Here is a 41,397-nt window from a genome sequence, read left to right as displayed (position 1 = left end):
CCTTCGGTCTTTCGTGTCTCCAGCCTAGCAGATCCGATTTCCTTCTCTGCCACCCGCTGGAGCGGGCTGCCGGGCCGTTCTCCGCTTTCGCGTTTCCCTTTCCGGCGATTCCGACTCTATCAGATCCTTTCGGGCCTGATTCCCAGTCAGAGGGGGTTGTCTTTCCGGCCCTTCGGCCGTTCCGACGTCGTGAACCCTAGCGAATCCTCGACTCCGACGCTAATCGGGGCCCGCTCTTTCGAACGCGGATTCTGCATTTCGCAAAAGCGCACGCAGAGCGGGGCGACGGAATGTCGCTCGCTGGAGGTGGTTCTTGCGGAATGGCTGTCCGGGGACCGACCGGGGTCGGCGCTCACGTCGGACAACTCGGAGAACACTACGCACCACACAAACCACTGTCAACCCTGGCCCCCGCCCCGTACCCTCGGGGCATGACATCGCGTGCGCACACCCTCCAGTGGTGGGCCGCCTGAAGGCGGCCGCGCTGACACGCATGCAGACAGACGGCCGCCGCCCCCGGCGGCCGTTCGCGTATCCCCCTCCCCCGTGAGGGCCGGCCGCCGGGGCGGCGGTCGGCCAGGAGAGAGGGAGAGGACGAACGTGACACGGGTCTTCAGCGGTGTGAAGCCGACCGGCCACCTGACGCTGGGCAACTACCTCGGGGCGGTGCGGCGCTGGGTGCGGGAGGACCAGTACCGGGCGGACGCGCTGTTCTCGGTGGTGGACCTGCACGCGTTGACAGTCGAGCACGACCCCGCGCGTGTGCGGCGGCTCAGTCGGCAGGCGGCGACCCTGCTGCTCGCGGCGGGGCTCGACCCCGAGCGGTGCACGCTCTTCGTGCAGAGCCACGTCGACGAGCACGCCCGGCTGTCGTACCTGCTGGAGTGCACGGCCACCGACGGCGAGATGCGGCGCATGATCCAGTACCGGGAGAAGGCGGCGCTGGAGCGGGACAGGGGTGGGAGCGTACGGCTGTCGCTGCTGACGTACCCGGTGCTGATGGCGGCGGACATCCTGGCGTACGCGACGGACGAGGTGCCCGTGGGCGACGACCAGGCGCAGCACGTCGAGCTGACGCGGGACCTCGCCGTGCGGTTCAACCAGCGGTACGGGGCCACCTTCACCGTGCCGCGGGCGACCCGGCCGGCGGTGGCGGCGCGGGTGATGGACCTTCAGGACCCGACGGTGAAGATGGGCAAGTCCGGCGGCGGCGGGCCCGGCGTCGTCCACCTCCTCGACGAACCGGACGTGGTGCGGCGGAAGGTCGGGCGGGCGGTCACCGACAGCGGCCGGGACGTCGTCCACGACCCCGAGGGGCGGCCGGGGCTCGCCAACCTGCTGGAGGTGCTCGCCGCGTGCACCGGCGGGGGCGATCCGGCGGAGCTGGCGGCGGGGTACTCCTCGTACGGGGCGGTGAAGCGGGACGTCGCCGAGGCCGTGGTGGAGCTGCTGCGGCCGGTGCGGGAGCGGCACGCGGAGCTGGTCGCCGACCCGGCGTACGTGGACGGCGTGCTGCGGGAGGGCGCGGCGCGGGCCCGGGCGGTCGCGCGGCCGGTCGTCGACCGGGCCTACCGGGCCGTGGGGCTGCTGCCGCCCGGCTGAGATGACGGGACGGGACGGGCGGGGCGGGGGGGGGGGGCTGTGCGGAGCCGGGTACCCCCGTCCCCGTACCGGCGGGTGGGAGTCAGCCGTTGCCGGAGGCCAGCTCGCGGCTGCGGTCGCGGGCCGCCTCCAGGGCGGCGATCAGGGCGGCGCGCACGCCGTGGTTCTCCAGCTCGCGGATGGCGCTGATGGTGGTGCCGGCCGGGGAGGTGACGGCCTCGCGCAGCTTGACCGGGTGCTCGCCGCTGTCGCGGAGCATCACGGCGGCCCCGATGGCGGCCTGGACGATGAGGTCATGGGCCTGGGCGCGGGGCAGGCCCAGGAGGATGCCGGCGTCGGTCATCGCCTCGACGAGGAAGTAGAAGTACGCGGGGCCGGAGCCGGACAGGGCGGTCGCGGCGTCCTGCTGGGACTCCGGGACGCGCAGGGTCTTGCCGACGCCGCCGAAGATCTCCTCGGTGTGCCCGAGGTGGTCGGGGGTGGCGTGGCTGCCGGCCGAGATGACGGACATGCCCTCGTCGACGAGGACGGGGGTGTTCGGCATGACCCGGACCACGGGGGTGCCGGCGGCGAGGCGCTCCTCGATGAACGCGGTCGTGATGCCGGCGGCGGCGCTGACGACGAGGTGGTCGGGGGTGACGTGGTGGGCGAGCTCGTCCAGGAGGCGGCCCATGTCCTGCGGCTTGACGGCGAGGATCAGGGTGTCGGCGCGCTTGGCGGCGTCGGCGTTCGAGACGGCCTCGACGCCGTAACGGGCGCGGAGCTCGTCGGCGCGCTCGGGGCGGCGGGCGGTGACGAGGAGGTGGGCGGCGGGCCAGCCCGCCCGGATCATGCCGCTGAGGAGCGCCTCGCCGATCTTTCCGGTGCCGAGGACCGCGACTGTCTGGGTCATTGCTCTGCTCACCTCGCCGTGGGGTACGTGCCTGGCGCCATCCTCGCACCGGCGCGGGGGGCGGCGGCGACGCCGTCCGAAGGGCGGTACGGGCGGGGTCCCACGGGTGGGGTGGTGCGGGGCGGGGCCGGGGGCCGGGCGGTGCGGGGCCGGGGCGGGCGGGGCCGGGCGGGGCCTTACGGGCGGCGGCGGCGCTTGGTGCGGGACGCGGGGTTGCCCGCGCGGGTGGCACGGCGCTTCCGGTACTGGGCGCGGGCCGTCTCGTACTCGCCGCGCAGGAGCTTCTCGCCCGGGGCCTCGACGAGGCAGCGCAGGCCGTACGCGACGAGGGAGCCGACGAAGCCGATCGCCTTCAGGCTGCGCAGTGCCTCCTCGCGGGCCGGGTCGGCGGGGCGGCGGACGAAGCCCATCCAGGTGCGCTGGAACGCGATGGCCGTGCAGACGGCGAACATGGCGACGACCAGGCCGTTCGCGAAGCCGCCCACGCGGGCGATGGCCAGCCCCTCGTAGGCGAGGCGCAGGACGAAGGCGCCCGCGACGGCCGCGGCGAGGGCGCCGACGGTGAGGCCGGCGCGCCGCAGCCCGTACCCGCCGTCGTGGTCGACCCAGGTCGTGCCGAAGAAGCGGAGGGGCTCGGGCCGCGGGCCGCCGGACGTGCTCGGGGTGTCGGTGGGGTCGTCGCTCACGGGGCGATTATCCCCCGCCCGTGGCCGGCGCCTCCGGCCCGGTCGCCGCCGGTGCCGCCGGGGCGTGCCCGGGGTGCCGTCGGGGTGCACCCGGGTGCGGTGGGGTGGTGGGGTCAGCCGCAGCGGACGGTCACGTAGCCGTCGCTGCCGGTCCGCACGTAGGCGTCGGCGACGTACTGGCCGTTGCCGATGTTGTCCCAGATGGCGGAGGTGCCGTACGGGCCGGTGACGCGGGTGCCCGGGGTCTGGCAGTTGATCGGGACGCTGACGCCTTCCGGCAGCATCCTCACGATGCCGTACTGCGTGCCCGGTCCGCTGCGGACGTTGAGCCGGACCCCCGGTGCCACCGGGTAGCGCTTGACGGAGTAGCTCTCCATGCCGAAATCCCCCCTGAGGCCCCCTTGGGAACGGGGGCGCGAACCGTGGACGGGAGGCTAACAAGCCCCACCGCCGTCGCACGCATCATCGACTAGGCTCCGTGCGTCGCGCCGTGCGCCGGTCGTGCGCCGGTCGCGCGCCGCGCGTCCGAGCGAGCACACACGGGGGTGGATGATGCCGCCGCTGCGCAGCTCCGGTCCCGTACCGGAAGCGGAGCATCCGGAGTACGCCGGGAGGTACCGGCTCGGGGAGTGGCTGGGGTCCGGCGGCATGGGGGACGTCCGGCTGGCGGCCTCGGACTCCGGGCTGCGCCTCGCGGTCAAGGTCGTGCACCGGGAGCACGCGGCGGACCCCGAGTTCCGGGCGCGTTTCCGGCAGGAGGTCAGTGCCGCGCGGCGGGTCAGCGGGGCCTTCACGGCGCCCGTCGTGGACGCCGACCCACAGGCCGCGCGGCCGTGGATGGCGACCCTGTACATCGACGGCCCGACGCTCTCGGAGCGGGTGAAGCGGAACGGGCCGCTGGGCGCCGAGGAGCTGCGCAGGCTCGGGGCGGGCCTCGCGGAGGCGCTGCGCGACATCCACCGGGCGGGGGTCGTGCACCGCGACCTCAAGCCGAGCAACGTGCTCCTCGCGGCGGACGGGCCGAAGGTCATCGACTTCGGCATCTCGCGGCCCACCGACAGCGACGTGCGCACCGAGACGGGCAAGCTCATCGGGACGCCGCCGTTCATGGCGCCGGAGCAGTTCCAGCGGCCCCGGGACGTCGGGCCCGCGGCGGACGTCTTCGCGATGGGCGCGGTACTGGTGCACGCGGCGACCGGGCGGGGGCCGTTCGACTCCGACAGCCCGTACGTGGTGGCGTACCAGGTCGTGCACAACGAGCCGGATCTCGCGGGCGTGCCGGAGGAGTTGGCACCGCTGCTGGTGCGCTGCCTGGCGAAGGACCCCGCCGAGCGGCCCGCGCCGGAGGAGGTGATGGGCGCGCTGCGGGTCCCGGGGGGCGGGTCGCGGCGGCCGGTGGCCGGCGGCGCCTCCGGGGCGGGCGGCGACGGGCGCGCGGCGGACGGCTGCGCGTCCCGCGTGGGCGGCGGTACATCCGGGGTGGGCGGCGGTACGTCCGGGGAGGCTCGGGTGCCGGCGCCGCGCGGGCCGGTGGGCGGCGCGGCCGTACCGGACGGTGGCGGTCGGGAGGGCCGCGCGGGAGCGGGCCCCGACCCCGGCCGGGAGGGCGTGCGCGGGAGTGCCCTGCCGCGGCGCCGTCTGGTGTGGGGGGCCGCCGCGGTGGCGCTCGCGGCCGCCGTCGCCGGCGCGGTCCTCGCCGTGCGGGGCTTCGGCGACCGGGGCGGCGCGCGCGACGGCGGGCCCGTCGCCGTCGCGGCGGGGTTCCGGCCCTGGGCCGTCGCGCTGGGTGAGGCGGGCGGGGGCGCGCGGCCGCCGGTGTGCGCCGGTGCGCGGGGGGCGCTGTACTGCGCCGCGCCCGGGGTGAAGGCCGCCCGCCTGGCCGTGGCCGACGGGGCGCGCGCCTGGTCGGTGCCGGCGGTCGGTGGTGCCGCCGCGTCGGGGCGGGGCGAGGGGGCCGCCGTGCTGCCCGTCGGCGGGGTGGTGCTCGTGGTGGGGGCGGACGCGGAGGGCGGCGCGGAGGGCGGCGCCCGCCTGGAGGCGCTGGACCCCGCGACCGGCGCCGTGCGGTGGCAGGCCGCGCTCGGCGCGTACGCCCAGGTCGTACCGGGTGCCGACATGGTGCTGGCCGTCCTCCCGGACGGGCGGGTGCGGGCGCTGGACGCCGCGACGGGCGCCGAGCGGTGGGCGGGGCGGCCGGCGGCGCGCGGGGCGCAGTGGGTGGGCGGTCCGCGCGGGCCGCTGTTCGCCGCCGCGGTCGCGGCCGACGGGGCGACCACGCTGGTCACGGCCGTCGACCCGGTCGACGGACGCGTGCTGTGGCGGGAGCGGGTGCGGGGTTCGCTGACGCCTGTCCAGGCGACGGAGCGGGGGTTGGTGCTCCTGTCCGCCGACGCCGACCTGTACACCGACGCGGTGGTGCGGCTGACCGCCGACGCCGGTACGGACCCCGCTGCCGGGGCCGGGGGCCGGGCGGGGCGGCGGGTGGTGACGCGGGTGGCCCTCGGCGGCCCCGTCGACCAGGCGCAGGCCGTGGCGGACGGCGACGCCGTGTACGTCGTCGGCTCGGGCGGGTCGCTCACGGCGGTCGACCTGGCCGTCGGGCGGGAGCAGTGGCGGTTGGAGACCGGCGCGGCCCGGGTGTCGCGGCCGGTCGTCGCGGACGGGCGGGTCCTGCTGATGGCCGGGGACGGGCGGCTGCTGGCGGTGGACGCCGGGCGGCGGGCGGTGGTGGGGCAGACCGCGCCGCGGATGGCGGGCGGCGGGCGGGCGTTCGTGCCCTTACTGCCCGCGCCGGTCGTGGTGGACGGAAAGGTGGTCGCGGGGGCCCCGGACGGGGCGGTGTTCGCGGTCGACCCGGCCGGGTGGTGAACGCGCCGCCCCGCGCCGGGGCCGGCCGCCGGGCGCCGCCCCGCCCACCGCCGGGGGGCGAGCGGCCGGGAAACGCCGCGGCCGCCGTCCCGCCGGGTGGGCGGGGCGGCGGCCGGAGCCGGGCGGGCGCGGCCTCGCGTCAGCCGAGCTTGCTCACGTCCCGGACGGCGCCGCGGTCGGCGCTGGTCGCCATCGCCGCGTACGCGCGCAGCGCCGCCGACACCTTGCGTGTGCGGTTCTTCGGCGCGTACGCCCCGCCCAGCGCCTCCCGGCGGACGGCCAGGGTCGCGTCGTCGACGAGCAGCTCGATCGCCCGGCCGGGGATGTCGATGCGGATGCGGTCGCCGTCCTCGACGAGGGCGATCGTGCCGCCGGACGCCGCCTCGGGCGAGGCGTGGCCGATGGACAGGCCGGAGGTGCCGCCGGAGAACCGGCCGTCGGTGATCAGCGCGCACGTCTTGCCGAGGCCGCGGCCCTTGAGGAACGACGTCGGGTACAGCATCTCCTGCATGCCCGGGCCGCCCTTGGGGCCCTCGTAGCGGATGACGACGACGTCGCCGTCGCGGACCTGCTTGTTGAGGATCTTCTCGACGGCCTCCTCCTGCGACTCGCAGACGACCGCCGGGCCCTCGAAGGTCCAGATCGACTCGTCGACGCCGGCCGTCTTCACGACGCAGCCGTCCACCGCGAGGTTGCCCCGCAGGACCGCGAGGCCGCCGTCCTTGGAGTAGGCGTGCTCGGCGGAGCGGATGCAGCCGTTCTCCGCGTCGTCGTCCAGTGCCTCCCACCGCTCCGACTGGGAGAACGCCTCCGCCGAGCGGCGGCAGCCGGGCGCCGCGTGCCACAGCTCGACCGCGTCGGCGGACGGGGAGCCGCCGCGCACGTCCCACGTCTTCAGCCAGTCCGCGAGGGAGGGGCTGTGCACGGCGTGGACGTCCTCGTTCAGCAGGCCGGCCCGGTGCAGCTCGCCCAGCAGGGCGGGGATGCCGCCGGCGCGGTGCACGTCCTCCATGTAGTACGTGCGGTCCTTCGCGACGTTCGGGGCGACCTTCGCCAGGCACGGCACGCGGCGCGAGACGGCGTCGATCTCCTCCAGTCCGAAGGGGACGCCCCCCTCCTCGGCCGCGGCCAGCAGGTGCAGGATCGTGTTCGTGGAGCCGCCCATGGCGATGTCCAGCGCCATGGCGTTCTCGAAGGCGGCGAACGTGGCGACGTTGCGGGGCAGGACGGAGGCGTCGTCCTGCTCGTAGTAGCGCTTCGTCAGCTCGACGACCGTGCGGCCGGCGTCCTCGTACAGGGCGCGGCGGGCCGTGTGCGTGGCGAGGACCGAGCCGTTGCCCGGGAGGGACAGGCCGATCGCCTCGGTCAGGCAGTTCATCGAGTTGGCCGTGAACATGCCGGAGCAGGAGCCGCAGGTCGGGCAGGCGTTCTCCTCGATGCGGAGGATGTCCTCGTCCGAGATCTTGTCGTTCACCGCGTCGGAGATCGCGTCGACCAGGTCGAGCGTGCGGACGGTGCCGTCCACCAGGGTGGCCCGGCCGGACTCCATGGGGCCGCCGGAGACGAAGACCGCCGGGATGTTCAGGCGCAGGGCGGCCATGAGCATGCCCGGGGTGATCTTGTCGCAGTTGGAGATGCAGATCAGCGCGTCGGCGCAGTGCGCCTCGACCATGTATTCGACGGAGTCGGCGATCAGGTCGCGGGAGGGCAGCGAGTACAGCATGCCGCCGTGGCCCATCGCGATGCCGTCGTCGACGGCGATGGTGTTGAACTCGCGCGGGATCGCCCCGGCCGCCCTGATCGCCTCGCTGACGATCCGGCCGACCGGCTGGAGGTGGGTGTGGCCGGGGACGAATTCCGTGAAGGAGTTGGCGACCGCGACGATGGGCTTGCGCCCGATGTCCTCGCCCGGTACACCGGAGGCCCGCATCAGGGCGCGGGCGCCCGCCATGTTGCGGCCGTGGGTGACAGTGCGGGACCTCAGTTCGGGCATCGTCGCTCGCTCCTCAGCAGAGAGATCTGGCTCCTTCGAGCGTACGCCGCTGCTCCAAGATCTGGACAGGCCGTCCGCATACCGGGACGGAAGGGTCGCCTGTCGGTCACACCCGGGCCTGGGGGGCGCCGACCGCTCACGCCCGGGTCGGGGGCCACCGACCGGTCAGACCCGGGCCGGGGGCCGACCGGTCACGAACGGGAGTGCCGACCCCTCACGCCGGCCGGGCGCCGACCGCTCACGCCCGTGCCGGGCGCCGCCGACCGGTCACGGGATGCGGGCCGCCGACGCCAGGTGCAGCCGGGTGAAGGCCAGCGCCTCGGCGAGGTCGGCCTCGCGTTCGGCGGCGGACATCGCGCGCCGGGTGTTGACCTCGATGACGACGTGCCCGTCGAAGCGGGTGCGGGCCAGGTGCTCCAGCAGCTCGGCGCACGGCTGCGTGCCGCGCCCCGGCACGAGGTGCTCGTCCTTCGCCGAGCCGCGCCCGTCGGCGAGGTGGACATGGCCGAGCCGGTCGCCCATCCGGGACACCATCGCCATCGCGTCGGTGCGGGCGGTCGCCGTGTGGGAGAGGTCGACGGTGTAGTGGCGGTAGTCGTCCTTCGTGACGTCCCACTCCGGCGCGTAGGCGAGCATCTCGCGGTCGCGGTAGCGCCAGGGGTACATGTTCTCGACGGCGAAGCGGACGTCCGTCTCGTTCGCCATCCGCCAGATCCCCTCGACGAAGTCGCGGGCGTACTGGCGCTGCCAGCGGAACGGCGGGTGGACGACGACCGTCGACGCGCCGAGCTCCTCGGCCGCCGCGCGGGCCCGCTGGAGCTTGGTCCACGGGTCGGTCGACCAGACGCGCTGGGTGATCAGCAGGCAGGGGGCGTGCACGGCGAGGACGGGCACCTGGTGGTAGTCGGAGAGCCGGCGCAGCGCCTGGAGGTCCTGGCTGACGGGGTCCGTCCACACCATGACCTCGACGCCGTCGTACCCGAGGCGGGCGGCGACCTCGAAGGCCGTGGCCGTCGACTCCGGGTAGACCGACGCCGTCGACAGGGCCACCTTCGCCAGGGGCGGGCGCGCCACCGCCCGCTCCGCCTGCTGCACCACGTATGCCGGATCTCCCACGAAGGACAGCGTACGGTCCCCTCCCGTCACCCGGGGAGGTGGTCGAGGCGGCGCAGGATGACGCCCTCGCGCAGCGCCCAGGGGCAGATCTCCAGCTCGTCGACGGCGAACAGGTCCATCGCGGCCTCCGCGACCAGCGCCCCCGCCAGCAGCTGCGCGGCCCGCCCCTCGGAGACGCCGGGCAGGCCGCGGCGCTGCTCGGTGGTCATCGCGGCGAGCTTCGGCACCCACGTCTCCAGTGACGTACGGCTCAGCACGCGCTGCACCTGCAGCCCCTCCCCGGAGCCCGCGGCGCCGGCGATCCGGGCGAGCTGCTTGAAGGTCTTGGACGTGGCGACGACGTGGTCCGGCCGACCCAGCCGGGCGAACTCGCCGACCGTCCGGGCTATCCGCGCCCGTACGTGCCGGCGCAGCGCCTTCACGTCGGCCGGGTCCGGCGGGTCGCCGGGCAGCCAGCCGGCGGTGAGCCGCCCGGCGCCCAGCGGGAGCGAGACGGCCGCGTCGGGCTCCTCGTCCATCCCGTACGCGATCTCCAGCGAGCCGCCGCCGATGTCGAGGAGGAGCAGCGTGCCGGCGGACCAGCCGAACCAGCGGCGGGCGGCGAGGAAGGTGAGCCGCGCCTCCTCCTCGCCGGTGAGGACCTGGAGGGTGACGCCGGTCTCGGCGCGCACCCGCGCGAGGACGGCGTCGGCGTCGGGCGCGTCGCGGATCGCGGAGGTGGCGAAGGGGAGGACCTCCTCGCACCCCTTCTCCTCCGCGGTGTGCACGGCGTCGCCGACGACCTCGACGAGCCGGTCGACGCCGCGGTCGCCGACCGCGCCGTCCGGGTCGAGCAGTTCGGCGAGGCGCAGTTCGACCTTGTGCGAGTGCGCGGGCCGCGGCCGGGCGCCCGGGTGGGCGTCCATGACCAGCAGGTGCACCGTGTTCGAACCGACGTCGAGGACTCCGAGTCTCATGCCCGAACGCTACTGCTCCCCCGTCCCGCGCTGCGCCTACGCTGGAGGGGTGCCAAAGACGAAGAAGGCCAAGCCGGGCGAAACCGGACCCGGCAAGAAGCGAGACGCCCGCGGGGCCGCCGCGGCGGGCGTCCCGTACGAGGACGAGAAGGGCCTGGACTTCCCGCGCGCGTGGGTGGAGTTCCCCGACCCGGCGGACGAGGACCAGGTCTTCCGCTGCGACCTGACGTGGCTGACGTCGCGCTGGACGTGCGTGTTCGGCAGCGGCTGCCAGGGCATCCGGGAGGGCCGGGCCGACGACGGGTGCTGCACGCTGGGCGCGCACTTCTCGGACGAGGACGACGAGCGGCGGGTCGCGGAGCACGTGGGGCGGCTGACGCCCGAGCTGTGGCAGTTCCACGACGTGGGCACGGGGTCGGGCTGGGTGCAGCTCGACGAGGACGGCGAGCGCCAGACGCGGCGCTGGGAGGGCTCCTGCGTCTTCCAGAACCGGCCCGGTTTCGCCGGCGGCGCCGGGTGCGCGCTGCACATCCTGGCCCTGCGGGAGGGGCGCGAGCCGCTGGAGACGAAGCCGGACGTGTGCTGGCAGCTGCCGGTGCGGCGCACGTACGACTGGATCGAGCGCCCGGACGACACGAAGGTCCTCCAGGTGTCGATCGGCGAGTACGACCGCCGGGGCTGGGGCCCGGGCGGTCACGACCTGCACTGGTGGTGCACGTCGGCGACGTCGGCGCACGGCGCGGGCGACCCGGTGTACGTGACGTACCGCCCGGAGCTGACGGAGCTGATGGGCAAGGCGGCGTACGACGTGCTGGTGGAGCTGTGCGAGGCGCGGCTGGCGTCCGCGGCGCCGCTGGTGGCGCCCCACCCGGCGGACCCGGTCCCCGCGGGGGCGGGGGCGGGGGACCCGGCGTCGGCGTCTCGTCCGACGCCCCGTCCGGTGGACCTGCCGCATCCGGTGCGGCGGCCGTGACAGGGCGCCGGGCGGCCGTGTGCCCGTCGGAGGCCGCCGTCCGCCTCTGAACCCCCGGTCCTCGCCGTGCCTCCCGGTCAGTCCTGCCCGGACTCCCCGCCCGGGGAGGCGGAGCCCGGGTCGTCGGAGGCGGGGGGCTCCGAGGCGGGCGGCGGGTCCGTGGACGGGGGCGGTTCCGTCGCCGGGGGCGGCTCGGTCGCAGGCGGTTCGGTCGTCGACGGGGGCGGGCCGCTGGGCGACGGCGTGGACGGCTGCGAGGGCCGGGGCGTCGACGGCGCCGAGGGGCGCGGTCTCGCGGTCGGGGACGGCGGGCGTTTCGGCCCGTGCCCGTCGATGCCGACGACGGCGCCCGAGGGGTTCACACCCACGCGCGCGCTCCACGGCCCCTGCGGTTCGCGGGCCCGGTCGACGGAGACGAACACCCGCTCCGAGCGGCCCGGCTCCAGCGTGCCCGAGGTACGGCTCGCGTACAGCCAGGGCGCGTCGCTCCACAGGGACCACGCGACGGGACCGCCGCCCGACGCGGTGAGGGTGAGCATCGTCGTGTCGCCGTACGGCTGCGCGGCGACCGTGACGCGGCCGGGACCGTGCCCGCCCGGGGCGGACGGGGACGCGGCCGTACCGGGGCTGATGACCTCCACGGAGACGTCCGGCCCCTGGCTCGGGCCGCGGAAGCGGGGGTCCGCGCCGCCGGTGCGCGCGTTGCCGGTGTTCTCGTAGTGGCCGCTCCCCGCGGGCTGGGCGCCGGTCCCGTCGGCGGCGCTGACCGCCGGGTCGTCGCGCCCGTCGCCGAGGGCCGTGTCGCCCCGGTAGGCGGCCCACAGGGCGAGGACGGGCGCCGCGATGACCGTGGCGACGACCGTGGTGGTCACCGCTCGGGCCCGCATGCGGTCCCGGCGCGCCGCGTGGTCCTTGGGGTCGAGGGGGAAGCCGTCGCGCCCGAAGCGGGGGCCGGCGGAGCGGGTGCGCCGGGCGCTCAGCATCGCCGCGCACACCGCCGCGCGCGGCGCCGGCACGAGGGGGAGCGTCGCGGGCGTGACCGTGGAGCCCGGCCACGGGCCCGCCGCCTCCGCCCGCTCGGCGGCGCGGCGGCACACCGGGCAGTCGTCGACGTGCCGCACGAGCTCCCGGCGCAGGGCCGCCGACAGCAGGACCTGGTGGTCGCCGGTGAGCCGGGCCACCGCCGAGCACGTGCCGGTCTCCACCACGGCGAGCGCCGCGCGGGTCCGCTCCACCTCGCACGCCGCGGCCGACAGCAGCTCCCGGGCGGCCTGCGGGGCCATGCCGAGCACGGCGGCCACCTCCGGGGCGTCGAGGCGGTGGCGCACGGCCAGCTCCAGGGCCTCCCGCTGCTCCGGCGAGGTCCCGGCGGCCTCCGGCCAGGCGAGCGTGGCCAGCTCGCGGCGGCGCCGCTCGGCGGTCTCCTCGGACACGCGCGGGGCCTCCGCGCCCGGCCGCCGAGCCGAGTGGGCGCCCTGGCGCCTGCGCCGCTGCTCGGTCAGCTCGCGCAGGCAGGCCCAGCGGGCGAGCGCGTACAGCCAGGCGGGGCGGCGCGACTCGTCGGCGGGACCGCGCCCGTGCTGGCGCTCGGCGACGGCCAGCACCTCGCCGAGCACGGACGTCGCCGCGTCGTGGTCGCACAGGACGGAGAGGCAGTAGGTGAACAGTCCGTCGACATGCGGCTCGTACCGCGCGGGCGGGCGCTGCGTGAGGGTGCCCGCGCCGCTCCGGGGCGCACGGCGCTCCACCCGGTGTGCGCCGGTGGTGTACGTGGGGGGCTCCAACCTGCTGCTCATCACCCGGCGACCGTAGGCGGCCTCAGGCACACTCTCGGTGCCCCTCCGACGGTTTTAAGCCTTACGGGTGAACGTATCCCTCGAAAGAGGACAGTGGGATTTGCCAATGGCGCGTGACGCCCCTAGCGCGGGCGCCCTCCGGGGCGCGCCGGTGCGGGCGGACCTGTCAGTGGCGGCCGCTACGGTGTGGCGCATGGCTGCCCGTACGAAATCCACCAAGGACCGGCCGTCCTACCGCTGCACCGAATGCGGATGGACGACGGCCAAATGGCTCGGCCGCTGCCCCGAGTGCCAGGCGTGGGGGACGGTGGAGGAGTACGGCGCGCCCGCCGTGCGCACGACGGCCGCCGGGCGGGTGTCGGCGGCCGCGCTGCCCATCGGCCAGGTCGACGGCCGGCAGGCGGAGGCGCGCGCGACCGGCGTCGACGAGCTGGACCGGGTGCTCGGCGGGGGGCTGGTGCCGGGCGCGGTGGTGCTGCTCGCGGGCGAGCCCGGCGTCGGCAAGTCGACCCTGCTGCTGGACGTGGCGGCGAAGGCCGCGAGCGCCGCGCACCCCACCCTCTACGTGACGGGCGAGGAGTCGGCGAGCCAGGTGCGGCTGCGGGCCGACCGGATCGGCGCGCTCCACGACCACCTGTACCTGGCCGCCGAGACGGACCTGTCGGCGGTGCTGGGGCACCTGGACGCGGTGAAGCCGTCCCTGCTGGTGCTGGACTCGGTGCAGACGGTGGCGTCGCCGGAGATCGACGGGGCGCCGGGCGGCATGGCCCAGGTCCGCGAGGTCGCCGGGGCGCTGATCCGGGCGTCCAAGGAGCGGGGCATGGCGACCCTGCTGGTCGGGCACGTCACGAAGGACGGCGCCATCGCGGGGCCGCGGCTGCTGGAGCACCTGGTGGACGTGGTGCTCCAGTTCGAGGGCGACCGGCACGCGCGGCTGCGGCTGGTGCGGGGCGTGAAGAACCGGTACGGGGCGACGGACGAGGTCGGCTGCTTCGAACTGCACGACGAGGGCATCACGGGCCTGGCCGACCCCAGCGGGCTGTTCCTCACCCGCCGCGCCGAGCCCGTGCCCGGCACCTGCCTGACGGTGACGCTGGAGGGGCGGCGTCCGCTCGTCGCCGAGGTGCAGGCGCTGACCGTCGACTCGCAGATCCCCTCGCCCCGGCGGACGACGTCGGGACTGGAGACCTCCCGCGTGTCGATGATGCTGGCGGTGCTGGAGCAGCGCGGGCGGATCAGCGCGCTGGGCAAGCGGGACATCTACAGCGCGACGGTCGGCGGGGTGCGGCTCTCCGAGCCCGCCGCGGACCTCGCCATCGCGCTGGCGCTGGCGTCCGCGGCGAGCGACACGCCGCTGCCGAAGAACCTCGTGGCGATCGGCGAGGTCGGCCTCGCCGGCGAGGTGCGGCGGGTGACGGGCGTGCAGCGGCGGCTCGCCGAGGCCCACCGGCTGGGCTTCACCCACGCCCTCGTGCCGTCCGACCCGGGGAAGGTGCCCGCGGGGATGCGGGTGCTGGAGGTGGCCGACATGGGTGAGGCGCTGAGCGTCCTGCCCCGCCGCCGCCGCGCCGCCGCGCCCGCCGGTGGCACGCCCGGCGCCGACTGACCCGGGGACGCGGAGGCGGCCGGCGGGTGCGCCGCAGGCCGGTCGCGAGGCGCCGGCGGAGGCCGCCGCGGGTGCGTCGCCGGCCGGGCGCCGGGCGCCGGCGGAGGCCGCCGGGGGTGGGTCCGCGGGCCCGTCGCCCCGGGCTGATTCGCGGGCGAAGCCCCCGGTGCGGTGGGGGTCGCTAGACTTTGGCCTGGTCTCGCCCACCCGTACGAGCCGGAGGAGTGCAGTGGCAGCCAACGACCGGGCAGCACCCGGAAAGTCGGGCGGAGGCTCCGGCAACGAAGCGCTCATGCGCGCGTCGCTCAGCGCGGTCGCCCCCGGCACGGCGTTGAGGGACGGACTGGAGCGCATCCTCCGCGGCAACACGGGCGGTCTGATCGTCCTCGGCATGGACAAGACCGTCGAGTCGATGTGCACCGGCGGCTTCGTGCTGGACGTGGAGTTCACCGCCACCCGCCTGCGCGAGCTGTGCAAGCTCGACGGCGCGCTCATCCTCGACAAGGACAGCACCAAGATCCTGCGCGCGGGCGTCCAGCTGGTGCCGGACGCCTCGATCCCCACCGAGGAGACCGGCACCCGGCACCGCACCGCGGACCGGGTGTCGAAGCAGTGCGGGTTCCCCGTGATCTCCGTGTCGCAGTCGATGCGGCTGATCGCCCTGTACGTGGACGGCGAGCGGCGCGTCCTGGAGGAGTCCGCGGCGATCCTCTCCCGCGCCAACCAGGCCCTCGCCACGCTGGAGCGGTACAAGCTCCGCCTGGACGAGGTCGCCGGCACGCTCTCCGCGCTGGAGATCGAGGACCTGGTGACCGTCCGGGACGTCACCGCCGTGGCGCAGCGGCTGGAGATGGTCCGCCGGATCGCCACCGAGATCGCCGAGTACGTGGTCGAGCTCGGCACCGACGGCCGCCTCCTCGCCCTCCAGCTGGACGAGCTGATCGCGGGCGTCGAGCCGGAGCGGGAGCTCGTGGTGCGGGACTACGTCCCCGAGCCGACCGCGAAGCGGTCCCGCACGGTCGCCGAGGCGCTCACCGAGCTGGACGCGCTGTCCCACGCCGAGCTGCTGGAGCTGCCCACCGTGGCCCGCGCCCTCGGCTACAGCGGCTCGCCGGAGACCCTCGACTCGGCCGTGTCGCCGCGCGGCTACCGGCTCCTCGCGAAGGTGCCGCGCCTGCCCGGGGCGATCATCGAGCGGCTGGTGGAGCACTTCGGCGGACTGCAGAAGCTGCTCGCCGCGAGCGTCGACGACCTCCAGACGGTCGACGGCGTCGGCGAGGCGCGCGCCCGCAGCGTGCGGGAGGGCCTGTCGCGGCTGGCCGAGTCGTCGATCCTGGAGCGGTATGTCTGACGCGGCGTCACCCGCCCGCGGTCGTCGCGCCCGCGACCGTCAGTCCTTCGCCAGCGTGATGGACGAGCGCAGCACGCCCTTCACGCCCGGCACGGTCGCCTCCGCGAGGTAGGTGCCGGGTCCCGCGACCCGGGTGGAGGGGGTGCCGCAGCCGGGCGCGCTGTGGCGGCGGTCCCACTCGACGGTGTAGGTGGCGGTGCCGCCCGCGGGGACGGAGACGTATGTGCGGCCGTCGCCCCGGAGGCAGTCGTCGGACGACCAGATCTCCTGGTCCTTGCCGTCGCTGATGGTCAGGACGGCCGTCGCGGGGCCCAGGTCGGTCTTGCAGCCGGTCGCGGAGGTGTTGCGCGCGGTCAGCCGGAACCGGGGCTTCTCGTCGGGGGCGTAGGAGACCTTCGTGCTGCTGAGGGTGAGCTGGAGGGAGCCCGGGGCGCAGTGCGGCAGCGGGGAGTTCGCCGGTACCTGCTGGGCGGAGCCCGTGGCGCCGCCCTGCCCGCCCGCCGCGCCCGCCGCGCCACCGGAACCCGCGCCACCGGAACCCGCGCCACCGGCGCCCGTGCCGCCCGAGCCGGAGCCCGTACCGCCGGAACCGCCCGCGCCCGCAGCGCCGCCGGAGCCGGCCGTACCGCCGCTCCCGCCCGTACCGCCGGAGCCGCCGGTACCGCCCGTCTCGTCGCGGCCGCCCGGCGCCGCGCTGATCGCGGGGCCCGACGGCGAGGGCCCCGGGGTGATCGACGGGGCGGGCGAGGCGCCGTTGGCACCGTCGCCGCCCTTCCCGCCGTCGCCGTCCCCGGAGCTGACGAACCAGGCGACGAGCACGGCGAGCAGGGCGACCACGCCCGCGAGGACCGCCCTCCGCCGCCAGTAGATGGAGGAGGGAAGCGGCCCGACCGGATTGCGCAGAGATCCCACGCGAAAACTGTACGAGAGATCGACGCCAACTCCCGCCCCACCCGCCGCTCCTGCGCCAAATTCTGCCGATGATCACATCTCCGTGGGGGCGTTGACCGCGATCGGCGGCCGCCCGCCGGGTGGAAGGCGCCGAACGAGCGGTTCCGGCGGCCGGGTACCGTCGCTCCTCATGAGTCAGGACCTCTATCGCTCCGTCACCGACTTCGCCCAGGACACCCCGCACTGGGTGCAGGTCTTCTTCGAGATCGGCACCGACGCCGGACTGCTGGTCTTCGGTGTGCTGTTCGTCGTCGCCTGGTGGCGGGTGCGCCCCGGCGACCCGCGGGCCGTGGCGGTCGCCGCGCTCGCCCCGGTCGCCACCGCCTTCGGCTACGTCGTCAGCGAGACCCTCAAGTCGCTGGTTGACGAGGAGAGGCCCTGCCGGGCCGTGGCGGGCGCCGTCGCGTCGATCGCCGAATGTCCTCCGTACGGGGACTGGTCGTTCCCGAGCAACCACTCCGCCATCGCGGGCGCCTCCGCGATGGCGCTCGTGCTGGCGTGGCGCCGGATCGCGTGGCTGACGGTGCCCTTGGCCGTGCTGATGGCGTTCTCGCGGGTCTTCGTCGGCGTGCACTACCCGCACGACGTGGCGGCGGGCCTCGTCGTGGGCGCGCTGGCCGTGCTGGTGTTCGTGCGGGTGCTGACGGGCCCGACCTCGCGGCTGGTGGGCACGATGCGGACGAGCGGGTCGTCGGCGGCGCGGTGGCTCGCCGGCCCCGGCCCCGCCCCCGGCGCCCTGGCGGGCGCGGAGCGTTCCCGTACCGACCACGGCGGATACGGGGGCGACCCGCACGTCGACGCCGGCGGCCGGCCCGTGGTGCCGCAGCAGCGGGGCCGGCGCGGACGACGCGAGGCGGCGCACCGGCGCGTCTCCTGAGACGCGGTGCACCGGGCGTGGCGGGGTCACCGGGCGCGTCTCCCGAGCGAGCCGGCACCGCCGGAGGCAGGCCGCACCGCCGCGTGCGCCTGATCAGCCGGGGCGGACCGGCCCGGGGCGCCCGCCGGCCCCCCGGGCGCCCGCCGGCCCCCCGGGCGCCCGCCGGTCTCCCGGGTGTCGGGCGGCGCCGCGTCCGGGCCGTGGTCCGGGGTAACGCGGGAAACGGCGGCGGAACGTGTCAGGATCGTCGTGCCATGACTGCGATCGAGACTCCCGAAGCGGCCCCCGCCCTCTCACCGGACCGACTCCACTCCCCCGTCCTCGCGTGGTTCGACCAGCACGCCCGCGACCTGCCCTGGCGGCGCCCCGAAGCGGGCGCGTGGGGGGTGATGGTCAGCGAGTTCATGCTCCAGCAGACCCCGGTCAGCCGGGTCCTGCCGGTGTACGAGCAGTGGCTGGCCCGCTGGCCCCGCCCGGCCGCCCTGGCGGCCGAGGCGCCCGGCGAGGCCGTCCGCGCCTGGGGACGGCTCGGCTACCCGCGCCGGGCCCTGCGGCTGCACGGCGCGGCCGTCGCCATAACGGAACGGCACGGCGGTGACGTGCCGAGCGACCATGCCCAGCTGCTCGCCCTGCCCGGCATCGGGGAGTACACGGCGGCGGCGGTGGCCTCGTTCGCGTACGGCCGGCGCCACGCCGTCCTGGACACCAACGTCCGGCGCGTCATCGCCCGCGCCGTCACGGGCGTCCAGTACCCGCCGAACGCCACGACCGCCGCCGAGCGCCGCCTCGCGCGGGCCCTGCTGCCGGAGGACGACGCCCGCGCGGCCCGTTGGGCGGCGGCGTCGATGGAGCTCGGCGCGCTGGTCTGCACGGCCCGCAACGAGGACTGCGGGCGCTGCCCGATCGCCCGCGAGTGCGCCTGGCGGCTCGCCGGGAAGCCCGCCCACGAGGGCCCCGCGCGCCGAGGCCAGACGTACGCCGGCACCGACCGGCAGGTGCGCGGCAAGCTCCTCGCCGTGCTGCGCGAGGCGCACGGCCCCGTCCCGCAGGCCGCGCTGGACGCGGTCTGGCACGAGCCCGCGCAGCGGGCCCGCGCCCTGGACGGCCTGGTCGCGGACGGCCTCGTCGAACCCCTGGACGGCGGGCGCTACCGCCTCCCCTCGGCCTGACGCCCGAGGGCCCGGCTGCCCTCCGGCCCGGGCCCGCGCGCCCCGTCCCGCCCTTCCGGCGGCCCCGGCCGGGTACGCCCTCCCGCACCCGGTCGGGGCCGCCCCGGCCGTACCGCTGCGCGTCCCCGTCCTCACGCAGCGCTGTCACACCGCCGCTGTTACACAACCGATGGACAGCCGTGCGCCCGCCGCAGGGTGGATCGGACAGTGCCGTGACAAGCGCTCCGTAACTTCTCGTGGTGTCAGCGCGGGGAAGCCGGCCGGAGTGGCCGGCGGCGCTGCGGGACCACGGCTTGTCACGGGGAAACGGAGGCGGTTCGGGATGTCGCACGGCGAGGTGCTCGGATTCGAGGAGTACGTCCGCACACGGCAGGACGCCCTGCTGCGCAGCGCCAGGCGACTGGTGCCCGACCCGGTCGACGCCCAGGACCTGCTGCAGACGGCGCTGGCCCGCACGTACGGCCGCTGGGACGGCATAGCCGACAAGTCCCTCGCCGACGCCTACCTGCGCCGCGTCATGATCAACACCCGGACCGAGTGGTGGCGCGCCCGCAAGCTGGAGGAGGTGCCCACCGAGCAGCTCCCCGACGCGTCCGTGGACGACGCGACCGAGCAGCACGCCGACCGCGCCCTCCTCATGGACGTGCTGAAGGTGCTGGCGCCCAAGCAGCGCAGCGTCGTCGTCCTGCGCCACTGGGAGCAGATGAGCACCGAGGAGACCGCCGCCGCGCTCGGCATGTCGACCGGTACGGTGAAGAGCACACTGCACCGCGCGCTCGCCCGGCTCCGCCAGGAGCTGGAGAGTCGGGACATCGACGCCCGCGCCCTCGACCGGCGCGCCCGGAGCGGGGTGCGAGGGGACGGGCGGGGCCAGGGACGGGAGCGGGAGCGGTGCGCGGCCTGAGCGGCAGAGGCTTGAACGGCGGCACGGCAGGCGCCGCCGCCCCCGGTACGGATCCGGGCCCGGCGACGGCCGGGGTCGGAACCGGGACGGCGGCCGGAGCGGCGGCCGGGAGCGGCAAGGGCACGGCGGCCGGGGCCGGAGCGGCGGCCGGGGCCGGGAACGGACGGGCGGCGGGGTCGGCGGCGATGGCCGGCCTCGCCGCCGTCGGTCTGCTCGGACTCCTCGCCGCCGGCTGCTCCACCGGCGGCACCGGCACCCGCGACGAGGGGGCGGCCCCCACGGAGCAGGGCGGGCCGTCGGGCGCGGCGGCCCCCACCCCCTCCGCGTCCTCGCCCTTCGAGCGGGTCGACGTGGTGGAGCTGCTGAAGAACGACCCCAAGGTCAGCGACCGGGTGAAGAAGGACCTCCGCCCCTGCGGCCCGGACGCGTACCCGGTCGACACCTCGTACGGCAACCTCACCGGAACCAGCGCGGCCGACGTCGTCGTCAACGTGCTGACGTGCGGGGACGCGGTCGGCGTAGGAACGTATGTGTACCGGAAGCGGGAGCAGACGTTCGAGAACGTGTTCGCGCTGGAGGAGCCCGCCGTGTACTCGGCGATCGACCGCGGCGACCTCGTCGTCACCAAGCAGACGTACGCGAAGGGCGACCCGATCGCGTACCCGTCCGGCGAGGAAGTGGTCACCTACCGGTGGTCGTCGGACAGGTTCACGGAGCACTACGTGGTGCGCAACGAGTACAGCAAGGCCGTCGAGGGCGGGGACATCAGCGGTCCCGCGCCGACCGGCCCGGACGAGTGACCGAGGGCGCGGGAGGACGGGGTATGGCAGAGACGCGTGTGCTGTTCGTCGAGGACGACGACGTCATCCGGGAGGCCACACAGCTGGCGCTGGAGCGGGACGGGTTCGCCGTGACGGCCATGCCCGACGGGCTGTCGGGGCTGGAGTCGTTCCGCGCGCGGCAGCCGGACATCGCGCTGCTGGACGTGATGCTGCCCGGGATGGACGGCGTCAGCCTGTGCCGGCGCATCCGCGACGAGTCGACGGTGCCGGTCATCATGCTCTCCGCGCGCGCCGACTCGATCGACGTGGTGCTGGGCCTGGAGGCGGGCGCCGACGACTACGTCACCAAGCCGTTCGACGGGGCGGTGCTGGTGGCCCGGATCCGGGCCGTGCTGCGGCGCTTCGGCCACGCCGGCGGTGCCGCCGGCGCCGACGGCGGCGACCGGGGCGGACCGGGCGAGCGCGGGCTGCTGGTCTTCGGCGACCTGGAGGTCGACACCGAGGGCATGGAGGTCCGCAAGGGCGGCGCGCCGGTCGCGCTGACGCCGACGGAGATGCGGCTGCTGCTGGAGTTCTCCTCCGCCCCGGGCACGGTCCTGTCCCGGGACAAGCTGCTGGAACGCGTCTGGGACTACGGCTGGGGCGGCGACACCCGTGTCGTCGACGTCCATGTGCAGCGGCTGCGCACGAAGATCGGCCAGGACCGGATCGAGACGGTCCGCGGCTTCGGGTACAAGCTCAGGGCGTAGCCCGCGTACGCGCCGGACCGCCCGCGTACCGCCCGCCCCGTCGCCCGTGCCCGCCCCGCCCGCCCTGTCCGACGGGGTCCGGCGGGGCCGGCGGGCCGGGGGCACGCTGCGCCAGGCCCGTTCCGCTCCGTACCGCCCCTCCCGCCCCTCCCGCGCACCCCGCACAGGACCCGCACAGAACAGGACGACGCCCGATGAAGCAGCCCGCACTGCGGACCGGTGTCCGGTGGAAGATCTCCATCGCGATCGCCGCCGTGGGCGCCCTCATCACGGTCGCCCTGAGCCTCGTCGTCCACAACGCCGCCCGGGTGTCGATGCTGGACAACGCCCGCGAGGTGCAGATGGAGCGGCTGCTGTTCGCTCAGCGGGTGTACGAGGCGTCGAAGCCGAAGGAGCCGCGCTTCGGCACCAAGCTGAACGACCCGAGCCTGCCGCGCGAGCTGCGGCGGCTCGTGGAGCGCAGGCACCGCGGCACGTACGTGCAGGAGCACACCAGCGGCGCGCCGGACGTGTGGGCGGCCGTGCCGCTCGGCAACGGCGACGTGCTCTCGCTGCACACCCCGTTCGCGGACCGCAGCGCGACCGTCATGAAGCGGCTGGACGAGGCCCTCGTGGTCGGCTCGGTGTCCGTGGTGTTCGTCGGCTCGGCGCTCGGCGTGCTGATCGGCGGCCAGCTGTCGCGCCGGCTGCGCAAGGCGGCGGCCGCGGCGGGGAAGGTCGCGCAGGGCAACACGGACGTCAGGGTGCGCGACGCGATCGGCGGGGTCGTCCGGGACGAGACGGACGAGCTGGCACGGGCGGTGGACGCCCTCACCGACGCCCTGCACGAGCGGATCGAGGCGGAGCGGCGGGTGACCGCGGACATCGCGCACGAGCTGCGCACCCCCGTCACCGGGCTGCTGACGGCGGCGGAGCTGCTGCCGCCCGGCCGCCCGACCGAACTGGTCAGGGACCGGGCGCGGGCGATGCGGACACTGGTCGAGGACGTCCTGGAGGTGGCCCGGCTGGACAGCGCGTCGGAGCGGGCCGAGCTCCAGGAGATCACCCTCGGCGAATTCGTCAGCCGGCGGGTGCGGGTGGTGAACCCGGACGCGGTGGTACGGGTGGTGCACGAGTCGTGGGTGAACACCGACCCGCGCCGGTTGGAACGCATCCTCGGGAACCTGCTGAGCAACGCCGCGAAGTACGGCAGACCGCCGGTGGAGGTCACCGTCGAGGGGCGGGTCGTGCGGGTGCGCGACCACGGGCCGGGGTTCCCGGAGGCGCTGCTGCGCGAGGGGCCGAGCCGGTTCCGTACGGGGGCGAGCGACCGGGCGGGCGCCGGGCACGGCCTGGGCCTGACGATCGCGGCGGGTCAGGCCCGGGTCCTGGGCGCCCGGCTCACCTTCCGCAACGCGGCACCGGAGGGCAGCACCCCCGGCACGGGGGGCGCCGTCGCGGTGCTGTGGCTGCCGGAGCACGCCCCCACCAACACGGGGAGCTTCCCGATGATGCAGTTCCCCGACGGGGCCTGAGCCCTCGCGGGCCCCCGCCGGGGTCGCGCCCCGGCCCGCCGGGGAGCGCGTGCGTCAGATGACGACGCCCTCGGCGCGCAGGAAGGACGCCGGGTTCACGGAGGAGCCGTAGTCGGCGGTCGTACGGATCTCGAAGTGCAGGTGCGGGCCGGAGGAGTTGCCGGTGTTGCCGGAGCGGGCGATCTGCTGGCCGGTCTTCACCTTGGCGCCGACGGACACGTTGATCTTCGACAAGTGCGCGTACTGCGAGTAGGTGCCGTTCGCGTGCTTGATCACGATGGCGTTGCCGTACGCCGGGCCGTCGCCGCCGCCGTTGGGGCCGGCCTTCACGACGACGCCGGAGTGGGCGGCCTTGACGGGGGTTCCGACGGGGACGGCGAAGTCCTGGCCGGAGTGCTTGTTCGTCCACATGGCGCCGCCCTGCGCGTAGCCGGCGGTGAGCTTGTAACCGGTGACCGGCTTGACCCAGTCGACGGCCTTCGCGGCGGCGGCCTTCTTGGCGGCCGCGGCCTTGGCGACGGCGGCCTTCTTCGCGGCTGCGGCCTTCGCCTGGGCGGCCTGCGCCTTCGCGGCCTGCGCGGCCTTGGCGACGGCGGCCTGGTGGGCGGCCTCGGCCTGGGCGGACGCCTGGGCCGCGACGGCGGCGGCGGTGTCCAGGGCGAGCGGGGCCCGCGCCTCGGCCGCGACGGCCGAGGCACCGGCGCCGAACACCATCGCGGCTCCCATGCCGGCGGCGGCGAGGGCGACGGCGGCGTTACGGGCGGGGTGCTTGGCGTGCGACATCGAGGGGAACCTCCGGGGCGGGGACAAGGACCGACCCGGTGCGAGCGGCGCACCGGGCCTTCGGTCATCCCTTGGTACCGGCTTCTCCCGGCTTGCCCCAAACGCCCGTTCTACGAGGTCCGGTCGTAGCGGACGGGGTGTGACGCGCACACTTGACGCCGCCCCGGAGGTCGGGTCCGACCCACGAAAACAGGGGCAAAACGGGCATCGATCCGTGATGTCCAAGGCCAGGCCAGCGCCGCACCCCGGCTGGTGGCGGCGCCGGACCCGCCCTCGCCCGCCCTCGCGCCCGGCAGCCGGGGCAGGGGCACCCCCGCACGAGATCACTTCGGGCGCCGGCTCACTATTCCCTCTAGTACCTCCGGTTTGCCCTGTGCGCATCGTCACGGGGAACCGGCTCCGCCTACTTCCTGAGGGGCCCAGCCTCCGGGATCCTCAGGTCGCATGAGACCCGTGACGCGCACCACGAAGACGCGCAAGTCCCTCGCCGCCCGGGGTACCGCCCTCGGCCTCGCCGCGCTCCTCACCTGGACCGTGCAGGGTCTGGCGGGGGAGCCCGCGGACGCCGGGCCGTCCGACACCGGGCTGAAGGGCGCCATCGACCGGATCCTCACCGACCCCCGCCTCGACGGGGCCGCCGCGGGCGTCGTCGTCGCCGACGCCGCCACCGGCGCCACGCTGTACCAGCGCGACGCCGGGGACCGCCTCATGCCGGCCTCCACCACCAAGATCCCCACCTCCGTGGCGGCCATGGCGATCCTCGGCCCCGACCACCGGTTCACCACGGAGGTACTGGCCACCGGCCGCAACCACCGCGGGACGCTCCACGGCGACCTGTACCTGCGCGGCACCGGCGACCCGACCACCCTCGCCGCCGACTACGACCGGCTCGCCGCACGGGTCGCCGCCGCGGGCGTCCGGCGCGTCACCGGCCGCCTCGTAGCCGACGACACCCGCTTCGACACCCACCGCCTGGGCCGCGCGTGGGCCGCGGACGACGAGTCGTCGTACTACTCCGCGCAGATCTCCCCGCTGACCCTCGCCCCGGACACCGACTACGACTCCGGCACCCTCGTCGTCGAGGCGGCCGCCGCCGGCACCGCGGGGCGGCGCCCCGCGGTCACGCTGACCCCCCGCACCGACTACGTCCGCGTCGACAACCGCGCCACGACCGTCGCGGCCGGCCGCCCCGACACGCTCGCCATCACCCGCGCCCACGGCATGAACACCCTCGTCATCACCGGGGAGATCCCGGTCGGGGCCGCCCCGACCAAGGAGTGGATCACCGTCGACGAGCCGACCGGGTACGCCACGGCCGTCTTCGCCGACGCGCTCGCCGCCCACGGCGTACGCGTCGAAGGTCCCGTCCGGCTGGGCCTGCCCACCCCGGCGAAGGCCCGGCCCCTGGCCACGCACCGGTCGATGCCGCTGCGGGAGCTGCTGCTGCCCTTCATGAAGCTGTCGAACAACATGCACGCCGAGACCCTCACCAAGGCCATCGGCCACGAGGTGTCCGGCAGCGGCAGCTGGGAGGCGGGCCTGGCCGCCGTGCGGGAGTACCTGGGGAAGGAGGGCGTCGACACCGGGCAGCTGCGCCAGGTCGACGGCTCCGGTCTGTCGCGGATGAACCTCTTCCCCGCCGCCCAGCTGACGCGGCTGCTCCTCGCCGTGCAGGACGCCCCGTGGTTCGCCGACTGGTACGCCTCGCTGCCCGTGGCCTGCGCGCCGGACCGGGCCGTCGGCGGCACCCTGCGCACCCGCATGTGCGGCACCCCCGCGGCGCTCAACACCCGCGCCAAGACGGGCACGCTGACCGGCGCTTCTGCCCTCGCCGGGTACGTCACCGACGCCGCCGGGCGGCGTCTGGTGTACGGCGTCGTGCTCAACAACCACCTGGCGTCGTCGGTGAAGAGCGTCGAGGACGCCGTGGTCGTCACGCTGGCCTCCTCCGACACGGCCGCCGGGGCGATCCGCGCCGCCCGCCCCGCAGCCGGCACGGCGGCCGAACGGCACGCCGGGCCGGCGACGACGGGCCTGGAGTGCGCCTGGCGGAAGTCGGACACCCTCTGCTGACCCACCGGGCCCGGCCGTGGCCGGGGCCGCCCCGGGAGGGGGACGTGAAAAAGGGGCTGCCCCCTCGGACTGGAGGTCCAGTCCGAGGGGGCAGCCCTCTCACCGCTCGGCGCGACGCCGTCACACGTCGGGGGTCACGCCTCGGGTGTCAACGCCGTGTCACGCGTCCTTGGAGAGGTTCGGGCCCGGCCCGCCGGCCGCCTCGATGGGCGGAACGTCCGGCAGCGCCGACTTCTCCTCACCGCGGAAGGTGAACTTCTTCTCCTCACCCTCGCCCTCGGTGTCGACGACCACGATGTGACCGGGGCGCAGCTCGCCGAAGAGGATCTTCTCCGACAGGATGTCCTCGATCTCGCGCTGGATCGTCCGGCGCAGCGGACGGGCGCCCAGCACCGGGTCGTAGCCCTTCTTCGCCAGGAGGATCTTCGCGTCCCCGCTGAGCTCCAGGCCCATGTCGCGGTCCTTCAGACGCTCGTCCACCTTGTCGATCATCAGGTCGACGATCTGGATGATGTCTTCCTGGCTGAGCTGGTGGAAGACGACGGTGTCGTCGACGCGGTTCAGGAACTCGGGGCGGAAGTGCTGCTTCAGCTCCTCGTTGACCTTGGCCTTCATCCGGTCGTAGCCCGTCTTGACGTCGCCCTGGGCGGCGAAGCCCAGGTTGAAGCCCTTCGAGATGTCCCGGGTCCCGAGGTTGGTCGTCATGATGATGACCGTGTTCTTGAAGTCCACGACCCGGCCCTGGGAGTCGGTCAGGCGACCGTCCTCCAGGATCTGGAGCAGGGAGTTGAAGATGTCGGGGTGGGCCTTCTCGACCTCGTCGAAGAGGACCACGGAGAACGGCTTGCGGCGGACCTTCTCGGTGAGCTGACCGCCCTCCTCGTACCCGACGTATCCGGGCGGGGAGCCGAAGAGCCGCGAGACGGTGTGCTTCTCGCTGAACTCCGACATGTCGAGGGAGATCATCGCGTCCTCGTCGCCGAAGAGGAACTCGGCGAGCGTCTTGGACAGCTCGGTCTTACCGACGCCGGACGGGCCGGCGAAGATGAACGAGCCACCGGGGCGCTTCGGGTCCTTGAGGCCGGCCCGCGTACGGCGGATGGCCTGCGACAGGGCCTTGATGGCGTCCTTCTGGCCGATGACGCGCTTGTGGAGCTCGTCCTCCATGCGGAGCAGCCGGGAGGACTCCTCCTCCGTCAACTTGAAGACCGGGATGCCGGTGGCCGTCGCGAGGACCTCGGCGATCAGCTCGCCGTCGACCTCGGCGACGACGTCCATGTCGCCGGCCTTCCACTCCTTCTCCCGCTTCGCCTTCGCGGCGAGGAGCTGCTTCTCCTTGTCGCGCAGGGACGCGGCCTTCTCGAAGTCCTGCGCGTCGATCGCGGACTCCTTGTCCCGGCGGACAGTGGCGATCTTCTCGTCGAACTCGCGGAGGTCCGGCGGCGCGGTCATCCGGCGGATGCGCATCCGGGAGCCGGCCTCGTCGATCAGGTCGATCGCCTTGTCCGGCAGGAAGCGGTCCGAGATGTACCGGTCGGCCAGCGTCGCGGCCTGGACGAGGGCCTCGTCGGTGATGGAGACGCGGTGGTGCGCCTCGTACCGGTCGCGCAGGCCCTTGAGGATCTCGATGGTGTGCGGCAGCGACGGCTCGGCGACCTGGATGGGCTGGAAGCGGCGCTCCAGCGCGGCGTCCTTCTCCAGGTACTTGCGGTACTCGTCGAGTGTGGTGGCGCCGATGGTCTGCAGCTCACCGCGGGCCAGCATGGGCTTGAGGATGCTCGCGGCGTCGATCGCGCCCTCGGCGGCACCCGCACCCACCAGGGTGTGGAGCTCGTCGATGAACAGGATGATGTCGCCGCGGGTGCGGATCTCCTTGAGGACCTTCTTCAGGCGCTCCTCGAAGTCACCGCGGTAGCGGGAGCCGGCGACGAGCGCGCCGAGGTCCAGCGTGTAGAGGTGCTTGTCCTTGAGGGTCTCGGGCACCTCGCCCTTGACGATGGCCTGCGCCAGGCCCTCGACGACCGCCGTCTTGCCGACGCCGGGCTCGCCGATGAGGACCGGGTTGTTCTTGGTCCGGCGGGACAGCACCTGCATGACCCGCTCGATCTCCTTCTCGCGCCCGATGACCGGGTCGAGCTTGGACTCGCGGGCGGCCTGCGTGAGGTTGCGGCCGAACTGGTCGAGGACCAGGGAGGTCGAGGGCGTGCCCTCGGCGGGACCGCCGGCGGTGGCCGCCTCCTTGCCCCCGGAGTACCCGGAGAGCAGCTGGATGACCTGCTGCCGCACCCGGTTGAGATCGGCGCCCAGCTTCACGAGGACCTGGGCGGCGACGCCCTCGCCCTCGCGGATCAGGCCGAGCAGGATGTGCTCGGTGCCGATGTAGTTGTGGCCGAGCTGGAGGGCCTCGCGGAGCGACAGCTCCAGGACCTTCTTGGCACGGGGCGTGAAGGGAATGTGACCGGACGGGGCCTGCTGGCCCTGGCCGATGATCTCCTCCACCTGCTGGCGGACCGCCTCGAGCGAAATCCCGAGGCTCTCCAGGGCCTTAGCGGCGACACCCTCACCCTCGTGGATCAGGCCCAGGAGGATGTGCTCGGTGCCGATGTAGTTGTGGTTGAGCATCCGGGCTTCTTCCTGAGCCAGGACGACAACCCGCCGCGCGCGGTCGGTGAACCTCTCGAACATCGTTAATCGCTCCTCAGAGCGGTCAGGCAGTAAGGGGTCGGTCCCCTCCCTGTCCTTCCGCAGCTTAGTCCCGCAAGCGGGGACCGCTCATTCCAACTGCCGACACCCGTCGATGGCCTCCTGACCCGAACGCCGACAAATGCTCCAACCCGATGGTGCGAGACGATGTTCCCGCAGGCCAGGCAGATACCCGCACCGGCAGTACGCCGATGGCGAACGTGAGACGTCCGCGCCCGCGTGTCGCCCCTCCCCACAAGGGATGTCTTACCCGGAACCACCGACAGTCCATGCGGCGCACCCCCTCCGCCTCAGCTACGGGCGAACACCCTTGCGCCGCTGGGTGCGCCCGCACGCCCCCCGCTCGGACACGCACAGCGATCGTTTCCCACTGTGCGTAACTTCCGTGGGGTGCCGGGAGTTCCCCCGGCATGGCGCTCACCGTCCCTCCTCCGCGCACACCGCTCGACGGACGTCCCGCGGACGGGCCGTGCGTCGCCCGCTGGTACGCCGACCGGCTCGGCTGGCCCTCGGTGGCCGGGCCGCCGACCTGGCTGCTCACGGGGGTCCGCTTCGACGTCCTGGACCTGCCGGCCGTCGCGGGGCTCGCCGTGGTCCGGCGCGTGGACGGGGAGTGGCCCGTCGCCGTCGCCGGTGGGCGGGCGCGGATCCTCGTGGCGGCGGGGAGCGCCGAGGAGCTCCCCGGCCTCCTGGAGTGGCTGGAGTGGGGCGGCGTGGGCCTGGACCTGACCGCCTGGGGGGTGGGCGGCCGGATGGCCGCCCCCACTCCACCGGGCTGGGAGGTGCCCGGTGCCGTCGGCTGGCTGCGGCCGCCCGTGCCGGGGCGCGAGGTGGAGGCCACGCTCGCGGGGATCACGGGGGTCGCGGGGTTCTCGGCGTCCTCGGGCGGCTCCGGGCTGGTGCGGCTCGTCGCGGTGGCCGCGGCGGAGTGCCACCGGGCCCGACTGCGGGCCGCCGGCGCCGGTGCGCCCCGGGTCAGCGGTTGGCGTCCTCGTACGCCTGCTTGATCTCGGCCGGCACACGACCGCGGTCGTTCACGTTGTAGCCGTTCTCCTTGGCCCAGGCGCGGATCTTCGCGGTGTCCTGGCTGCCGTTCGCCGCCGCACGGCCCTTGCCGCGGCCACCGGCGGTACGGCCACCGGTACGCCGACCGCTCTTGGTGTACGGCTCGAGCAGGGTGCGGAGCTTGTCCGCGTTGGCGGTGGTGAGGTCGATCTCGTAGGTCTTGCCGTCCAGAGCGAACGTCACCGTCTCGTCCGCCTCGCCGCCGTCGAGGTCGTCGACAAGAAGGACCTGAACCTTCTGTGCCACCGGATTTCCTTTCATCGAAAATGCAGTACGCGGAAAGGAAACCGCTTTTCTCTGGAAAACACAAACCCTCGGCGCAGGTTCAGAAGCGCGAGAACGCGGGAAACATACGCGATTCGGACATAGGGATCGCCCCGCCGGGCAGGATCACAGGTGCAGAAGCATGCGACTGTTGCCCAAGGTGTTGGGCTTCACCCGTTCGAGACCGAGGAACTCGGCGACACCCTCGTCATAGGAACGCAGCAGCTCGCTGTAGACATCTCCGTCGACCGGCGTCTCACCGATCTCGACGAAGCCGTGCTTCGCGAAGAAGTCCACTTCGAAGGTGAGGCAGAATACCCGGCGCACCCCGAGCCAGCGGGCGGTGTGCAGCAACTTGTCCAGCACCTGATGGCCGACGCCCGCGCCCTTGAAGTCGGGGTCCACGGCGAGAGTGCGGACTTCGGCGAGATCTTCCCACATCACATGGAGTGCGCCGCAACCCACGACGGTAGCGTCTTCGTCGCGTTCCGCGACCCAGAACTCCTGGATGTCCTCGTAAAGGGTCACGGTCGCTTTGTCGAGGAGGATGCCGCGCGTGACGTAGGGGTCGACGAGCCGGCGGACCGCGGCGACGTCACCGGTCCTCGCCCGGCGGACGGTGACGGCTTTCGCGCGGGCATTCCCGGACTGCTCCGGGGTGGGGGGGGTGGGGGCGGACGCGGATGACGTGGAGGACATGCCTGCGAACGCTATCGCTCCGCGTCGGGCCGCTGCCGGGCACCCTGGTGCCGGGCTGCGCCGCGGTCCCCGGGGCGGCCGCCGGAGCCGGCGCCTCCGCCGGGGCGGGCGTCCGCGGGTCCGGGCGGCGCGGCCGCCTCCCGGGACGGCGCGGGCGGGGCGGGCGCGGCCGGGGCGGGGGCGGGGGACGGTGGGGCGGCGGCCGGGGGTGCGGCCGCTTCGGGCGGCGGGGCGGCGTCGGGGGCCGGGGTGCCGGGCGGCGGGGCGGCACCGGTGGGAGCGTTTTCCGCGGGTTCCGGCGACGGTGCGCGTGGCGGCTGTCCGGCGTACCGGTTCGCGGATTCCGGGGTGGCCGGCGCGGTGGCCGCGCCCGGTTCCGACGGCGGTTTCGTCTGCGGTTCCGTCCGCGGTTCCGTCTGCGGCTGCGCAGACCCGTCGCCGGGTGCCGGGTCCGTGTGCCGGGGCGTGCGCGGGGAGATGTCCGGACCATTGCCTTCCGCCGGCGCATTCGACGGTTCTCCGCGCTCCGGCCCGGAGTCATTTCCCGGTGTTTCGGGTTCCGGGCCGGCGGGGCCTTCCGGCGCTTCGCCCGGGCCTTCCGGGGTGTCGCGCTGGACGATCCGGATCGCGTCGTTCAGCGCTTCCCGCTGCTCGGACGACATCATGCCGAAGAAGGCGACGAGCGCGGCCGCCGGGTTGTCGCTCCGAGACCACGCTTCGTTCATGAGTGCGGCCGAGTAGGCCGCGCGCGTGGAGACCGCCGTATATCGATAGGCCCGGCCGACGACTTCCCTCCGCACCCAGCCCTTCTGGTGGAGATTGTCCAGCACGGTCATGACCGTGGTGTAGGCGATGGACCGTTCCTGCTGGAGATCCTCCAGGACTTCCCGGACGGTGACAGGACGGTTCCATTGCCAGACGCGCGTCATGACGGCGTCTTCCAGCTCTCCCAAGGGACGGGGCACACCGCCACCATAGTGGGATTTCCCGGAAGGAACACCTATTGACGTGACAAAAAGGACGTACGACGCGGAACACGTCGTACGTCCTCGAAGGGGCCGCTCGGAGAGCGGTCCCCGCCCGACTCTCCGGAGGCAGGGACCCGCCCGGCCGACCCGACCGGCCGGGGTCAGGCCTTGCCCGGCTCCGCCGAACCGTCGGCCTGGCGCACCGACTCGGCACGCGCGAACGCCGCCTCGACGGCCGCGTCTTCCTTGGTCTTGTTGGGGCCGCCCTGGCTCTTGACGATCGTCACCACGACCGCGGTGAAGAAGATGGCCATCACCACGGGCGGAAGGAGCGCGGATACGTAGTCCATGGCATCCAGACTAGCTACCCCGCGGCCCGTTTCTCCGACGGGGGCGGGGTGGGGCGCCGGCGCGGCGGGAAGACCTCGGACGGCTTGGGCACGGGGCGCTCGCCCGGCGCGGGGGACGGCGGTTTGGGCGGCTGGGGCCTCCTCGGCTCGCCCTCCTCCTCACTGCGGCCGCCCGGCAGGGCGAAGAGCCGCCGGGCGTGCGGGCCCGCGGGGGCGGGGATGGTCGCCGTCGCGCCCGCCGCCGGGCGGGGACGCAGGTGCCGGGTGCGCGTGGAGCGTTCCATCGGTGCCTCGCAGCGGGCGAGCAGCGCCGCCGCGGCGGGCGTGGCGCGCAGGGTGCGCAGCGCGGCGAGGTCTTCGGCGCGGGGGGCGTACCCGGCGGCCAGGGCGCCCTGGAGCAGCTCCAGGTAGCCGGCGGCGGCGCCCGGCAGGGAGGCGCGGTAGCGGGCCAGGTCGGCCAGGACGAAGGCCCTCAGCCGGTCCCCTTCGCGGGCCGCGTCCTCCACGGCCGCGGCGAGGCGCAGGCAGTCCCGGACGTCCTGGCCGTCCAGCGGGGTCGGGTGCAGGGCGTGTCCCAGGGCGCGTCGCAGCACACGCAGCTCGTCTGCGCTGAACGCCAGGCCGCCTCGTGATCCGTATGGCGTGGGCATGTACTGACAATACGTGCTTATCGGACAAAGTTCGTGCAGGGTGTGCCGGGCGCGTTGCCCGGTGCGGCCGTGCCCGGCCGCCGGGGTGGCGGCCGGGCACGTCGCTCGCGTACGGCGGGGTGGCGGGTGGGGCGTCCGGCGCCCGGGGGGGCCGTGCGGCGGGCTGCTACAGGCGGGAGATGTTCCGCTCGTACACCAGGCGCAGGCCGATCAGGGTCAGCCACGGCTCGTGCTCGTCGATCAGCTTCGCCTCGCCGAGCACCATCGGCGCCAGGCCGCCCGTGGCGATGACGGTGACGTCCGAGGGGTCGCCGTCCGGGCCGACCAGCTCCTGCCGCATGCGGGCGACGACGCCGTCGACCTGCCCCGCGAAGCCGTACACGATGCCCGACTGCATCGCCTCGACGGTGTTCTTGCCGATGACGCCGCGCGGCCGGGTCACCTCGATCTTGCGCAGCTGCGCGCCGCGGACGCCCAGCGCCTCGACGGAGATCTCGATGCCGGGGGCGATCACCCCGCCCACGTACTCGCCTCGCGAGCTCACGGCGTCGAACGTCGTCGCCGTACCGAAGTCGACGACGATCGCCGGGCCGCCGTAGAGCTCGACGGCGGCGGCCGAGTTGATGACCCGGTCGGCGCCGACCTCCTTGGGGTTGTCGGTGAGGATCGGGACGCCCGTCTTGATGCCGGGCTCGACGAGGACCGCCGGGACGTCGCCGTAGTAGCGCCTCGTCACCTCGCGGAGCTCGTGCAGGACGGACGGGACCGTCGAGCAGATCGCGATGCCGCCGATGCCCTCGCCCAGCTCGACGCCGAGCAGCGGGTGCATGCCCATCAGCCCCTGGAGCACCACGGCGAGCTCGTCGGCGGTGCGGCGCGCGTCCGTGGAGATCCGCCAGTGCTCGACGATCTCCTCGCCGTCGAAGAGGCCGAGGACGGTGTGGGTGTTGCCGACGTCGATGGTGAGCAGCACGGTCAGTCCCGGGCCTCTCGCAGGTCCAGGCCGATGTCGAGGATCGGCGACGAGTGGGTGAGGGCGCCCACCGCGAGGTAGTCGACACCGGTCGCGGCGTACGCGGCGGCGTTCTCCAGGGTGAGCCGGCCCGACGACTCCAGGACGGCGCGGCCCGCGACCAGCGCGACGGCCTCCTCCGTCTCCAGCGGCGTGAAGTTGTCCAGGAGGATCAGGTCGGCGCCCGCCTCCAGGACCTCGCGGACCTGGTGCAGCGTGTCGACCTCGACCTCGATCGGCACGTCGGGGAACTGCTCCCGCACGGCCTTGAACGCCTCGGCCACACCGCCCGCGGCCACCACGTGGTTGTCCTTCACCAGCGCGGCGTCCGACAGGGACATGCGGTGGTTGACGCCGCCGCCGCAGCGCACCGCGTACTTCTCCAGGGCGCGCAGTCCCGGCGTGGTCTTGCGGGTGTCGCGGACCTCCGCCTTGTGGCCCTCCAGGGCGTCCGCCCAGGCCCGGGTGGCGGTGGCGATGCCGGAGAGGCGGCACATGATGTTCAGCGCGCTGCGCTCGCCGGTCAGCAGGTCACGCGTGCGGGCGGTGACGGAGAGCAGCTTCTGGCCCGCCTCGACCCGGTCGCCGTCGAGGACGTGCCGCTCGACCTCGAACTCGGCTGTGCACACGATCGACAGCACCGCCTCCGCGACGTGGATGCCGGCGACCGTGCCCGCCTCGCGCGCGGTGAAGTCCGCCGTGGCGACGGCGTCCTCGGGCACGGTCGCGACCGTCGTCACGTCCACGCCGCCGTCCAGGTCCTCCTCGACCGCGCGGTAGGCGACGTCCTCCACCAGCACGGGGTCGAGGCCCGCCTGCGCGAGGAGCGCGGCGAGCGCCGGGTCGAGCCCGCACTCGTACACCTCCTCGTCGCCCTCCACGCCGGCCGCGCAGCCGCAGCCGTCGCCGCAGCCGCCTCCTGCCGCCTCCTCGGCCGACGCGGGCGCGCCGATCTGGATCAGGGGTACGTCCACGGGCTGCGGGCGTTCTTCGGGCGTGCTCATGGTTGCGGCTCCCTGCGGGCGGCGGCCTTGTCGGCGGGGTCGGGGGTGGTGGGCGTCCGGGGGGTGGACGGCCCGGGGGCGGACGGTTCGGAGGCGGGTGCTGCGGGGGTCGGCGCCTCGGGGGCGGGCGGCCGGGTGTCGGGCGTGGTGGGCGGGAGGTCGTGGGTGTCGGTGGTACGGACGTCCAGGCTCCGGTCCGGGCCCAGGCGGACGACGAGGTGGCGGCGCCAGGCGTCGTCGTCGCGGTCCGGGTGGTCCTCCCGCCAGTGGCAGCCGCGGGTCTCCTCGCGGCGGCGGGCGGCGGCGACCAGGACGCGGGCCACGCACAGGAGGTTGGTGGTCTCCCACGACTCCACGCCGGGCTCGGCCGTCTTGTCCCCGCCGGCTCCTTCGGTGCTTTCGGTGGCCCCGGTGCCCACGGTGGCCGTGGTGCCTTCGCCGCCCGTCGGTCGGCCGGCGGCCTCGGCGTACACGGCGTCCAGCTGCTCGGCCGCCTCGGCGAGGCTGGCGGCGGAACGCAGCACTCCGGCGCCGTGCGTCATGACGTGCTGGACGCGGGCGCGGGCGGCCGGGTCGAGGAGCGGCAGGACGCGCGGCGCCGGGTGCGGGACCGGCTGCGGCACCGGGCCGCCCGCCCGCGCCTTCCCCGCGGCGATCTCGTCGGCGATGCGCTCGGCGAAGACCAGGCCCTCCAGGAGCGAGTTCGAGGCGAGCCGGTTGGCGCCGTGCACGCCGGTGCAGGCGACCTCCCCGCACGCGTACAGGCCGGGCACGGTGGTGCGGCCGCGCAGGTCGGTACGGACGCCGCCGGACGCGTAGTGGGCGGCCGGGGCGACCGGGATGGGCTCGGTGACCGGGTCGAAGCCGTGGGCGCGGCACGCGGCGAGGATGGTCGGGAAGCGCGTCTCCCACATCCGCGCGCCGAAGTGGCGGGCGTCCAGGTACATGTGCGAGGTGCCCTGCTCGCGCATCCGGCGCATGATGCCCTTCGCGACGATGTCGCGCGGCGCCAGCTCGGCCAGCTCGTGCTGCCCGACCATGAACCGCACGCCGTCCGCGTCGACCAGGTGGGCGCCCTCGCCCCGTACCGCCTCGGAGACCAGCGGCTGCTGGCCCTCCGCCTCACGGCCGAGGAACAGGACGGTCGGGTGGAACTGCACGAACTCCAGGTCGCTGACCTCGGCGCCGGCCCGCAGCGCGAGCGCGACGCCGTCGCCGGTGGAGACGGCCGGGTTGGTGGTGGCGGAGAAGACCTGGCCCATGCCGCCGGTCGCGAGGACGACGGCCGGGGCGTGGACGGCGCCGACGCCGTCGTGCTGGCCCTCCCCCATGACGTGCAGGGTGACGCCCGCGGTCCGGCCGCCGGCGTCGGTGAGCAGGTCCAGGACCAGGGCGTTCTCGATGGTGCGGACGGCGCGCTCGCGGACCGCGTCGACCAGGGCGCGGGAGATCTCGGCGCCCGTCGCGTCGCCGCCGGCGTGGGCGATGCGGCGGCGGTGGTGTCCGCCCTCGCGGGTCAGCTCGATGGTGCCGGCCTCGTCCGTGTCGAACCGGGCGCCGGTCGCGATCAGGCGCCGCACGGCGTCCGGGCCCTCGGTGACCAGGGCGCGTACCGCCACCTCGTCGCAGAGGCCGGCGCCCGCGACGAGCGTGTCCTCCATGTGCTGGTCGGGGGTGTCGCCGTCGCCCAGCGCCGCGGCGATGCCGCCCTGCGCCCAGCGGGTGGAGCCGTCGTCCAGCCGGGCCTTGGTGACGACGACCGTGCGGAGCCCGGCGGCCGTGCAGCGGAGGGCGGCGGTCAGGCCGGCGACGCCGGAGCCGACGACGACCACATCGGCGTCGATGGCCCAGCCGGGCGCCGGGGCCTGGAGTCGTATGCCGGTCATGCGGGTGCTCCGAGGGTCAGAGGCAGGTTGTCGATCAGCCGGGTCGTACCGACCTTGGCCGCGACCAGGAGGACGGCTTCGCCCGTGTGGTCGTCGGGTACCTCGGTGAAGTCGGCCGGGTCCACCAGGGCGAGGTAGTCGAGGACGAGCGGCGGCTCGGCCTTCGCCGCCTCCTCCAGTACGGCCCCGGCGGCGGCGCGCACGGCGTCGGCCCCTCGCGGGGCGTGCACCGCCTGGGCGACGGCGTGCGCGTCGGCCGCGGCACGGGACTCGCCGATCCGGGACAGCGCGTCCGCCCGGCCCTGCGACGTGGGCAGCGACGCGGCCCGCGCGACCAGCGCCTGCTGGGCGGCGAGCCGGTCGCGCGCGGCGAACAGGGCGGCGGAGAGGGCGAGCGCGGTACGGCGCTCGCGGGGCGACAGGTAGCGGTTGCGGCTGGACAGCGCCAGGCCGTCGGCCTCGCGGACCGTCGGCACGCCGACGATGCGGACGCGGAAGTCGAGGTCCCGGACCATGCGGCGGATCAGGGCCAGCTGCTGGGCGTCCTTCTGGCCGAAGAACGCCACGTCGGGGCGGGTGAGGTGGAGCAGCTTCGCCACGACGGTCAGCATGCCGTCGAAGTGCCCGGGGCGTGAGGCGCCTTCCAGCCGCTGTCCCATGGGCCCCGCCGTGATCCGGACCTGCGGCTCGCCGCCGGGGTAGACCTCGTCGACGGAGGGCGCGAACACCGCGTCGGCACCCGCCTCCTCGGCGATCCGGACGTCGGCGTCGAGGGTGCGGGGGTAGCGGTCGAGGTCCTCGCCGGCGCCGAACTGCAGTGGGTTGACGAAGACGGTCACCACGACGAAACCGGCGGGTCCGACGTGCTCCCGCGCTGTCCGCACGAGCGTGGCGTGCCCCTCGTGCAGGGCCCCCATCGTCATGACGACGGCGACCCGGGGGGCGGACGCGGGGGCAGCGGCCCCGGCGGGGGCAGCGGCGTGGACGGGCGCTGCGGCATGGACGGGCGCCGCGGCATGGACGGGCGCCGCGGCATGGACGGGCGCCGCGGGACCAGGGTCCGGGGCGGGCGTGGCGGGACCAGGGTCCGTGGCGGGCGCCGCGGCGGTGGACGCGCCGACCGGTGCGTCCGGCGCCGGCCGACGGGCGCCCGGGCGGTCCGCGGCCGCAGGCGTGCCCTCGCGCAGCCGGTCGAGCGCCTCACGGGTGTGGACGAGCGCGACACCGGGGCGCGCGGCGTCCGGCGCCCCGCCGGACGGGCTGGTGGCGTGCGGCGTCGAACTCATCGGTCGCTGTCTCCTTCCGGACCCTCGCCGTCGGGGCGTCCCTCCGCGGCCGGGCCCGTGGCGAGGACGCCGAGCAGGTCCTCGGCGAACTCGGGCTTGAGCAGCCCGTGCGCCAGGGCGCGGTCCGCGGTGGAGCGGGCCATGGCGAGGTAGCCCTCGACCGTGGCCGGGGCGTGCTTGCGCAGCTCCGCCACGTGCGCGGCGACCGTACCGGCGTCCCCGCGCGCGACCGGACCGGTCAGGGCGGCGTCACCGGACCGCAGCGCGTTGTCCAGCGCCGCGCCGAGGAGCGGGCCGAGCATCCGGTCCGGTGCCGCGACCCCCGCGTGGCGGAGCAGCTCCATCGACTGGGCCACCAGGGTGACCAGGTGGTTGGCGCCCAGGGCCAGGGCGGCGTGGTACAGCGGCCGGGCCGCCTCCGCGATCCACTCGGGCTCGCCGCCCATCTCGATGACGAGCGCCTCGGCGGCCAGGCGCAGCTCCTCGGGGGCGGTGACCCCGAAGGAGCAGCCGGCGAGCCGCTGCACGTCCACGCTGGTGCCGGTGAACGTCATGGCGGGGTGCAGGGCGAGCGGCAGGGCGCCGGCCCGCCGGGCCGGGTCGAGCACTCCGACGCCGTACCGGCCGGAGGTGTGGACGAGGAGCTGCCCGGGCCGTACGGCGCCGGTCTCCGCGAGGCCCTGCACCAGGCCCGGGAGGGCGTCGTCGGGGACCGTGAGCAGCACCAGGTCGGCCCGCTCCATGACCTGCGCGGGCGGGACCACGGGCACGCCGGGGAGCAGGTCGGCGGCGCGGCGCAGCGACGCGTCGGACACACCGGAGACGGCGACCGGGCGGTGTCCGGCGAGCTGCAGGGACGCGGCGAGGGCGGGTCCTACCCGGCCCGCGCCCACGACGCCCACGGCGAGTCGGGCGGGGCGGGGTTCCGCTGCTGATGGGTTCACGTGGCGACGGCCTTCCGTTCCAGTCCGCGGGGGGTACCGGACGATTTCTCGTCATGCTACGCCAGCGTTTCGCCGCCGCTTCCGCACTGTCCACAGGCCACAGCACCCGGTCCGATAATCGCGGGCGCTTGTGGACAACGCACCGGGATGATCGGCGCATGGCTGATCTGATGACGGACGACGGCGAGAGCACGGAGCAGCGGAAGTCGGGAGGAGAGGAGGAGCAGCGGCGGCGACGGGTCGCCGCGTGGCGAGGAGCCGATCGGGTGCTGGCCAGGGGGTCGGCGGAGGGCACGCCGGCGGAGTGGCTCCGGGTGCTGGCCGAAGAGGGGCCCTCGGTGTACGACCTGGACGGCACTGTCGACCTGTACGGGGACGGGGTCGTCGAGCACCTGGAGCAGCGGGTGGCGGAGCTGCTGGGGTTCCCGGCGGCGGCGTTCTTCCCGACCGGGACGATGGCGCAGCAGGTGGCGCTGCGGTGCTGGGCGGGACGCACGGGCAACCCCGTCGTGGCGCTGCACCCGCTGGCCCATCCGGAGGTGCACGAGCGGGGCGCGCTGGGGGCGGTGAGCGGGCTGCGGACCGTGCACCCGACGAGGGCGGGGCGGCTGCCGACGGCGGACGAGGTGCGCGGGGTGGAGGAGCCGTTCGGGACGTTGATGCTGGAGCTGCCGCTGCGGGACGCCGGATACACCCTGCCGACCTGGGACGAGCTGGAGGAGGTGGTGGAGGCGGCGCGGGAGCGGGACGCCCTGGTGCACTTCGACGGGGCCCGCCTGTGGGAGACCACGTCGCACTTCGGGCGGGGCCTGCCGGAGATCGCGGAGCTGGCGGACAGCGTCTACGTGTCGTTCTACAAGTCGCTGGGTGGTCTGTCCGGTGCGGCGCTGGTGGGGCCGGAGTCGTTCGTGGCGGAGGCGCGGGCGTGGCGCCACCGCTACGGGGGCAGCGTCTTCCAGCAGCATCCGGCGGCGCTGGCCGACCTGCTGGGCCTGGCACGGGAGCTGCCGAGGCTGCCGTCGTACGTGGCGCACGCGGCGGTCGTGGCGGCGGGATTGCGGAAAGGGTTCGAGGCGGCGGCCGTGCCGTGGTTCCGGGTGCACCCGGAAGTGCCGCACACCCACGAGTTCCAGGTGTGGCTGCCCCACGCGTCGGAGGTGCTGACGGAGGCCGCCGTGCGGCAGGCGGAGGAGACGGGGCGGGTGCTGTTCCGCCGCTGGTTCGCGGGGAGCGCGGCCGGCCCGCCCGGAGTCGCGGTGACCGAGGTGACGGTCGCGGCGCCGGGGCTGGAGTGGACGGCCGATGACGTGGCAGAGGCGGTCGCCGACTTCCTCGGGTACGTGCGTCAGGTGGAGCGGGAGGACTGAGAGGAGGACGGCGGGGTGGGCCCCGACCGGCCGGGTGGTGTGGCGCGCGCCCAGCGGCGCGGTAGCGCACGGAGGAGCGGACGGAGGGAGGGTGTGGAGGGACCGCCGGGCGCGGGCGGGTAGGGCGTGCCGTGCTGGGCGGCGCGGTAGGTGTCGAGGAGGTACTGCTGCGTCACGTTCATGCGTCCAGGCTGGACGGACCGCCACCGGGGTCGCGCGTCGATTGACGAGGGTCGTCAAGTGACCGCCGCGCCCCCGCGGCACCCCGCACCATGGGGACGTGAGCCTGACCATCGACATCACCGGCCTGCCGTCCGAGCGCGTCATCTTCGAGCTCTCGCCCCTCGCCGAGCTCGGCGTCGCCCTGCACGCCCTGGCCGAGCCCGCGCACCACCCCGGCCTGCACGGCTGGGCGACGGCGACCGCTGCGGGACTGAAGCCGGATCTCGCCGACCGGCTCCACGAGGCGAACTTCCTGTGGACGGCGACCCTGTCCGACGTGTTCCTGCCGTACGCGGGGGTGCGGGGCGGGGACGGACGTCCGGGGACGACGCTCGCGGAGGAGCTCGACCAGCTCGACCGGCTGGACGAGGAGCGGTTCGTCAGGGCGGCGCTGGAGTTCAACTGCTCGACGTACACGTCCGGGGACCCGGTACGGCCGGCCCGCGTCCTGGAGCTGGCCGCCAACCGGGGCCCCCGGCAGCTGGACTTCACCCGCCGGCTGCTGGACGACCCGAGCGGTGTGCGCGCGTGGCTGCGCCGATTGTTCGAGGACTGCGACGAGGCGTTCTTCGCCGACACGTGGCGGCGGGTCGCTCCCGGACTGGCGGCCGACGCCCGGGAGAAGGGGGAGCTCCTGCGCCGCAGGGGCCTGGCGGAGGCGCTGCGCGCGGTGTCGCAGGCGATCGCCCTGGAGGAGGACGGGGCACGGCGTCGGGTCCACGTGGACAAGCTGGCGCACGGCCGGACGACAGCCGTGGACCCGGAGGTCGGGCCGGGCGTGACGTTCGTGCCGACCAGCTTCGGCTGGCCGCACCTGCTGGTGCTGCACGCGCCGGGTTGGCGGCCCGTCGTGCAGTACCCGGTCGGAGCGCCCGCCATGTCGGAGCCCGCGTCGGTGGAACTGCTGCAGCGGCGGATGGAGGCACTGGCGCACCCGTTGCGGATGCGGCTGTGCCGGCAGCTGGCGCGGGGTTCGTACACGACGAGCGAGCTGGCCGACACGTACGGGATCACCCCGCCGGAGGTGTCCCGCCACCTGTCGGTACTGAAGAAGGCGGAGCTGGTGACGGTCCGCCGCAGGGGGCGGTACGTGCTGCACCAGCTGGACGTGGCGGCCGTCGCCCGGATCGGCAGCGACTTCCTGGAGGCGGTACTGCGGTAGGGGTAGCGCGGGGGCAGGGCGGGCTGGGCGGGCGGAGGCTCGGACGGCGCTTGCGGGGGCGGGGACGGGCGGACGCCGGCGGCGCTAGCGGGGGCGCAGGCGGATCGCTTGCGGGCGCGGGGGCGGCGCGGGTGGAACGCTTGCGGGTGCGGGTGCGGGTGCGGGTGCGGGTGC

The 41,397-nt window shown here is 74.9% G+C and carries 34 protein-coding genes and 2 pseudogenes; 15 read left to right on the top strand and 21 right to left on the bottom strand.

Annotated elements, in window-relative coordinates:
• Positions 1 to 600 precede the first annotated feature (600 nt).
• Complete coding sequence (trpS, locus tag LPA54_RS30355) at positions 601 to 1,602, top strand: tryptophan--tRNA ligase (protein WP_228983807.1); 1,002 nt, start codon at positions 601 to 603, stop codon at positions 1,600 to 1,602.
• 82 nt (positions 1,603 to 1,684) lie between these two features.
• On the opposite strand, the gene proC is transcribed toward trpS, so the two are convergent.
• The 3 genes from proC to LPA54_RS30340 form a co-directional block, all read right to left on the bottom strand.
• On the bottom strand, positions 1,685 to 2,494 hold the full coding sequence (gene proC, locus LPA54_RS30350) for a pyrroline-5-carboxylate reductase (RefSeq protein ID WP_228983805.1): 810 nt from the start codon (positions 2,492 to 2,494) through the stop codon (positions 1,685 to 1,687).
• A 176-nt stretch (positions 2,495 to 2,670) separates the two neighbouring features.
• Complete coding sequence (locus tag LPA54_RS30345; RefSeq protein WP_228983803.1) at positions 2,671 to 3,180, bottom strand: hypothetical protein; 510 nt, start codon at positions 3,178 to 3,180, stop codon at positions 2,671 to 2,673.
• Positions 3,181 to 3,293: 113 nt separating this feature from the next.
• Complete coding sequence (locus tag LPA54_RS30340) at positions 3,294 to 3,557, bottom strand: peptidase (RefSeq protein WP_228983802.1); 264 nt, start codon at positions 3,555 to 3,557, stop codon at positions 3,294 to 3,296.
• A gap of 175 nt (positions 3,558 to 3,732) precedes the next feature.
• On the opposite strand from LPA54_RS30340, the gene LPA54_RS30335 reads away from it, so the two are divergent.
• On the top strand, positions 3,733 to 6,048 hold the full coding sequence (locus tag LPA54_RS30335; protein ID WP_228983824.1) for a PQQ-binding-like beta-propeller repeat protein: 2,316 nt from the start codon (positions 3,733 to 3,735) through the stop codon (positions 6,046 to 6,048).
• 139 nt (positions 6,049 to 6,187) lie between these two features.
• On the opposite strand, the gene ilvD is transcribed toward LPA54_RS30335, so the two are convergent.
• The 3 genes from ilvD to LPA54_RS30320 form a co-directional block, all read right to left on the bottom strand.
• Positions 6,188 to 8,041: a dihydroxy-acid dehydratase gene (gene ilvD, locus LPA54_RS30330; protein WP_228983800.1), complete on the bottom strand. Its 1,854-nt coding sequence runs from the start codon at positions 8,039 to 8,041 to the stop codon at positions 6,188 to 6,190.
• Between the two features lie 267 nt (positions 8,042 to 8,308).
• The gene (locus LPA54_RS30325; RefSeq protein WP_228983822.1) at positions 8,309 to 9,115 is read right to left on the bottom strand and encodes a sugar phosphate isomerase/epimerase; all 807 of its coding nucleotides are present in this window, start codon (positions 9,113 to 9,115) and stop codon (positions 8,309 to 8,311) included.
• 68 nt (positions 9,116 to 9,183) lie between these two features.
• Complete coding sequence (locus LPA54_RS30320; RefSeq protein WP_228983798.1) at positions 9,184 to 10,113, bottom strand: Ppx/GppA phosphatase family protein; 930 nt, start codon at positions 10,111 to 10,113, stop codon at positions 9,184 to 9,186.
• Positions 10,114 to 10,162: 49 nt separating this feature from the next.
• On the opposite strand from LPA54_RS30320, the gene LPA54_RS30315 reads away from it, so the two are divergent.
• On the top strand, positions 10,163 to 11,086 hold the full coding sequence (locus tag LPA54_RS30315; protein ID WP_228983795.1) for a hypothetical protein: 924 nt from the start codon (positions 10,163 to 10,165) through the stop codon (positions 11,084 to 11,086).
• 77 nt (positions 11,087 to 11,163) lie between these two features.
• On the opposite strand, the gene LPA54_RS30310 is transcribed toward LPA54_RS30315, so the two are convergent.
• Positions 11,164 to 12,882 carry a hypothetical protein gene (locus LPA54_RS30310; RefSeq protein WP_228983793.1) on the bottom strand — a complete coding sequence of 573 codons (1,719 nt, stop codon included), beginning with the start codon at positions 12,880 to 12,882 and terminating at the stop codon, positions 11,164 to 11,166.
• Between the two features lie 193 nt (positions 12,883 to 13,075).
• Between LPA54_RS30310 and radA the strand changes: the two genes are divergently transcribed.
• Both radA and disA read left to right on the top strand, forming a co-directional pair.
• Positions 13,076 to 14,488, top strand: a complete 1,413-nt coding sequence (radA, locus tag LPA54_RS30305) for a DNA repair protein RadA (RefSeq protein WP_228983792.1) — start codon at positions 13,076 to 13,078, stop codon at positions 14,486 to 14,488.
• A gap of 229 nt (positions 14,489 to 14,717) precedes the next feature.
• Complete coding sequence (disA, locus tag LPA54_RS30300; RefSeq protein WP_228983790.1) at positions 14,718 to 15,839, top strand: DNA integrity scanning diadenylate cyclase DisA; 1,122 nt, start codon at positions 14,718 to 14,720, stop codon at positions 15,837 to 15,839.
• A gap of 39 nt (positions 15,840 to 15,878) precedes the next feature.
• On the opposite strand, the gene LPA54_RS30295 is transcribed toward disA, so the two are convergent.
• Positions 15,879 to 16,751: a hypothetical protein gene (locus LPA54_RS30295; RefSeq protein WP_228983787.1), complete on the bottom strand. Its 873-nt coding sequence runs from the start codon at positions 16,749 to 16,751 to the stop codon at positions 15,879 to 15,881.
• A gap of 169 nt (positions 16,752 to 16,920) precedes the next feature.
• Here LPA54_RS30295 and LPA54_RS30290 point away from each other — a divergent pair, with 169 nt between their 5' ends.
• From LPA54_RS30290 to cseC, 6 genes are all read left to right on the top strand, one after another.
• Positions 16,921 to 17,667 (top strand): phosphatase PAP2 family protein, encoded by a 747-nt coding sequence (locus LPA54_RS30290; protein ID WP_228983786.1) that lies wholly within the window; start codon positions 16,921 to 16,923, stop codon positions 17,665 to 17,667.
• 254 nt (positions 17,668 to 17,921) lie between these two features.
• Positions 17,922 to 18,836 (top strand): A/G-specific adenine glycosylase, encoded by a 915-nt coding sequence (locus LPA54_RS30285; RefSeq protein WP_228983784.1) that lies wholly within the window; start codon positions 17,922 to 17,924, stop codon positions 18,834 to 18,836.
• Between the two features lie 322 nt (positions 18,837 to 19,158).
• A complete protein-coding gene (locus LPA54_RS30280; RefSeq protein ID WP_228983782.1) occupies positions 19,159 to 19,740 on the top strand; it encodes a SigE family RNA polymerase sigma factor in 582 nt (193 codons plus the stop codon).
• A gap of 185 nt (positions 19,741 to 19,925) precedes the next feature.
• Positions 19,926 to 20,540, top strand: a complete 615-nt coding sequence (locus LPA54_RS30275; RefSeq protein WP_228983820.1) for an LppP/LprE family lipoprotein — start codon at positions 19,926 to 19,928, stop codon at positions 20,538 to 20,540.
• A 23-nt stretch (positions 20,541 to 20,563) separates the two neighbouring features.
• Positions 20,564 to 21,271, top strand: a complete 708-nt coding sequence (gene cseB / locus LPA54_RS30270) for a two-component system response regulator CseB (protein ID WP_228983775.1) — start codon at positions 20,564 to 20,566, stop codon at positions 21,269 to 21,271.
• Between the two features lie 194 nt (positions 21,272 to 21,465).
• Positions 21,466 to 22,785 (top strand): two-component system sensor histidine kinase CseC, encoded by a 1,320-nt coding sequence (gene cseC, locus LPA54_RS30265; protein WP_228983773.1) that lies wholly within the window; start codon positions 21,466 to 21,468, stop codon positions 22,783 to 22,785.
• 54 nt (positions 22,786 to 22,839) lie between these two features.
• Here the strand turns inward: cseC and LPA54_RS30260 are convergent, their stop codons facing one another.
• Complete coding sequence (locus tag LPA54_RS30260; protein ID WP_228983772.1) at positions 22,840 to 23,568, bottom strand: M23 family metallopeptidase; 729 nt, start codon at positions 23,566 to 23,568, stop codon at positions 22,840 to 22,842.
• 453 nt (positions 23,569 to 24,021) lie between these two features.
• Between LPA54_RS30260 and dacB the strand changes: the two genes are divergently transcribed.
• A complete protein-coding gene (dacB, locus tag LPA54_RS30255; RefSeq protein WP_228983771.1) occupies positions 24,022 to 25,641 on the top strand; it encodes a D-alanyl-D-alanine carboxypeptidase/D-alanyl-D-alanine-endopeptidase in 1,620 nt (539 codons plus the stop codon).
• A 159-nt stretch (positions 25,642 to 25,800) separates the two neighbouring features.
• On the opposite strand, the gene LPA54_RS30250 is transcribed toward dacB, so the two are convergent.
• On the bottom strand, positions 25,801 to 28,326 hold the full coding sequence (locus tag LPA54_RS30250; protein ID WP_228983770.1) for an ATP-dependent Clp protease ATP-binding subunit: 2,526 nt from the start codon (positions 28,324 to 28,326) through the stop codon (positions 25,801 to 25,803).
• Between the two features lie 428 nt (positions 28,327 to 28,754).
• Here LPA54_RS30250 and LPA54_RS30245 point away from each other — a divergent pair, with 428 nt between their 5' ends.
• On the top strand, positions 28,755 to 29,351 hold the full coding sequence (locus LPA54_RS30245) for an SCO3374 family protein (RefSeq protein WP_228983769.1): 597 nt from the start codon (positions 28,755 to 28,757) through the stop codon (positions 29,349 to 29,351).
• Here LPA54_RS30245 and LPA54_RS30240 read toward each other — a convergent pair.
• From LPA54_RS30240 to LPA54_RS30195, 10 genes and pseudogenes are all read right to left on the bottom strand, one after another.
• A complete protein-coding gene (locus tag LPA54_RS30240; RefSeq protein WP_058942847.1) occupies positions 29,320 to 29,655 on the bottom strand; it encodes an Lsr2 family protein in 336 nt (111 codons plus the stop codon). The two genes, LPA54_RS30245 and LPA54_RS30240, sit on opposite strands and share 32 nt — an antisense overlap.
• Positions 29,656 to 29,799: 144 nt before the next feature.
• Positions 29,800 to 30,372 carry an amino-acid N-acetyltransferase gene (locus LPA54_RS30235; protein WP_228983768.1) on the bottom strand — a complete coding sequence of 191 codons (573 nt, stop codon included), beginning with the start codon at positions 30,370 to 30,372 and terminating at the stop codon, positions 29,800 to 29,802.
• 614 nt (positions 30,373 to 30,986) lie between these two features.
• Positions 30,987 to 31,337 (bottom strand): annotated as a pseudogene (locus LPA54_RS30230) (BlaI/MecI/CopY family transcriptional regulator); the annotation flags it as partial.
• 164 nt (positions 31,338 to 31,501) lie between these two features.
• Complete coding sequence (locus LPA54_RS30225) at positions 31,502 to 31,690, bottom strand: hypothetical protein (protein ID WP_228983766.1); 189 nt, start codon at positions 31,688 to 31,690, stop codon at positions 31,502 to 31,504.
• Between the two features lie 14 nt (positions 31,691 to 31,704).
• Positions 31,705 to 32,310 (bottom strand): hypothetical protein, encoded by a 606-nt coding sequence (locus LPA54_RS30220; protein ID WP_228983818.1) that lies wholly within the window; start codon positions 32,308 to 32,310, stop codon positions 31,705 to 31,707.
• Between the two features lie 196 nt (positions 32,311 to 32,506).
• Positions 32,507 to 33,313, bottom strand: a complete 807-nt coding sequence (locus LPA54_RS30215; protein WP_228983765.1) for a type III pantothenate kinase — start codon at positions 33,311 to 33,313, stop codon at positions 32,507 to 32,509.
• A gap of 2 nt (positions 33,314 to 33,315) precedes the next feature.
• On the bottom strand, positions 33,316 to 34,356 hold the full coding sequence (gene nadC, locus LPA54_RS30210) for a carboxylating nicotinate-nucleotide diphosphorylase (protein ID WP_228983763.1): 1,041 nt from the start codon (positions 34,354 to 34,356) through the stop codon (positions 33,316 to 33,318).
• Between the two features lie 140 nt (positions 34,357 to 34,496).
• Positions 34,497 to 36,242: pseudogene (locus LPA54_RS30205) on the bottom strand (L-aspartate oxidase); the annotation flags it as partial.
• Positions 36,239 to 37,528, bottom strand: a complete 1,290-nt coding sequence (gene panC / locus LPA54_RS30200; protein WP_228983761.1) for a pantoate--beta-alanine ligase — start codon at positions 37,526 to 37,528, stop codon at positions 36,239 to 36,241. The gene panC and the pseudogene LPA54_RS30205, both read right to left, overlap by 4 nt.
• Positions 37,525 to 38,472, bottom strand: coding sequence for a Rossmann-like and DUF2520 domain-containing protein (locus LPA54_RS30195; protein ID WP_228983759.1), 948 nt, complete (start codon positions 38,470 to 38,472; stop codon positions 37,525 to 37,527). Before LPA54_RS30195 ends, panC begins: the two co-directional genes overlap by 4 nt.
• Positions 38,473 to 38,630: 158 nt before the next feature.
• Here LPA54_RS30195 and LPA54_RS30190 point away from each other — a divergent pair, with 158 nt between their 5' ends.
• The gene (locus LPA54_RS30190) at positions 38,631 to 39,839 is read left to right on the top strand and encodes a low specificity L-threonine aldolase (protein WP_228983757.1); all 1,209 of its coding nucleotides are present in this window, start codon (positions 38,631 to 38,633) and stop codon (positions 39,837 to 39,839) included.
• Here LPA54_RS30190 and LPA54_RS30185 read toward each other — a convergent pair.
• Positions 39,818 to 40,021, bottom strand: a complete 204-nt coding sequence (locus LPA54_RS30185; protein WP_228983755.1) for a hypothetical protein — start codon at positions 40,019 to 40,021, stop codon at positions 39,818 to 39,820. The genes LPA54_RS30190 and LPA54_RS30185 overlap by 22 nt on opposite strands.
• Positions 40,022 to 40,125: 104 nt before the next feature.
• Between LPA54_RS30185 and LPA54_RS30180 the strand changes: the two genes are divergently transcribed.
• Positions 40,126 to 41,223, top strand: a complete 1,098-nt coding sequence (locus LPA54_RS30180) for a DUF5937 family protein (RefSeq protein ID WP_228983815.1) — start codon at positions 40,126 to 40,128, stop codon at positions 41,221 to 41,223.
• Positions 41,224 to 41,397: the final 174 nt, after the last annotated feature.

The sequence above is a fragment of the Streptomyces sp. DH12 genome (assembly GCF_020873895.1).
Taxonomy (GTDB): domain Bacteria; phylum Actinomycetota; class Actinomycetes; order Streptomycetales; family Streptomycetaceae; genus Streptomyces.
This window is presented reverse-complemented; position numbering and strand designations above follow the sequence as displayed.

Coding starts and splice junctions, on each gene's coding strand:
- proC (WP_228983805.1), bottom strand. CDS start 2,494: ATGACCCAGACAGTCGCGGTCCTCGGCACCGGAAAGATCGGCGAGGCG.
- LPA54_RS30340 (WP_228983802.1), bottom strand. CDS start 3,557: ATGGAGAGCTACTCCGTCAAGCGCTACCCGGTGGCACCGGGGGTCCGG.
- LPA54_RS30335 (WP_228983824.1), top strand. CDS start 3,733: ATGCCGCCGCTGCGCAGCTCCGGTCCCGTACCGGAAGCGGAGCATCCG.
- ilvD (WP_228983800.1), bottom strand. CDS start 8,041: ATGCCCGAACTGAGGTCCCGCACTGTCACCCACGGCCGCAACATGGCG.
- LPA54_RS30320 (WP_228983798.1), bottom strand. CDS start 10,113: ATGAGACTCGGAGTCCTCGACGTCGGTTCGAACACGGTGCACCTGCTG.
- LPA54_RS30310 (WP_228983793.1), bottom strand. CDS start 12,882: ATGAGCAGCAGGTTGGAGCCCCCCACGTACACCACCGGCGCACACCGG.
- radA (WP_228983792.1), top strand. CDS start 13,076: ATGGCTGCCCGTACGAAATCCACCAAGGACCGGCCGTCCTACCGCTGC.
- LPA54_RS30290 (WP_228983786.1), top strand. CDS start 16,921: ATGAGTCAGGACCTCTATCGCTCCGTCACCGACTTCGCCCAGGACACC.
- LPA54_RS30285 (WP_228983784.1), top strand. CDS start 17,922: ATGACTGCGATCGAGACTCCCGAAGCGGCCCCCGCCCTCTCACCGGAC.
- LPA54_RS30280 (WP_228983782.1), top strand. CDS start 19,159: ATGTCGCACGGCGAGGTGCTCGGATTCGAGGAGTACGTCCGCACACGG.
- LPA54_RS30275 (WP_228983820.1), top strand. CDS start 19,926: ATGGCCGGCCTCGCCGCCGTCGGTCTGCTCGGACTCCTCGCCGCCGGC.
- cseB (WP_228983775.1), top strand. CDS start 20,564: ATGGCAGAGACGCGTGTGCTGTTCGTCGAGGACGACGACGTCATCCGG.
- cseC (WP_228983773.1), top strand. CDS start 21,466: ATGAAGCAGCCCGCACTGCGGACCGGTGTCCGGTGGAAGATCTCCATC.
- LPA54_RS30260 (WP_228983772.1), bottom strand. CDS start 23,568: ATGTCGCACGCCAAGCACCCCGCCCGTAACGCCGCCGTCGCCCTCGCC.
- LPA54_RS30250 (WP_228983770.1), bottom strand. CDS start 28,326: ATGTTCGAGAGGTTCACCGACCGCGCGCGGCGGGTTGTCGTCCTGGCT.
- LPA54_RS30245 (WP_228983769.1), top strand. CDS start 28,755: ATGGCGCTCACCGTCCCTCCTCCGCGCACACCGCTCGACGGACGTCCC.
- LPA54_RS30235 (WP_228983768.1), bottom strand. CDS start 30,372: ATGTCCTCCACGTCATCCGCGTCCGCCCCCACCCCCCCCACCCCGGAG.
- LPA54_RS30225 (WP_228983766.1), bottom strand. CDS start 31,690: ATGGACTACGTATCCGCGCTCCTTCCGCCCGTGGTGATGGCCATCTTC.
- nadC (WP_228983763.1), bottom strand. CDS start 34,356: ATGAGCACGCCCGAAGAACGCCCGCAGCCCGTGGACGTACCCCTGATC.
- panC (WP_228983761.1), bottom strand. CDS start 37,528: ATGAGTTCGACGCCGCACGCCACCAGCCCGTCCGGCGGGGCGCCGGAC.
- LPA54_RS30190 (WP_228983757.1), top strand. CDS start 38,631: ATGGCTGATCTGATGACGGACGACGGCGAGAGCACGGAGCAGCGGAAG.
- LPA54_RS30185 (WP_228983755.1), bottom strand. CDS start 40,021: ATGAACGTGACGCAGCAGTACCTCCTCGACACCTACCGCGCCGCCCAG.